This is a genomic window from Haloferax chudinovii (assembly GCF_042663345.1).
GTDB lineage: Archaea > Halobacteriota > Halobacteria > Halobacteriales > Haloferacaceae > Haloferax > Haloferax chudinovii.
Map to the genome: position 1 here is coordinate 295,348 of NZ_JBHTAB010000001.1, position 54,793 is coordinate 350,140.

56 protein-coding genes, 1 tRNA gene and 2 pseudogenes (2 of these 59 running past the window's edge) are annotated in these 54,793 nt (G+C 67.3%); 34 read left to right on the forward strand and 25 right to left on the reverse strand.

Annotated elements, in window-relative coordinates; all coding sequences use genetic code 11:
* From ACFQI8_RS01420 to ACFQI8_RS01430, 3 genes are all read left to right on the forward strand, one after another.
* Positions 1-886 carry the 3' portion of an HhH-GPD family protein gene (locus ACFQI8_RS01420; protein ID WP_390242362.1) on the forward strand. Its footprint begins 32 nt before the window's first position, so only the last 886 of its 918 coding nucleotides appear in the window; its start codon lies beyond the left edge, outside the window; the stop codon is at positions 884-886.
* A gap of 108 nt (positions 887-994) precedes the next feature.
* Positions 995-1,996: an alpha/beta fold hydrolase gene (locus ACFQI8_RS01425; protein WP_390242363.1), complete on the forward strand. Its 1,002-nt coding sequence runs from the start codon at positions 995-997 to the stop codon at positions 1,994-1,996.
* Between the two features lie 34 nt (positions 1,997-2,030).
* Entirely contained in the window at positions 2,031-2,675 is a 645-nt protein-coding gene (locus tag ACFQI8_RS01430; protein WP_390242365.1) for a helix-turn-helix domain-containing protein, read from the forward strand.
* A gap of 13 nt (positions 2,676-2,688) precedes the next feature.
* On the opposite strand, the gene ACFQI8_RS01435 is transcribed toward ACFQI8_RS01430, so the two are convergent.
* The gene (locus tag ACFQI8_RS01435) at positions 2,689-3,030 is read right to left on the reverse strand and encodes a DsrE family protein (protein WP_390242366.1); all 342 of its coding nucleotides are present in this window, start codon (positions 3,028-3,030) and stop codon (positions 2,689-2,691) included.
* A 97-nt stretch (positions 3,031-3,127) separates the two neighbouring features.
* On the opposite strand from ACFQI8_RS01435, the gene ACFQI8_RS01440 reads away from it, so the two are divergent.
* The 4 genes from ACFQI8_RS01440 to recJ4 all read left to right on the forward strand — a co-directional run bounded on the left by ACFQI8_RS01440 (position 3,128) and on the right by recJ4 (position 7,417).
* Complete coding sequence (locus tag ACFQI8_RS01440) at positions 3,128-3,706, forward strand: NADPH-dependent FMN reductase (RefSeq protein WP_390242368.1); 579 nt, start codon at positions 3,128-3,130, stop codon at positions 3,704-3,706.
* 130 nt (positions 3,707-3,836) lie between these two features.
* Positions 3,837-4,424 carry a thymidine kinase gene (locus ACFQI8_RS01445; RefSeq protein WP_390242370.1) on the forward strand — a complete coding sequence of 196 codons (588 nt, stop codon included), beginning with the start codon at positions 3,837-3,839 and terminating at the stop codon, positions 4,422-4,424.
* Between the two features lie 83 nt (positions 4,425-4,507).
* Complete coding sequence (locus ACFQI8_RS01450; protein WP_390242962.1) at positions 4,508-5,035, forward strand: YIP1 family protein; 528 nt, start codon at positions 4,508-4,510, stop codon at positions 5,033-5,035.
* A 126-nt stretch (positions 5,036-5,161) separates the two neighbouring features.
* A complete protein-coding gene (recJ4, locus tag ACFQI8_RS01455) occupies positions 5,162-7,417 on the forward strand; it encodes an exonuclease RecJ4 (RefSeq protein WP_390242371.1) in 2,256 nt (751 codons plus the stop codon).
* A gap of 61 nt (positions 7,418-7,478) precedes the next feature.
* Here the strand turns inward: recJ4 and tnpA are convergent, their stop codons facing one another.
* Entirely contained in the window at positions 7,479-7,877 is a 399-nt protein-coding gene (gene tnpA, locus ACFQI8_RS01460) for an IS200/IS605 family transposase (protein WP_390242373.1), read from the reverse strand.
* A gap of 44 nt (positions 7,878-7,921) precedes the next feature.
* Here tnpA and ACFQI8_RS01465 point away from each other — a divergent pair, with 44 nt between their 5' ends.
* The 3 genes from ACFQI8_RS01465 (at position 7,922) to ACFQI8_RS01475 (ending at position 12,654) form a co-directional block, all read left to right on the forward strand.
* Entirely contained in the window at positions 7,922-9,223 is a 1,302-nt protein-coding gene (locus ACFQI8_RS01465) for an RNA-guided endonuclease TnpB family protein (RefSeq protein ID WP_390242374.1), read from the forward strand.
* 173 nt (positions 9,224-9,396) lie between these two features.
* On the forward strand, positions 9,397-11,055 hold the full coding sequence (locus ACFQI8_RS01470) for a tRNA uridine(34) 5-carboxymethylaminomethyl modification radical SAM/GNAT enzyme Elp3 (RefSeq protein WP_390242375.1): 1,659 nt from the start codon (positions 9,397-9,399) through the stop codon (positions 11,053-11,055).
* Positions 11,056-11,430: 375 nt separating this feature from the next.
* Complete coding sequence (locus tag ACFQI8_RS01475; protein WP_390242377.1) at positions 11,431-12,654, forward strand: mechanosensitive ion channel family protein; 1,224 nt, start codon at positions 11,431-11,433, stop codon at positions 12,652-12,654.
* Between the two features lie 13 nt (positions 12,655-12,667).
* Here the strand turns inward: ACFQI8_RS01475 and ACFQI8_RS01480 are convergent, their stop codons facing one another.
* Entirely contained in the window at positions 12,668-13,111 is a 444-nt protein-coding gene (locus ACFQI8_RS01480; protein WP_390242378.1) for a GNAT family N-acetyltransferase, read from the reverse strand.
* Positions 13,112-13,185: 74 nt separating this feature from the next.
* Here ACFQI8_RS01480 and ACFQI8_RS01485 point away from each other — a divergent pair, with 74 nt between their 5' ends.
* A complete protein-coding gene (locus ACFQI8_RS01485) occupies positions 13,186-13,602 on the forward strand; it encodes a hypothetical protein (RefSeq protein ID WP_390242379.1) in 417 nt (138 codons plus the stop codon).
* Here ACFQI8_RS01485 and ACFQI8_RS01490 read toward each other — a convergent pair.
* Positions 13,569-14,915 carry a hypothetical protein gene (locus tag ACFQI8_RS01490; RefSeq protein ID WP_390242380.1) on the reverse strand — a complete coding sequence of 449 codons (1,347 nt, stop codon included), beginning with the start codon at positions 14,913-14,915 and terminating at the stop codon, positions 13,569-13,571. The genes ACFQI8_RS01485 and ACFQI8_RS01490 overlap by 34 nt on opposite strands.
* Before the next feature lie 108 nt (positions 14,916-15,023).
* Between ACFQI8_RS01490 and rqcH the strand changes: the two genes are divergently transcribed.
* From rqcH to ACFQI8_RS01515, 5 genes are all read left to right on the forward strand, one after another.
* A complete protein-coding gene (rqcH, locus tag ACFQI8_RS01495; RefSeq protein WP_390242381.1) occupies positions 15,024-17,129 on the forward strand; it encodes a ribosome rescue protein RqcH in 2,106 nt (701 codons plus the stop codon).
* Between the two features lie 180 nt (positions 17,130-17,309).
* Entirely contained in the window at positions 17,310-18,017 is a 708-nt protein-coding gene (locus ACFQI8_RS01500) for a DUF4013 domain-containing protein (protein ID WP_390242383.1), read from the forward strand.
* A gap of 64 nt (positions 18,018-18,081) precedes the next feature.
* The gene (locus ACFQI8_RS01505) at positions 18,082-18,777 is read left to right on the forward strand and encodes a DUF4013 domain-containing protein (protein ID WP_390242384.1); all 696 of its coding nucleotides are present in this window, start codon (positions 18,082-18,084) and stop codon (positions 18,775-18,777) included.
* 107 nt (positions 18,778-18,884) lie between these two features.
* Positions 18,885-19,955: an mRNA surveillance protein pelota gene (locus tag ACFQI8_RS01510; protein ID WP_390242385.1), complete on the forward strand. Its 1,071-nt coding sequence runs from the start codon at positions 18,885-18,887 to the stop codon at positions 19,953-19,955.
* A 62-nt stretch (positions 19,956-20,017) separates the two neighbouring features.
* A complete protein-coding gene (locus ACFQI8_RS01515; protein ID WP_390242387.1) occupies positions 20,018-20,452 on the forward strand; it encodes a hypothetical protein in 435 nt (144 codons plus the stop codon).
* A gap of 4 nt (positions 20,453-20,456) precedes the next feature.
* On the opposite strand, the gene ACFQI8_RS01520 is transcribed toward ACFQI8_RS01515, so the two are convergent.
* Together ACFQI8_RS01520 and ACFQI8_RS01525 are read right to left on the reverse strand one after the other, a co-directional pair.
* On the reverse strand, positions 20,457-21,455 hold the full coding sequence (locus tag ACFQI8_RS01520) for an ornithine cyclodeaminase family protein (RefSeq protein WP_390242389.1): 999 nt from the start codon (positions 21,453-21,455) through the stop codon (positions 20,457-20,459).
* Between the two features lie 72 nt (positions 21,456-21,527).
* The gene (locus tag ACFQI8_RS01525; RefSeq protein WP_390242391.1) at positions 21,528-21,776 is read right to left on the reverse strand and encodes a DUF8015 family protein; all 249 of its coding nucleotides are present in this window, start codon (positions 21,774-21,776) and stop codon (positions 21,528-21,530) included.
* A gap of 228 nt (positions 21,777-22,004) precedes the next feature.
* On the opposite strand from ACFQI8_RS01525, the gene ACFQI8_RS01530 reads away from it, so the two are divergent.
* Complete coding sequence (locus ACFQI8_RS01530; RefSeq protein ID WP_390242392.1) at positions 22,005-23,375, forward strand: MFS transporter; 1,371 nt, start codon at positions 22,005-22,007, stop codon at positions 23,373-23,375.
* 96 nt (positions 23,376-23,471) lie between these two features.
* Here the strand turns inward: ACFQI8_RS01530 and ACFQI8_RS01535 are convergent, their stop codons facing one another.
* Positions 23,472-23,888 carry a DUF3054 domain-containing protein gene (locus ACFQI8_RS01535; RefSeq protein WP_390242394.1) on the reverse strand — a complete coding sequence of 139 codons (417 nt, stop codon included), beginning with the start codon at positions 23,886-23,888 and terminating at the stop codon, positions 23,472-23,474.
* 21 nt (positions 23,889-23,909) lie between these two features.
* Positions 23,910-24,491, reverse strand: coding sequence for a class I SAM-dependent methyltransferase (locus ACFQI8_RS01540; protein ID WP_390242396.1), 582 nt, complete (start codon positions 24,489-24,491; stop codon positions 23,910-23,912).
* A 58-nt stretch (positions 24,492-24,549) separates the two neighbouring features.
* Between ACFQI8_RS01540 and ACFQI8_RS01545 the strand changes: the two genes are divergently transcribed.
* The 3 genes from ACFQI8_RS01545 to ACFQI8_RS01555 all read left to right on the forward strand — a co-directional run bounded on the left by ACFQI8_RS01545 (position 24,550) and on the right by ACFQI8_RS01555 (position 27,725).
* The gene (locus tag ACFQI8_RS01545; protein WP_390242963.1) at positions 24,550-25,161 is read left to right on the forward strand and encodes a GNAT family N-acetyltransferase; all 612 of its coding nucleotides are present in this window, start codon (positions 24,550-24,552) and stop codon (positions 25,159-25,161) included.
* An 86-nt stretch (positions 25,162-25,247) separates the two neighbouring features.
* On the forward strand, positions 25,248-26,228 hold the full coding sequence (gene fen / locus ACFQI8_RS01550; protein WP_390242398.1) for a flap endonuclease-1: 981 nt from the start codon (positions 25,248-25,250) through the stop codon (positions 26,226-26,228).
* Positions 26,229-26,294: 66 nt separating this feature from the next.
* The gene (locus tag ACFQI8_RS01555) at positions 26,295-27,725 is read left to right on the forward strand and encodes a transcriptional initiation protein Tat (RefSeq protein ID WP_390242400.1); all 1,431 of its coding nucleotides are present in this window, start codon (positions 26,295-26,297) and stop codon (positions 27,723-27,725) included.
* 60 nt (positions 27,726-27,785) lie between these two features.
* Here ACFQI8_RS01555 and ACFQI8_RS01560 read toward each other — a convergent pair whose 3' ends face one another.
* Positions 27,786-29,138 carry a class-III pyridoxal-phosphate-dependent aminotransferase gene (locus ACFQI8_RS01560; RefSeq protein WP_390242402.1) on the reverse strand — a complete coding sequence of 451 codons (1,353 nt, stop codon included), beginning with the start codon at positions 29,136-29,138 and terminating at the stop codon, positions 27,786-27,788.
* Between the two features lie 220 nt (positions 29,139-29,358).
* Here ACFQI8_RS01560 and ACFQI8_RS01565 point away from each other — a divergent pair, with 220 nt between their 5' ends.
* The gene (locus ACFQI8_RS01565; RefSeq protein ID WP_390242964.1) at positions 29,359-30,627 is read left to right on the forward strand and encodes an AI-2E family transporter; all 1,269 of its coding nucleotides are present in this window, start codon (positions 29,359-29,361) and stop codon (positions 30,625-30,627) included.
* A gap of 14 nt (positions 30,628-30,641) precedes the next feature.
* Here the strand turns inward: ACFQI8_RS01565 and ACFQI8_RS01570 are convergent, their stop codons facing one another.
* On the reverse strand, positions 30,642-30,929 hold the full coding sequence (locus ACFQI8_RS01570; protein WP_390242403.1) for a PadR family transcriptional regulator: 288 nt from the start codon (positions 30,927-30,929) through the stop codon (positions 30,642-30,644).
* 613 nt (positions 30,930-31,542) lie between these two features.
* Positions 31,543-31,689 carry a hypothetical protein gene (locus ACFQI8_RS01575; RefSeq protein WP_390242405.1) on the reverse strand — a complete coding sequence of 49 codons (147 nt, stop codon included), beginning with the start codon at positions 31,687-31,689 and terminating at the stop codon, positions 31,543-31,545.
* Positions 31,690-31,814: 125 nt separating this feature from the next.
* On the opposite strand from ACFQI8_RS01575, the gene ACFQI8_RS01580 reads away from it, so the two are divergent.
* Together ACFQI8_RS01580 and ACFQI8_RS01585 are read left to right on the forward strand one after the other, a co-directional pair.
* The gene (locus tag ACFQI8_RS01580; protein ID WP_390242406.1) at positions 31,815-32,525 is read left to right on the forward strand and encodes a DUF7117 family protein; all 711 of its coding nucleotides are present in this window, start codon (positions 31,815-31,817) and stop codon (positions 32,523-32,525) included.
* Positions 32,526-32,584: 59 nt separating this feature from the next.
* Positions 32,585-32,818: a DUF7385 family protein gene (locus tag ACFQI8_RS01585; protein ID WP_390242408.1), complete on the forward strand. Its 234-nt coding sequence runs from the start codon at positions 32,585-32,587 to the stop codon at positions 32,816-32,818.
* Positions 32,819-32,888: 70 nt separating this feature from the next.
* Here ACFQI8_RS01585 and folD read toward each other — a convergent pair whose 3' ends face one another.
* The 4 genes from folD to glyA all read right to left on the reverse strand — a co-directional run bounded on the left by folD (position 32,889) and on the right by glyA (position 36,100).
* The gene (gene folD / locus ACFQI8_RS01590) at positions 32,889-33,782 is read right to left on the reverse strand and encodes a bifunctional methylenetetrahydrofolate dehydrogenase/methenyltetrahydrofolate cyclohydrolase FolD (RefSeq protein WP_390242409.1); all 894 of its coding nucleotides are present in this window, start codon (positions 33,780-33,782) and stop codon (positions 32,889-32,891) included.
* A 99-nt stretch (positions 33,783-33,881) separates the two neighbouring features.
* Positions 33,882-34,451: a VIT1/CCC1 transporter family protein gene (locus ACFQI8_RS01595; protein ID WP_390242411.1), complete on the reverse strand. Its 570-nt coding sequence runs from the start codon at positions 34,449-34,451 to the stop codon at positions 33,882-33,884.
* The gene (locus tag ACFQI8_RS01600; protein WP_390242412.1) at positions 34,451-34,750 is read right to left on the reverse strand and encodes a DUF211 domain-containing protein; all 300 of its coding nucleotides are present in this window, start codon (positions 34,748-34,750) and stop codon (positions 34,451-34,453) included. The genes ACFQI8_RS01595 and ACFQI8_RS01600 overlap by 1 nt, the downstream gene beginning before the upstream one ends.
* 102 nt (positions 34,751-34,852) lie before the next feature.
* Entirely contained in the window at positions 34,853-36,100 is a 1,248-nt protein-coding gene (gene glyA, locus ACFQI8_RS01605) for a serine hydroxymethyltransferase (protein ID WP_390242413.1), read from the reverse strand.
* Between the two features lie 366 nt (positions 36,101-36,466).
* Between glyA and tbsP the strand changes: the two genes are divergently transcribed.
* Together tbsP and ACFQI8_RS01615 are read left to right on the forward strand one after the other, a co-directional pair.
* Positions 36,467-37,294, forward strand: a complete 828-nt coding sequence (gene tbsP / locus ACFQI8_RS01610; protein ID WP_390242414.1) for a transcriptional regulator TbsP — start codon at positions 36,467-36,469, stop codon at positions 37,292-37,294.
* A gap of 49 nt (positions 37,295-37,343) precedes the next feature.
* Positions 37,344-39,032 (forward strand): YcaO-like family protein, encoded by a 1,689-nt coding sequence (locus tag ACFQI8_RS01615; RefSeq protein WP_390242416.1) that lies wholly within the window; start codon positions 37,344-37,346, stop codon positions 39,030-39,032.
* A gap of 214 nt (positions 39,033-39,246) precedes the next feature.
* On the opposite strand, the gene ACFQI8_RS01620 is transcribed toward ACFQI8_RS01615, so the two are convergent.
* The 3 genes from ACFQI8_RS01620 to ACFQI8_RS01630 form a co-directional block, all read right to left on the reverse strand.
* On the reverse strand, positions 39,247-40,365 hold the full coding sequence (locus ACFQI8_RS01620; RefSeq protein ID WP_390242965.1) for a DUF63 family protein: 1,119 nt from the start codon (positions 40,363-40,365) through the stop codon (positions 39,247-39,249).
* A gap of 116 nt (positions 40,366-40,481) precedes the next feature.
* The gene (locus ACFQI8_RS01625; RefSeq protein ID WP_390242417.1) at positions 40,482-40,952 is read right to left on the reverse strand and encodes an Lrp/AsnC family transcriptional regulator; all 471 of its coding nucleotides are present in this window, start codon (positions 40,950-40,952) and stop codon (positions 40,482-40,484) included.
* A gap of 114 nt (positions 40,953-41,066) precedes the next feature.
* Positions 41,067-41,864, reverse strand: coding sequence for an inositol monophosphatase family protein (locus tag ACFQI8_RS01630; RefSeq protein ID WP_390242419.1), 798 nt, complete (start codon positions 41,862-41,864; stop codon positions 41,067-41,069).
* Positions 41,865-41,955: 91 nt separating this feature from the next.
* On the opposite strand from ACFQI8_RS01630, the gene ACFQI8_RS01635 reads away from it, so the two are divergent.
* Positions 41,956-42,225, forward strand: a complete 270-nt coding sequence (locus tag ACFQI8_RS01635) for a DUF8101 family protein (RefSeq protein ID WP_390242421.1) — start codon at positions 41,956-41,958, stop codon at positions 42,223-42,225.
* An 828-nt stretch (positions 42,226-43,053) separates the two neighbouring features.
* On the opposite strand, the gene ACFQI8_RS01640 is transcribed toward ACFQI8_RS01635, so the two are convergent.
* Both ACFQI8_RS01640 and ACFQI8_RS01645 read right to left on the reverse strand, forming a co-directional pair.
* Positions 43,054-43,137: transfer RNA gene (locus ACFQI8_RS01640), tRNA-Leu, on the reverse strand.
* A gap of 95 nt (positions 43,138-43,232) precedes the next feature.
* Positions 43,233-43,421 (reverse strand): hypothetical protein, encoded by a 189-nt coding sequence (locus ACFQI8_RS01645; RefSeq protein ID WP_390242422.1) that lies wholly within the window; start codon positions 43,419-43,421, stop codon positions 43,233-43,235.
* Between the two features lie 88 nt (positions 43,422-43,509).
* On the opposite strand from ACFQI8_RS01645, the pseudogene ACFQI8_RS01650 reads away from it, so the two are divergent.
* A pseudogene (locus ACFQI8_RS01650) lies at positions 43,510-43,671 on the forward strand (DUF309 domain-containing protein); the annotation flags it as partial.
* 45 nt (positions 43,672-43,716) lie between these two features.
* On the opposite strand, the gene ACFQI8_RS01655 reads toward ACFQI8_RS01650, so the two are convergent.
* Positions 43,717-44,211, reverse strand: a complete 495-nt coding sequence (locus ACFQI8_RS01655; RefSeq protein WP_390242423.1) for a DUF309 domain-containing protein — start codon at positions 44,209-44,211, stop codon at positions 43,717-43,719.
* Between the two features lie 94 nt (positions 44,212-44,305).
* Between ACFQI8_RS01655 and ACFQI8_RS01660 the strand changes: the two genes are divergently transcribed.
* A complete protein-coding gene (locus ACFQI8_RS01660; RefSeq protein ID WP_390242424.1) occupies positions 44,306-44,491 on the forward strand; it encodes a hypothetical protein in 186 nt (61 codons plus the stop codon).
* 21 nt (positions 44,492-44,512) lie between these two features.
* On the opposite strand, the gene ACFQI8_RS01665 is transcribed toward ACFQI8_RS01660, so the two are convergent.
* Both ACFQI8_RS01665 and ACFQI8_RS01670 read right to left on the reverse strand, forming a co-directional pair.
* The gene (locus ACFQI8_RS01665; protein WP_390242425.1) at positions 44,513-44,767 is read right to left on the reverse strand and encodes a hypothetical protein; all 255 of its coding nucleotides are present in this window, start codon (positions 44,765-44,767) and stop codon (positions 44,513-44,515) included.
* Positions 44,764-45,615: a hypothetical protein gene (locus ACFQI8_RS01670; protein ID WP_390242426.1), complete on the reverse strand. Its 852-nt coding sequence runs from the start codon at positions 45,613-45,615 to the stop codon at positions 44,764-44,766. The genes ACFQI8_RS01665 and ACFQI8_RS01670 overlap by 4 nt, the downstream gene beginning before the upstream one ends.
* Before the next feature lie 548 nt (positions 45,616-46,163).
* Between ACFQI8_RS01670 and ACFQI8_RS01675 the strand changes: the two are divergent.
* Together ACFQI8_RS01675 and ACFQI8_RS01680 are read left to right on the forward strand one after the other, a co-directional pair.
* Positions 46,164-46,489 (forward strand): annotated as a pseudogene (locus ACFQI8_RS01675) (DUF309 domain-containing protein); the annotation flags it as partial.
* Between the two features lie 120 nt (positions 46,490-46,609).
* Positions 46,610-47,476 carry a M14 family metallopeptidase gene (locus ACFQI8_RS01680; protein WP_390242428.1) on the forward strand — a complete coding sequence of 289 codons (867 nt, stop codon included), beginning with the start codon at positions 46,610-46,612 and terminating at the stop codon, positions 47,474-47,476.
* 85 nt (positions 47,477-47,561) lie between these two features.
* Here ACFQI8_RS01680 and ACFQI8_RS01685 read toward each other — a convergent pair whose 3' ends face one another.
* The gene (locus tag ACFQI8_RS01685) at positions 47,562-48,011 is read right to left on the reverse strand and encodes a UPF0179 family protein (protein WP_390242429.1); all 450 of its coding nucleotides are present in this window, start codon (positions 48,009-48,011) and stop codon (positions 47,562-47,564) included.
* Positions 48,012-48,035: 24 nt separating this feature from the next.
* Positions 48,036-48,416: a DUF5820 family protein gene (locus tag ACFQI8_RS01690; RefSeq protein ID WP_390242431.1), complete on the reverse strand. Its 381-nt coding sequence runs from the start codon at positions 48,414-48,416 to the stop codon at positions 48,036-48,038.
* Between the two features lie 554 nt (positions 48,417-48,970).
* Here ACFQI8_RS01690 and ACFQI8_RS01695 point away from each other — a divergent pair.
* The 4 genes in view from ACFQI8_RS01695 to ACFQI8_RS01710 are tightly spaced (at most 2 nt apart) and all read left to right on the forward strand, a layout consistent with a single transcriptional unit that may run on beyond the window.
* Positions 48,971-51,043, forward strand: coding sequence for a PrkA family serine protein kinase (locus ACFQI8_RS01695; protein WP_390242432.1), 2,073 nt, complete (start codon positions 48,971-48,973; stop codon positions 51,041-51,043).
* A 2-nt stretch (positions 51,044-51,045) separates the two neighbouring features.
* Positions 51,046-53,319, forward strand: a complete 2,274-nt coding sequence (locus tag ACFQI8_RS01700) for a PrkA family serine protein kinase (RefSeq protein WP_390242434.1) — start codon at positions 51,046-51,048, stop codon at positions 53,317-53,319.
* Positions 53,310-54,629, forward strand: a complete 1,320-nt coding sequence (locus ACFQI8_RS01705) for a YeaH/YhbH family protein (protein WP_390242436.1) — start codon at positions 53,310-53,312, stop codon at positions 54,627-54,629. The genes ACFQI8_RS01700 and ACFQI8_RS01705 overlap by 10 nt, the downstream gene beginning before the upstream one ends.
* Positions 54,626-54,793, forward strand: the 5' end (the start) of a protein-coding gene (locus ACFQI8_RS01710) for a SpoVR family protein (RefSeq protein WP_390242438.1). The gene runs 1,842 nt beyond the window's last position; 168 of the gene's 2,010 nt are visible here — the first part of the coding sequence; its start codon is at positions 54,626-54,628; the stop codon falls past the right edge of the window. The genes ACFQI8_RS01705 and ACFQI8_RS01710 overlap by 4 nt, the downstream gene beginning before the upstream one ends.

Here is a 54,793-nt window from a genome sequence, read left to right on the forward strand (position 1 = left end):
CCTCGACCGCGAAGCAGTCCAGTCCGCGCTCACCGAGTGGTACGAGGCCGACCACCGGGAGTTCCCGTGGCGGCGCACCGACGACCCCTACGAGATTCTCGTCTCCGAGGTGATGAGCCAGCAGACCCAACTCGGCCGCGTGGTCGAGGCGTGGGAGGCGTTCCTCGACGAGTGGCCGACGACGGCCGACCTCGCGGCGGCCGACCGCGCCGACGTGGTCGGCTTCTGGACGGACCACCGACTGGGGTACAACAACCGCGCGAAGTACCTCCACGAGGCCGCCCGGCAGGTCGAAGAAGACCACGCCGGCGAGTTCCCCCGGACGCCCGACGGCCTCTCGGAACTGATGGGCGTCGGTCCCTACACCGCTAACGCGGTCGCCTCCTTCGCGTTCAACAACGGCGACGCGGTGGTCGACACCAACGTCAAGCGGGTGCTCCACCGCGCCTTCGCCGTCCCCGACGACGACGCGGCGTTCGAGGCCGCCGCCTCGGAACTCATGCCCGACGGCGAGTCCCGCGTCTGGAACAACGCCATCATGGAACTGGGGGGCGTGGCCTGCGGGAAGACGCCCACCTGCGACGACTCCGGCTGTCCGTGGCGGCGGTTCTGTCACGCCTACGAGACTGGCGACTTCACCGCGCCCGACGTGCCGACCCAGCCGAGTTTCGAGGGGAGCAGGCGGCAGTTCCGCGGCCGTGTCGTCCGGGTTCTCGGCGAGTACGACGAACTCGGCCTCTCGGAGTTGGGACCGCGAGTCCGCGTCGATTACGGCGGCGACACGGGGACGGAGTGGCTCCGCGGCCTCGTGGACGACCTCGAATCAGACGGCCTCGTCGACGTCGCGGAGGGCGACGACGGCGTCCGCGTCTCGCTGGCGAAGTAGTCCGCGCTCCACCGGTGGTTCTCGCCGCGGTTGTCTCGCCGCCCGTATTTATCCCACCGCACTAGTCCGGCACCAGTCGCACCCTTCGGTTCCGACTACGTACACTCGATGGCAACACGCGACGCGTCGCCGTCCGACCCTCGCGAAGCCGCCGAGTCCGCCGAAGTGAAGACCCTCGCGCTGGACGGTGGGAGGCGACTCGCATACGCCGAGTACGGCGATTCCGACGGCATCCCGGTCGTGTTTCTCCACGGTGCGCCGGGGTCGCGTCTGATCGGGTCGCTGTTCGACGCGCCGGCCGAGAAGCGCGGAATCAGAGTGCTCGCCCCCGACAGACCCGGATACGGCCGCTCGTCACCGCGCCCGATACCGGCGGAATCGAGCGAGCCGAGCCAGCGACCCGCGGCACCTGCACCCGCGGACTTCTTCGACGCGCTTCTGGACGACATCGGCGCGCGGTCGGCGGGGCTGGTCGCGTTCTCCGGCGGGAGTCACGACGCGCTGGTTGCCGCGGCGACGCGGCCGGACAGGGTTCGGCACGTGAGCGTCATCGCGGGGGCGGTCCCGCCGGGTGCGCGCGAGGAGACGCCCCAAACGCAACGGCTCCTGTCGTGGCTGGCGACGAACGCGCCGGCGCTCCTCGGCGGTTTCCTCCGCGCGCAGGCGTTGCTCGCCGGGAAGCTCGACCCCTCGCTCGTCGTCGCGCAGTACACGGCCGACGACGCGACCGGAGCGGTTCCGGACGGGGTCGCCGCGGTGGTTCGAGACGACTTCGTGGCGGCGGTCGGTCGCTCGCGGCGGGGCGCTGTCCACGACTTCCGAACCGCGGCCGCACCGTGGAGAGTCTCCTTCGACGACATCGAGACCGGCGTGTCCCTGTGGCACGGCGACGCCGACACGAACGTTCCGATAGCCGGTGCGAGACGCCTCGAATCGAACATCCCCGCCGCGCGGCTTCGAGCGGTGCGCGGCGCAGACCACCTCCGGACGCTCCTCCGGAGCGCCCCCGACGCGCTGGACGAACAGCGCCGGGCCGCACGGTCGCTCGCACCGGACGTTTCGGACGGCTCATCGGAATCGGCCGCCGCCGAATCGCACCACTGCGTTTGATATATCGGACGGAAAAACGGTCGACCGAAACGGAATGAAACACGCTCAGTTCTCGGTCGACTACCCGGACCGACTGGTCCACCCGCTCCAGCGCGGGATGATGCGCGACTCGCCGGTCGACCGGGCGGAGCTGTTGATGTGGAGTCCGACGGCCGACGCGACGACGCTGTTTTGGTTCGACGGCGACCGAGACGCGGCCGACGCACTCGTTTCGGGCGTCGGTTCGCTCGTTCGGGCGCACTTCGTCGAGGGCGCGGCGGGGACCTACGGCTTCCTCCACCAGCGCGACTACGAGTTCGCGGACCCGCTTCTCGAGGTCATCGCCGACTCCCGAGTGATATTCCTCCCGCCGGTGGTGTTCCACGCCACCGGCTCCGTCCGGTTCGAGGCTGTCGGCGAGGTGTCGGCGCTCAGCGCGTTTTACGACGATATCGCGGCGCTCGGCGACCTCACGGTCGAGCGCGTGCGGCCCTTCGACCGGCGGCGGTCCTCCTCGCAACTCACCGACCGACAGCGGGCCGCGCTGGAGACCGCGGTGGCGACCGGCTACTACGAAATCCCCCGCGAAGGGTCGGTCGCGGACGTGGCTGACGCGCTCGACTGCTCGACGAGTACGGCCGGCGAGCTACTCCGAAAATCCGAGGCGACGGTGCTCCGGGAGTTCGTCGATTCGGGGTGACGCGCGCCGACGCCTACGGCACCTTCAGATAGGCGTCGCCCGCCGCCTGTCGCGTCACGAGTTCGCCGACGCCCGAGGGGACGACCTCGACGCCGTCGGCCAGTCGGTCGGCATCGACGCCGCGGCCGTCGAGCGAGTTCCGGCAGGCGCAACACCGGACGCCGGCCTCGAAAAGCGGGTCGAGACGGTCGCGGACGGGCGAGTCGGCGAGGAACAGGAGCGCCGCGTCGCCGTTGGCGAGCAGGGTGACCTCACCCGTCTCGACCGTCTCGTCGCCGAGCAGGTTTCGGACGTTGCGGATGGCGTGTCGCCAGTCGCCGAGGTCGGCGCTGGAGACGTGGAAGACGACGTTCACGGTCGGTGTTCGCGGCCCGGCGTGGTGTGTGTTGTGCCCAGCCGGTGCACCCGACTGCGGCCGACGGGGTTTTCAGGGTGTCGCGGAGATACTGGATATGACACAGCCCCACGTGGTCGCCGTCTGCGGCAGTCTCCGCGACCACAGCTACACCCGATTGGCGCTCGAACACGCCCTCACAGGCGCGTCGGCCGCCGGCGGCACGACGGAGCTCGTGGACCTCCGCGAGTACGACCTCCCGCCGCTCGACGCCGATTACGACGAGCAGGGTGACTCGGCCGAACTCGTCCGCGTCGTCGACGGCGCGGACGCGGTCATCCTCGGCACGCCGGTCTACCACGGCTCGTACTCCGGCGTCCTCAAAAACGCACTCGACTACTGTGGCTTCGACGAGTTCGGCGAGAAGACCGTCGGCCTGCTCGCCGTCGCCGGCGGCTCGTTCCCCGTGACCGCTCTGGAACACCTGCGCACCATCTGCCGGTCGCTGAACTCGTGGGTGCTCCCCCATCAGGTCGCCATGCCTCGCGTCTCCTCGTCGTTCGACGGCGACGACATCGCGAGCGATGACCTGCGCGAGCGGGTCGAACGACTCGGCCGCGACGCGGTCGTCTACGCCAACATCGAGCCGGAACCGCCGACGTTCGAAAGCGTCGAAAACGTCGGCGCAGACGACTGAATCGCCGCGACGGGTCGCCCATTCACCCCGACCCGCCCGCGGCGTCGGCCCGCGGGGGCGACCGGTCGCGACTCCGACGGTCGCGGCAGATGAACAACCGTTTTGACCCTCCTCGTCCCCCAGTCAGGATATGCACGCCATCACGCAGAGCGGGTGGATCGAGGTCATCTCCGGGTCGATGTTCTCGGGGAAGACCGAGGAACTCCTCCGACGACTCCGCCGGGCCGAAATCGCCGGCCAAGATATTTCGGTGTTCAAGCCCCAGCTCGACGACCGCTACGGCGAGACGACCGTCGGCTCGCACGCGGGGCGCTCGTGGGAGGCGAGCGTCGTCCCCTCCGAGGGCGAGGGAATCTGGCAGATCGCCGAGGAACTCAACGGCGAGGACGTGGTCGCCATCGACGAGGCGAACTTCTTTTCGGCCGAGCTGGTCGACGTGTGCGAGGCGCTGGCCGCCGACGGCAAGCGCGTCGTCGTCTCCGGGACCGACCAGACGTTCCGCGCCGAGCCGTTCGACCCGCTCCCCCAGCTGATGGCGCTCGCCGAGTACGTCGACAAGCTACAGGCCATCTGCACCGTCTGCGGCGAGCCGGCGACCCGGAACCAGCGGCTCATCGACGGCGAGCCCGCGCACGTCGACGACCCCACCATCCTCGTCGGCGCGGAGGAGTCCTACGAGGCACGGTGCCGGAACTGTCATACCCTCCGGCGGGACTAGAGGCTAGCGTGACTACTTGGGTCGAAACCCGACGAGAGGGCCGCGACCGCGGGCTGACCGGCCTCCTCCGCGCGTGGGTCGCCGTGGTCGTTCGCCCCCGCCAGTTCTTCCGTGACGGTGTCGCCCCCGGCGACCAAGCCCCCGGGCTCGTGTTCGCCATCGCGGTCGCGCTCGTCTATCAGGGCCTCGGGTTCGCCCTCGCGCCGGCGACGATTCCGGCCATCGAGGGCGGCCCGCTCGTGTCGGCGCTCGTCGCCCTGCTCGTCGTCGCGCTGTTCGTCGCCCCGGCGTTGCTCCACCTGACGGCGGCCATCCAGACGGCGCTTCTCATCCCGCTTCTGTCCCGCCGCGCGGGGGTGAGCGAGACCGTGCAGGTCATCGCCTACGCCGCCGCCCCGTGCGCCTTCGCCAGCCTCCCGATTCCCGGCGTCCGCGCGCTGTGTGCGGGCTACGGGGCGGTGCTCCTCGTCGTCGGTATCAGCGAGGTCCACCAGACGACGGTGCCGAAGGCCGCGGTCGCGGCGGCCGTCCCCGCCGGCGTGGTCTTCGGCTACGCCTTCGGCGGCTTCCGCGCCGTCTCGGAACTCGCCGCCGCGCTCGCGCTCGTCTGAGGCGAACGCGTTCCGAATTTCCGCCGTTTCGACCGACTGAGCCCCGATTTCTCGCCCGGGAGCCCGAGAATCTCGCCTGAGCGTTTTTCGACAATCGTTTTAGTCAGGGGTTGTTTGCTCAACGCAATGGATTGGATTACGCACGAGGAGGACGTCTGGTTCGAATTCCGGGGCAATAGCCCCCACCAGCTCGTCCCCGGCCGATTTTACAAAGGCACCGTCGACGGCTACGCCGACTTCGGTGTCTTCGTCGACCTCGCTTCGAACGTGACTGGATTACTGCACCGTAGCGAACTCGACCGCCGCCTCGAATCCCTCGACTGGGAGCCGGGCGACCAGGTGTTCGTCCAGGTCAAGAACGTCCGCGACAACGGCAACATCGACCTCGGCTGGTCGATTCGCCAGTCCGACTCGGAGTTCCGCGGCGCTCGCATCCACGACCCCGACGGCGACGCCGACGGCGACCCCGTCGAAAAGCGGTCCGAAAGTAGCGGTCCGTCGACCATCAAGACGCGACCGAAGACGGGCAAGACGACGAAGCCCGCCGGCGCGAGCACGTCGTCCGAGACCGCCGACTCCGAGTCCGAAGCCAACTCCGATTCCGAAGCCGGCTCGCAGTCGGAGGGAGAAGCCGAACCCGAACCGGAACCCGAGCAGGACGTCGCGTCCGAGTCCGAGTCCGCCGCCGGAGACGAGGACCGCGCGCCGACCGCCGGCGACGTCGTCGACGACATCGCCGCCAACGGCGAGTCCGAGCAGGACGTCGAAGCGGAACCGGAGAGCGAGGCCGAGCCCGAATCGGAGCCCGAACAGGACGCCGACGCCGAGGTCGAGCAGGAACCCGAGGCCGGGGCTGACGCCGAGGACGCAGAGGACGCCGAGGTCGAGCGCGCGACGCTCGCCAGCATCGACGACCGCGTCGGCGACGTGATTCGCGTCGAGGGCGAAATCGCCAGCGTCCGGCAGACGGGCGGCCCGACGGTGTTCGAACTCCGCGACGAGACGGCCATCGCCGACTGCGCGGCCTTCGTCGAGGCCGGCGTCCGCGCGTACCCCGAAGTCGAAGTGGGCGACTACGTCCGCATCGACGGCGAGGTCGAGCGCCGCCGCGGCGAACTCCAGATAGAGACCGAGGAGCTGACGATGCTCGACGGCGACGAGGCCGACACCGTGGCCCAGCGCCTCGCGGACGCCCTCTCGGACGAGGCTCGCCCGGACGCCGTCGCGCCCCTCGCGGCCCACGAGCCGGTCGCCGCCGTCGGCAAGTCGCTTCTCGACGCCGCGGAGGCCATCCGCCGCGCCGTCCTCGAATCGCACCCCATCGTCGTCCGCCATACGGCCACCGCCGACGGCTACGTCGCCGGTGCCGCCGTCGAGCGCGCCGTGCTCCCGCTCATCCGCGAGGAGCACTCCCGCGACGACGCCGAGTACCACTACTTCACCCGCCGACCGCTCGAAGAGGCCGTCTACGGCATGGACGCCGCCACGAACGACGTGACGCGGATGCTCGAAGACCGCGACCGCCACGACGAGAAGCTCCCGCTCGTGCTCCTCCTCGGCGCCGGCTCGACCGCCGAGTCCCTCGACGGCCTCGGTCTGCTCGGCGTCTACGGCTCCGAGCGCGTCGTCGTCGACGCCGCGCCCGCCGACGACGAGGTCGCCGAGGAAGTCGACGTGCTCGTCAACCCCGCCCGCGAGGGGGCCGACGCCCGCGACCTCTCGGTCGGCGCGCTCGCCTCGACGCTCTCTGTCGCCGTCAACGACGACGTGCGCGACGACGTGTCGCACCTCCCCGCCGTCAGCTACTGGGAGAACTGCCCACAGCAGTACCTCGACCTCGCCGAGTCGCACGGCTTCGACGCCGACCGCGTCCGCGAACTCCGCGAGGCAGTCGCGCTGGAGGCCTACTACCAGTCGTATCAGGACAAGCGCGAACTCATCGCCGACCTGCTGTTCGACGCCGACGAGGGCCTCGCTGGCCACGTCTCCGAGCAGTTCCGCATCAAGCTCGAAGACGAGATCGAGACGGCGCAGGCGAACCTCGAACGCCGCGAGGTCGGTGCCATCTCCGCGGCCGTCCTCGACTCCGACGCCTACAGTCACCGCTTCGACTTCCCACCGACGGGCCTGCTCGTGGACGAACTCCACCGCCGCACCCGCGAGGGCGACGCCTTCGTGACCGTCGCGCTCGGCATGGACGAGCTCTACCTGCGCGCCACGGGCGACCTCGACCTCCGCGCTGTCGTCGAGTCGGCCGCCGAGAACGCGCCCGCCGCCGGGCTCGCCGCCGCGGGCATCCGCGAAGGTCGCATCGAGTTCCTGACCGGCGCGCGCGACGAGGCGCTCGAAGCCGTCCTCGACGCCGCCGCCGAGCAGTTCTAAACAACCAGCAAGGGCGAGTTCCCCGGCCCACCGGGGTCGGGGGTGAAGCCCGACACTAGGCTTAGTGTTCCGTTTCCTCGATATACCGTTCAACCACTTCTTCCGACACCGCACCCGTCGTCCCCACGTAGTACCCAACCTTCCAGAATCCACCGCCCCAGAAATACGACTCCCGAATCGCGGGATGTCGTTCCAGCAAGTGCTTGCCAGAATACGACTTGAACTGTCGAGCGATGTCGGCTGGACTGTACTTCGGGTCGGACTGGACGAACAGATGTACGTGGTCGTCTGCTATCTCCAACGCCAGAACTTCATGCCCGAAGTGGTCGGCAGTCTCCGCGAACAACTCTCGTACATCTTTTTCAACCACGTTGAGAATAGGGTGTCGATACTTCGGACACCAAACGAAGTGATACTTGCAGGAACTAACCGAATATGCATGACTGCGGTACTCCTCCATCCCTAACCCCTATATTTATGATAATATGAAACGATTGTCAATGTATGGGTGAAGAAGCCACGAAGACGATTCAGACGCGCCTTCACATAGCGTCTGGTGAACGGTCGTGGCTTCACGACGCCCGCCTCGCCTCACGCGAGATATTCAACCAAACCATCCGCCTCAAACAGCGAGGGTACAATCGCACCGAGATACAGCGAGAGGTTGACCGCGACGACTTTTTGCGGAACAACAAGTGCGCAGTCGTCGGCAAAGCCCTCCAAACGTGGGACTCCTACCAATCGCTCAAAGACTGGTGGGAGAATCAAGACGACCCTGACGGAGGGAAACCGACTCCGCCGAGTACGGACAAATCTGGTGCGTACCCGCTCGTGATGGCGCACACGGAAGGCTACCGCCTCACCGTGGACGACACGAACCGCGTTCACGTCCGCATCAGCCCGAAACCCTACAAGACGGTGAACGGACACCTGCGAGGTGAGTCGGACGCTATGGACGAACTCAGAGACGCTCTCACATCGGATGAGGTGGATGTTGGGCAGGCCGAACTCCTGTACCGCGATGGCGTGTACTACCTACACGTCACGGTCACACATGGGTTCGACGTGCCCGAACCCGACACCAGCGACACGCTCGTCGGTGTGGACATCAACGAGCGCAACGTCGCTCTCACCGCCCTCGACCGCGACACAATGCGAACAAAAGGCACGCTCGTCCTCGACTACGGACGAGTCAAGCAGGAACGTCAACGCTATCACACCATCACCACTCGCTGTCAAGAACACGGCAAGACGAGTGTCCACCGGACACTCGGTGACAAGGAGGAACGATTCACCGAGTGGGTGTTGCACCGACTCTCCCGTGCTGTCGTGGAGTTCGCAGAGCAGTTCCCGAACCCAGTTATCGTGTTCGAGGATATGAGCGGCATCCGCGACGAAATCAAGTACGGGTCGTATATGAACCGTCGATTGCACAAACTGCCGTTCCACAAGTTCGAGAAGTTCGTCTCGTACAAGGCGACGTGGCGGGTGATTCTCACGGACACGGTGGATGCGTACTACAACTCGAAGACGTGTTCGTGCTGTGGTGAGCGTGGGAGTCGGCAGGGACGGCGGTTCCGATGTACGAACGACGAGTGTGACGTGATGCAAGACCACGCCGACCGGAATGCGTCAGTGAATATCGCGTGGCGCGAGAAGGCGAAACTAGACGGTAGCACGACGAATTACCGGACTCACAAAACCCAACCACAAGTTCGGTTGGTGCGTCTGTCCGGGTCGGGGCGCGTAAGCCGCCCAATCTCATCCCGTTCCCTCGCGGAACAGGGAGTGCTAGCACACGGCTGAGGGAATTACAAAAGCCTCGGGCCACCGCGCCCGAGGCTGTTTACGCCGCACTCCAGACTCCTCCTCGCGCGGTTCGACGGAGGGCCCTATTCCAGCCTCCCGAGCGACACGCTTATCCACGAAACGACCCGATTCGCGCCCATGAACCGCCACCACGTCGCCGAACGGAAGGTGTGTCCGTGAGCGCCGAGACCGAGACGGAGTCCGAGGCGTTCGAGCGGACCTGCGAGGCGCTCGTCGAGCGCATCCTCGCGGGCGACGTCGACCGCGACGACCTCGAATCCGCAAAGCTCGACGCCTGTTCGGAACACTCCTCGCCGAAGGTGCCGAAGAACGCCGAGATTCTACAGTACGCACCGGAAGACCGCCGCGAGGAGGTCAAAGAGGTCGTCCAGCGTAAGCCCGTCCGCACCGCCTCCGGCGTCTCGCCGGTCGCCATCATGACCTCGCCGCACATGTGCCCCCACGGGAAGTGTCTCTACTGTCCCGGCGGGCCCGCCAGCGAGTTCTCCTCGTCGCAGTCGTACACGGGCCACGAACCCGCGGCCGCCCGCGGCGTCCAGAACGACTACGACCCCTACGGGCAGGTGACGCTCCGCCTCGAACAGCTTCGACACATCGGCCACCCCGTGGACAAGGTCGAACTCATCTTGATGGGCGGGACGATGACCGCCCGGAGCCACGACTACCAAGAGTGGTTCGTCAAGCGGGCGCTCGAAGCCATGAACGACTACGACCTCGACAAGGAGCCGGAACCCGCGGAAGACCGGTCGTTCAAGCCCGACCCCGAGGCTGTCGAGTTCGAGTATCTCGAGGACGTCATCGCCGAGAACGAGACGAACGACATCCGCAACATCGGGACGACGTTCGAGACGAAGCCGGATTGGTGCGACCCCGAGCAGATAGACCGGATGCTCGATTTGGGCGCGACGAAGGTCGAAGTCGGCGTCCAGACGACCTACGAGCGCATCAACCGCGAGATGCACCGCGGCCACGGCGTGCAGGCCTCCATCGACGCCAACCGCCGCCTCCGCGACTCGGCGTTCAAGGTCGGCTTCCACATGATGCCCGGCCAGCCGGGCATGACCGAGGAGATGTGTCTGGAGGACTTCCGTCAGCTGTTCGAAAACAGCGACTGGCGGCCCGACTACCTCAAAATCTACCCGACGCTCATCGTCCGCGACACCGTCACCTACGACATGTGGCGGCGCGACGAGTACGAGCCGCTGAACAACGAGGAGGCCGCCGACATCGTCGCGGAAGTCATGGGCATGATTCCGAAGTACACCCGCCTCCAGCGCGTCCAGCGCGACATCCCCGCGGACTTCATCGACGCCGGCGTCTGGAAGTCCAACCTCCGGCAACTGGCCGCCCAGCGCGCCGAGGAACGGGGCATCGTCCAGCGGGACATCCGCGCCCGCGAGGTCGGCATGAACGAGGCTGACCCGGACCCCGACCGCATCGAACTCGACGTGATGACCTACGAGGTCGCCGGCGGGACCGAGCAGTTCATCTCGTTCGAGGACCCCGTCGAGGACCTGCTGGTCGGCTTCTGTCGGCTCCGGTTCCCCGGTAACCCCGTCCGCCGCGAGCTTCAGGACGCGGCGCTCGTCCGCGAACTCCACGTCTACGGCTCCGAAGCGGGCATCGGTGCCGACGGCGACTGGCAACACAAGGGCTACGGGAAGAAGCTCCTCGCCCACGCCGAGGAACTCTCCCGCGACGCCGGCTACGACAAGATTTCGGTCATCTCGGGTATCGGCGTCCGGCAGTACTACAAGGAGAAACTCGGCTACCACCAAGACGGGCCGTACGTGTCGAAGCAGTTGTAGACTGTGCACCAGTTTTTTCGTCCACCGTGAGGCTGAGCCTCACGAGCCTTCGGTCGCAGTCGCTCCCGAAGACAGATTTTTGCGAGACGAGCGAAGTGAGTCTCGGAAACAGGTGGGACTGGGCCGTACGTGTCGAAGCGGTTGTAGACTGTGCACCAGTTTTTTGGTCCACCGTGAGGCTGAGCCTCACGAGCCTTCGGTCGCAGTCGCTCCCGAAGACAGATTTTTGCGAGACGAGCGAAGTGAGTCTCGGAAACAGGTGGGACTGGGCCGTACGTGTCGAAGCGGCTGTAGCCGACGACGCACACCTCCGATTCTCACTCCTGCGTGTCGCTCCGTCACGCTTTTACCGTCTGACCCACCGCACTCGGTCGCATGGCACCACAGGGGGGTGCGGCGGGTTCGGGGCAGGCGGCGACGTGGCTTCAGGACCTCCGCTCGACGCTCGCACAGTTCGTTTCGACGGAAGAACGACTCGGCATCTCGGCGGCGCTCGTTGCGCTCGCGCTCGGCATCGCGGTCTTTCTCGCGCCGCGGCTCGTCTCGCGGGCGACCGCCGAACTCCGAACGCGGGTGTTGGCCCACCCGCGGGTACCGGACGCCGTTGCCGACGCCGCGTGGCTGTTTCCCGCGACGGTCGTCGTTCGGACGCTCCAGCTCGCGGTGTTCGTCGGCGCGGCGCTGTCGCTGTTTCTCCTCTGGGGGTACACCGGTGTCGCCGCGGACCTCGCCGAAGTGCTCGCCGTCGCGGTGCCGAACGCCGCCAAACTCGGTGCGACGGTCGCGCTGTTCGCCGGGGCGCTCGTCGGGACGAACGTCCTCGAAGCGGAACTGGACTCGTACGCGACGGCCTCCGACAACATCAACGCCCACCAGCAGGGCATCGTCTTCCGCGTCCTCCAACTGGTCGTCCTCCTCGCGGTCGGGATGGCGGCGCTCACGGTCTGGCAGGTCAGAATCGGCGGCCTGCTCGTCGGGGCGGGCTTCCTCGGCATCGTGGTCGGGATGGCCGCGAGACAGACCCTCGGCTCGCTCATCGCGGGCTTCGTGTTGATGTTCTCCCGGCCGTTCGAACTCGGCGACTGGGTCGAAATCGACGACGCCGAGGGCATCGTCACCGACATCACCATCATCAACACCCGCCTGAGCAACGCCGACGGCGAGACGGTCGTCTTCCCCAACGACCGCGTGACGAACGCGAAGATAACGAACCGGACGAAGCGCAACCGACTCCGGCTCCGCCTCGACGTGGGAATCGACTACGAGGCGGACATCGAACACGCCGAGTCGGTGGCCGAGGGGGCGCTTTCCGACCTCAAGTTCGTCGAGGGGGTGCCGAAGCCGCAGGTGATGCCGACGACGTTCGGCGACTCCGCTATCGGGCTCCAACTGCGCTTTTGGATTACGAACCCCTCGGCCCCGCGCCGGGCGCAGGCGAAAGCCGAGGTGCTTCGGAGCGTGAAACTCGCGTTCGACCGCGAGGGAATCAAGATACCCTACCCCCAGCGCGAACTGCTCGCCCGCGAGGAGGCCGACGGCTTCCAGCTCCGGGAGGACCGCCGGAGTCGGCCGGTCGAGACGTCGGTCTCGGAGGATTAGGCGTCCGCGTCGGCTACAGCGACTTCCGCATCTCGACGTGTGGGATGCCGGCCTCGTCGAACTCGTCGCTCGTCGTCTCGTAGCCGAGGCCGTGGTAGAACCCCTCGGCGGTCGTCTGGCCGTGGAGGACGAGCGAGTCGAATCCGCGCTCGCGCGCTTCGGTTTCGAGCGCCTCCATGAGTCGCCGCCCCCAGCCCTCGCCGCGGGCTGATTCGAGGACGGCGACGCGCTCGACTTTGCCGACGCCGGGTTCGTACTCGCGCAGGCGGGCCGCGCCGACCGGGTCGCCGCCGCGGTAAGCGACGAAGTGGACGGCCTCGGCGTCGGGGTCGTCGTGTTCGTCCCACTCCAGTTCCTCGTCGACGCCCTGTTCGTCCACGAAGACGGCCTTGCGGACGGCGAAGGCGTCGTCGCGCTCGCCCTCGGTGACCGCGACGCGGACATCGGGTTCGCTCATGGGGGCAGTTCCGTGGGGGTCTACCTGACGATTGCGGAGCGAGGTTTATCATGTCGTTCCGATGACTAACATGCGTGAGCGCGCTCGACAGGTTCTTCGTCGGCCACGAGGATGCGCCCGTCCGACAGCATCGACTGGGCGGCATCGCCCTCTTCGCGCTCGTCTTCGTCACGCACCTCCCACCGGACGCGGTCGGTCCGCTGTCGTATCCGTTCGGGCTTCGACTGTGGCCCGTCGCGGTCCTCGGGCTCGGTGGCGGCGCGGTCGGCGCGCTTCGCGGCGACGGCGTCTTCGGGGCGCTCCCGCTCGGCGCTGGTCCGGTGCTCGGCTTCTTCGCGGCGCTCGGCGCGGCCGAGTTGACGACGCCGAGCATGGGGCTCTGGCAGGGGGTCGCGACCGGCCTCGTCGCCGGCGGACTCCTCGCGAGTATCGGGTTCGCGCTCGGCTTCGGGGGGCGCTACGTCGCCGGTCGCGTGCTGTCGTCGGCCTGACCCCGAGTCGACTCGCCGCCGAGCGCCCAGCCGAGTCGGTAGACGAGCGACCCGGTTGCCAGCGTCACCACCACCCAGACGACGAGCAGAAGCCCGACGAACAGGACGCCGTAGCCGCCGAAGGGGACCAGCGGAACCGCGAAGACCGCGGGCGCGGCGACGATGGCGAGCGACAGCGGGCGCGTGTGCCCGTCGCGCCGGGCCGCGTAGCCGAGGGGTAGAAACAGCAGGACGGCGGTCTCCAACGCGAGCGCGCTGACCGAGACCCACGGGCTCGGTCCCGAAAGGACGGCGGTAACGACCGCGACCGCGACCTGCGGCCCGACGGTCGCGGCGACGAGGCCGCGGAAGCCGAGCGCCTCGGGGCGGACCGTCGAGACGACGCCGAGCGCGACGAGTTGGACGGCGAGGAGCCACGCCATCGCGGCGACGCTCCCGGAGAACGCGCTGACGACGAGGAGGCAGAGCCCCCACAGGACGCCGAGTCCCGCAACGACGGGGCCGAAGCGGCCCGCGCCGCGTTCGTCGTCGAACCGGCGGTCGACGTGCCGGACGAGGAGCACGCCGATTATGAGCGCGAGCGTCGGGACGAACGCGACCCACGCGAGGTTCGTGAGGATGCCGGGCCCCGAGTCGGCGGCGAGGCTGGCGTAGGCCGCGGCCGTGGTCGCCAGCCCCGCGTCGGGGCCGAACGTGAGGTACGTCTGGCTCCCGATGCTCGACGCGCCCTCATCGGCGGCGCTCCAGACGGCGGTCGTCGAGTTGGTCCGAGCCTCGGAGGGCGCGGTGAGGAGCGACGACCCCTCGGGACCGGTCATAGCGAAGCGGTCGGCGTCGACGTAGACGGTGCCCCTGACCCCGTCGTCGTGGAAGTAATCCACGACCAGCACGTCCCCGTAGCCGCGGGACGCCATGTCGGGTACCTCGAAGGTCACGACCGCGGTGTCGCCGTCCATCCGGGTTTCGAGGCGTCGGCGGTCGTCGGTGAACACGTGGTAGTCCTCGAAGGTCCGGCGGACGACGCGGTCGAGTTGTTCGGGGCTCTCGCGGAACGTCGCGGCCGACCCGTCGTCGAGGTCGATGCGGGCGGTCCACGTGCCGCTCCCGTCGTCGTTGACGCGGACCCGGAGCGTGCTCGATTCGACGGTGAGCGGGATGCCGGCGTCGCTCCCCGCCTCTTGGAACGTCTCGCCGCAGACGCCGCAGACGGCCTCGGGCGGGGGTCGCGCTTCGGCGGGGACGCTCCCCATGGGGAGCGCGGCCAGCGCGACGAGGAGGGCGAGGGCGGCGAGCGCGAGGGTACGAGGACGCATTCACCGGACACATTCGGACTGATTGACAAGAGTCTTCTCCCCGATTCGGACGGGCGTCGTATCCGCGGAAACGACACCCCTTTTCGTTCGCCGCCGAAAGGCGAGTCCATGGACCCGAAGCGGGAACTCACGAGCGTCGACCTCGCGGCTCTCGTCACCGAGTTGAACCGGTACGAGGGCGCGAAGGTCGACAAGGCGTACCTCTACGGCGACGACCTGCTTCGCCTCAAGATGCGGGACTTCGACCGCGGTCGGCTCGAACTCCTCCTCGAAGTGGGCGAGATAAAGCGCGCGCACCTCGCCGCACAGGAGCACGTTCCGGACGCCCCCGGTCGGCCGCCGAACTTCGCGATGATGCTCAGAAACCGGCTCAGCGGGGCCGACTTCGCGGGCGTCGAGCAGTACGAGTTCGACCGAATCCTCACGTTCACGTTCGAGCGGGGCGACGAGAACACGAAAATCGTCGTCGAGCTGTTCGGTCAGGGCAACATCGCGGTGCTCGACGAGACGGGCGAAGTCGTCCGCAGTCTGGAGACGGTGCGGCTCAAGTCGCGGACGGTCGCGCCGGGGTCGCAGTACGAGTACCCCGCTTCGCGGCTCGACCCCCTCACCGTCAGCCGCGACGCCCTCGGCCGGAACATGGAGCAGTCCGACACCGACGTGGTGCGGACGCTCGCGACCCAGTTGAACCTCGGCGGCCTCTACGCCGAGGAGCTGTGTACCCGCGCCGGCGTGGCGAAGACCCTCGACATCGCCGACGCCACCGACGACGACTACGACGACATCTACGACGCCATCGTCGACCTCCGCCAGCAGGTGCGGTCCGGGGAGTTCGACCCGCGGCTCTACCTCGACGACGGCGACGTCGTGGACGTGACGCCCTTCCCCCTGCGCGAACACCAGAACGCCGGACTCGACGAGGAGGCCTACGACACGTTCAACGACGCGCTCGACGAGTACTTCTTCCGGCTCGACCTGACCGCCGACGAGCAGGAGGCGACCTCCGACCGCCCGAACTTCGCGGAGCAAATCGCCAAACAACAGCGCATCATCGACCAGCAGGAGGGCGCGATAGAGGGCTTCGAACAGCAGGCCCAAGACGAGCGCGAGCGCGCCGAACTGCTGTACGCCAACTACGACTTCGTCGACGACGTGCTGTCGACCGTCCGCGGCGCGCGCGAGGAGGGCGTCCCGTGGGACGACATCGGCGAGACGCTTGCGGAGGGTGCCGAACAGGGTATCCCCGAGGCCGAGGCCGTCACGAACGTCGACGGCGCGAACGGCACGGTCACCGTCGACCTCGACGACGCGACGGTCACCCTCGACGTGTCGATGGGCGTCGAGAAGAACGCCGACCGCCTCTACACCGAGGCCAAGCGCATCGAGGAGAAAAAAGAGGGCGCGTTGGCCGCCATCGAGGACACTCGCGAGGAGCTCGCGGCCGTGAAGAAGCGCCGCGACGAGTGGGAGGCCGACGACGACGACGAGGACGAAGCAGACGAGGACGAAGAGCCGGAGGAGACGGACTGGCTCGCGCTCGATTCGGTCCCGGTCAAGTCCACAGAACAGTGGTTTGAGCGGTTCCGCTGGTTCCACACCTCCAGCGGCTACCTCGTCGTCGGCGGCCGCAACGCCGACCAAAACGAGGAGTTGGTGAAGAAGTACATGAGCAAGCACGACCGCTTTTTCCACACGCAGGCCCACGGCGGGCCGGTCACGCTCCTGAAGGCGACGGGGCCGAGCGAGCCCGCGCAGGCGGTCGACTTCTCCGAGGAGACGCTCCGCGAGGCCGCGCAGTTCGCCGTCTCGTACTCATCCATCTGGAAGGAGGGCCGCTTCGCCGACGACGCCTACATGGTCGAGCCCTCGCAGGTGTCGAAGACGCCCGAATCCGGCGAGTACATCGAAAAGGGGAGCTTCGTCGTCCGCGGCGACCGCGAGTACTTCGAGGACGTGCCCGCGAAGGTCGCGGTCGGCATCCAGTGCGAAGACGAGACGCGCGTCATCGGCGGCCCGCCGTCGGCAATCGAACCGCGCGCGGAGACGACACTGACGCTTACGCCGGGGCAGTACGCCCAGAACGACGCCGCGAAGCTGTGCTATCGCCGGCTCCGCGAGCGGTTCGCCGACAAGTCGTTCGTCAGAAAAATCGCGTCTCCCGACCAGATTCAGGAGTTCCTCCCGCCGGGCGGGAGCGATATCGTCGACGAGTGAACACCACCGTCGCCTTCCGGTAATCAGACGATAGACGGCTTAATATTCAATTATTCGGACGCGTCGGGTACAAGATTATATACTTTCTCGTCGTAATGTTGCATCGAGCGTGTGTGTCAACCCGCGGTTCGCATCCGGTCGAACGGCCGGTGGGCGGGTGGTGGCGCTCGGTGAAACATCATGATTTCAGAATCACTCAATTACCTTCGAAACGGTGACGACTGGGTAAAGACGGTCCTCATCGGCGGCGTCCTCGGCCTGCTGAGCATCCTCATCGTCCCGACGTTCCTCGTCATCGGCTATCTCCTTCGCGTCGTCCGCGCGACGATGAAGGGGGACGAGCAACCGCCGGTGTTCGACGACTGGGGCGACATGGCGATAGACGGCGTGAAAGGCTTCGCCATCGCGTTCGTCTACGCGCTCGTCCCGGCAATCATCGCGGGCGTGTTCGGCTTCGCCGGCATCGTCGGTGCGGCGGCCGGTGGCTCCGACGCCGCGGGGGCGGTCGGCGGTATCGTGGCGCTCGTGGGCCTCCTGCTCGCGTTCGTCCTCGGCCTGCTCGCCGCGTACCTCATCCCGGCGGCGCTGTCGAACTACGCCGAGACCGACCGCATGGGCGCGGCGTTCGACTTCGGCACGCTCCGGCCCATCCTGACCTCGGGCAAGTACGCCACCGCGTGGCTCATGTCCTTCGCGGTGCTGTTCGCGTCGTCCATCGTGGTCGGCGTCCTGAACGTCATCCCGCTTCTCGGCTTCGTCGTCGGGGCGTTCGTGACGTTCTACGCGGCCGTCGCCGCCTACTACATCATCGGCAGGGCGTGGGGCGAACTCCACGACATCGAGATGATGGACGAAGGCGAGACGCCGGGCGAACAGCCCGCGGTCTGAACTGTCAGCGAGAATTCGATTTTTCGACGGAATATCTAAGCCGATAGCGACGCGACACCACGGCATGCTCTCCGACGCGCTGTGGTTTCTCAAGCGAAGCGACGACTGGTTCGCAACGACGATTATCGGCGGGGTTCTCTCGTTGCTCTCTGTGCTGATACTTCCGGGGATTATCCTGCAGGGCTACTTCGTCAGGGCGATGCAGGCGGCCGCGAACGGCGAGCCGGCCGCCCCCTCGTTCACGGACTGGGGCGGGCTGTTCGTCGACGGCCTGAAACTGTTCGTGGTGACGTTCGTCTGGGCGTTAGTGGCTATCGTCCCGGCGATACTCCTCTCGATCATCGTCGGCATCGGCACGTTCACCGTCTCCGAGGCGGCGACCGGGAGCGCGGCGGCGTCCTCTGCGGGCGGCCTCGGGCTCGGTATCGCCTCGCTCGTCCTCGGCCTCCTCGTGTTCGTGCTCGGTCTCCTCGCGGCCTACCTCGGACCGGCCGCCGGGGCGAACTTCGCAATCGAGGGGAACCTCGGTGCCGGCTTCGACGTGCGCACCATCGTCTCGGGCGCGCTCACCGGCGAGTACGCCGTCGCGTGGTTGATCGCGCTCGTCGTCGCGGTCGTGCTCGGCTCCATCGGTGGTGTCCTCTCGCCCATCGTCGTCGGTTTCTTCGTCCTGTTCTACGTGCAGGTGATGACGTACTACCTGTGGGCGCGCGGCTTCGCCGACGCCACCGGCAAGGGCCGGCAGTCGACCGGGTGGTGAGCGAGGCGAGACGCCGGGTGACGGCCGCGTTGCCACCGGCGACGCCGACCGCCGCCGGGTGACCGCGATAGCAGGACTCTTTTCCGTTCCCCGACGACCGGACGTGTATGCGCATTTCGAGCCGCGGTCGCGGCGAGGAGGGGCGCGAGCGAATCACGCTCGTCCCCGAGAACGTCGACGACCTCTGGCACCTCTCGTACGTCCTCGAACCGGGTGACCTCGTCTCCGGCGACACCACCCGTCGCATCCAGCGCGACGACGAGCAGATGCGGGACACCGGCGGCGAGCGCGAGCATCTCAACGTCACCATCGAGGTCGACGACGTGGAGTTCGCCCGCTTCGCCAACCGCCTCCGCATCGGCGGAGTCATCGTCTCCTGTTCCCGCGAGGACCAACTCGGCCACCACCACACGCTCAACGTCGAGGAGCGCGCCGAGATAACCATCGAGAAGCAGTTCAAGGCCGACCAGATAGACCGCATCGAGACGGCCGAACAGGCCGCCGAGAACCCCGACGTGGCCATCGCGACCGTCGAGGAGGGCGCGGCCTACATCCACACCGTCGCCCAGTACGGCACCGAGGAGTACGCCTCGCTCACGAAGCCGACGGGGAAAGGCGAGTACGCCCGCCCGCGCTCGGAACTGTTCGACGAACTCGGCTCCGCGCTGTCGCACCTCGACGTGGACGCCATCATCCTCGCCGGGCCGGGCTTCACGAAGAACGACGCGATGGACTACTTCGAGGACAACTTCCCCGCCGTCGCCGAAACCATCGTCACGACCGTCGACACCGCCGGCGTCGGTGACCGCGGCGTCCACGAGGTGCTGAAGCGCGGCGCGGTCGACGACGTGCAGAAACAGACCCGCATCGCCGAGGAGGCTAACCTCATCGACGAGCTGATGGAGAACATCTCGACGGGCGCGAAGGCGGCCTACGGCGTCGAACAGGTCGCGGAGGCCACGGAGTTCGGCGCGGTCGAACACCTGCTTCTCCTCGACTCGCGGCTCCGCGCGGAGCGACAGGGCGACGGCGACTGGGACGTGGACGTCAACGACATCATCGACTCGGTCGAACAGAAGGGCGGCGAGGTCACCGTGTTCTCGGCGGAGTTCCAGCCCGGCGAGCAGTTGAAGAACCTCGGCGGCATCGCGGCGGTCCTCCGGTACCGACTGCAGTAGACCGCCTTCGCCGCCACCGCCGGAGAAACCGTTTACTCGCCCGAAACCTACGTCTAGTCGTGATGCGGAGGGCGCTCTCGGAGGCGACAAAGCGGGTCGACCGCTGGCTCGACCAGGTGTTTTTCGCCGCGTGGGAGGTGTCGGTACTGGCGATTCCGACCCTCTGGTTCCTGCTTTTCGCGACGCCCAGAGCCGCGGTGTCGCTGTCCGGCCTCACCGCCCTCGCGGTGAGCGCCGTCGCCGTCGGCACCTTCCGCGGCGGCTACGTCCGGACCGGGTCGTGGCCGCGGCCCGGCCACCTGCCGACGCTCCCGATTCGGTCGGCCTATTACAGCCTCGTCGTCGGTGGGACGGCGCTCCTCGGCGCGTTCGCACAGACCGAGCTGGGCGCGTTCTGGCCGGGCGTCGTCGTCCCGGCGGTCGTCGGCGTCGGGGCGCTGGCTTTCGTCCCGGTCGTCCTCGCCGGGGCCGAGCGGGTGGCGCGGCTGACGATTTGAGGGCCTACTGACCGGTGAGCGACTCGCTCGCCGGCGAGAAGTCGATGGTCGTCCCGAGTCCCTCCTCGCGCGCCTTCTCGTAGAGCATGTGCCCCGCGGCGACCGTCTCGATGCCCGTGCCGCCGCTGTCGAAGACGGTTATCTCCTCGTCGTCCTCGCGGCCGGCGGTGACGCCCGCGACGACCTCGCCGAGTTCGGCGTGGATGTGGTCTTCGTCCACGACGCCGGCCTCGACGGCGGCGAGGAACGACCCGGCGTCCATCGTGGCGCGCTCGCGGAGGTCGGGGACGTACGTCGCGCGCTCGATGGTCGTCTCGTCGAGTTCGCGCTTTTCGGGGTGATACTGACCCATCGCGGTGACGTGCGTGCCGGGTTCGAGCAGGTCGCCGTCGAACACCGGCTCCGTGGCGGTCGTGGCCGTGACGACGATGTCCGCGCTCTCGACGGCCGCGGCGCTGGAGGCGACGGCGGCGACGCTGGCGTCGAGCGTGCGGTCCATCTCGCCCGCGAACGACTCGCGGCTCTCCTTCGTCGGCGAGTAGACCCAGACGGTGTCGAGGTCGCGGACGGTCGCGGCGGCCCGAAGCTGGCCGCGGGCCTGCGCGCCGCTCCCGATGAGCGCGAGCGTCGAGGCGTCGTCGCGGGCGAGGGCGTCGATGGCGACGCCGCCGGCCGCGCCGGTCTTGAAGGGGTTCATGCTCGCGCCGTCGAGGAGCGCCAGCGGCTCGCCGCTCTCGGCGTCGAAAAGCGGCGTCATGAACCACGCGTCCTCCGCGCCGAAGCCGGCGGAGTACATGTAGCCGCCCATCGCGCCCGTCTCCGGGAGCACGGCCGCATAAGAGGTGAGCATGCCCGGCGGCTCGCGGTTGAACAGCTTCGTCCGCGGTTCCGCCGGCGCACCCTCGCCGCGCTGTCTGTAGCCCTCGCGGACGGCCTCGACGTACTCGGTCGGCGTCGCCAGTCCACTAACCTCGTCGCTCGTGAGGAACAACGTCGCTGTCATGGTCGAAAAAACGAGACCTGCGGTCAAAACCCTGCGGGCCGGCGAACCGGTCGGGTGGGCGCGGGTTGGGGATTAGTCTGCGTCGAGGACCGACGGAGAAGGCGCGTCAGCGGCGTTGGGACCGGCGTGTTCGTCGAGGCGGGACGGGGACGGCGACGAGGGCCCGTTCACGAAGAGCGCGTGGCCGGTGAGGAGCGCGGACACGCCCGCGGCCATCGGCACTGCCGTGGTCAACTGCAACCCGGCGACGGTAAGCGTGCCGGTGATGCCGAGGAGTGCGAGCGGGATGAGCCCAAGAATGTAGTCGTAATATCCGGTCATAATATATACAATACTACGGACGTAAGTGGTATAATTCTTTCCCATAGATGACTGATATTCTCTTTGTGGCCTTCTGATAACGTTCTCATAACTTATAGAACGATAATCGCAAGACAACGGCGGGGTTGTAGTCCCGAGAGAACATCACAAATCCGATACTGTGGATTGTGCCTCTCGTTCGAACAGTCGGGCCGGCGCTCGCGTCGTCTGCCGGAACTCCACACGGTTATGGGAGTCGGTACCGTGGCCGGAGACGTGAACCGCAATGACCGCTCCATCGTCGCGCTGGTGATGCTCGCCCACGGAATGGTCCACACGTACGAACTGTCCATCCCCATCTTCGTGGCCATCTGGCTCGGCGAGTTCGCCAGCATCGACCTCGGTCTGGCGACGGTTCCCGTCACGACCGCCTCGCTGGGCGTGATGGCCGGTCTCGGCTTTTCGCTGTTCGGGCTCGGAGCGCTCCCCGGCGGCATCCTCGTCGACCGCGTCGGCTCGAAGCGCCTCATCGTGGCCTGTCTGGTCGGGATGGCCGGGTCGTTCGTCCTGCTCGCGCTGTCGCCGAACCTCGTCGTGGTCGCCCTCGCGCTCGTCGTCTGGGGTGCCGCGGCCAGCGTCTACCACCCCGCCGGACTCCGCCTCATCAGCACCGGCGTCGAGGAACGCGGGACGGGCTTTGCCTACCACGGCATCGCCGGGAACCTCGGCATCGGCTTCGGCCCCTTCCTCACCGCGCTCCTCTTGCTGTTTTTCGACTGGCACCTCGTCGCCGGCGTGCTCGCGCTCCCGGCGCTCGCGGCCGCCGCGCTCGCCACCCGCGCCAACTTCGAAGAGCAGGCCGCAGTCGCCGCGGCTGACGGCGGTGAGGGGGGCGTCACCGGCGACGGCGGCGACACCGGGGGCGACGACAAGGCCGGCGCGGGCGTCTCCTCGCTCGCCGAACTGGTCTCGCAGTCGAAGCATCTCTTCGCCGGCGGGTTCGCGCTCGTCTTCGCGCTCGTGATGTTCTCGGGGCTGTACTACCGCGGCGTCACGACGTTCCTCCCGGACCTCCTCGGCTCCGTCATCGGCATCGAGCCGATTCCGGTCTCCGAACTCCTCCCCGTCGCCCCCGCGTCCGGGTCGGCCGGGGGCGCGCCGACGCTCGACGTGGAACTGTTCGTCTACGCCGGCCTCCTGACGGTCGGCGTCTTCGGGCAGTACGTCGGCGGCAAACTCACCGACCGCATCAGAACCGAACGCGGCATCGTCGCCGGCTTCGGCGCGCTCGCCGTCATCGCCGTCGCCTTTCTCCCCGTGGCGAGTCTCGGCGTCGGCCCGCTCCTCGCCATCTGTGCGCTCCTCGGCTTCTTCCTGTTCATGGTTCAGCCGTTCTACCAAGCCACCGTCGCGGAGTACACGCCCGCCGGTCTGCGGGGGCTCTCGTACGGCTTTACCTACCTCGGCGTGTTCGGCGTCGGCGCGCTCGGCGGCGCTATCGCCGGCTACATCCTCACGGTCGCCGACTCGACGGCGCTGTTCTTGGTCCTCGCGGGGTTCGCGGCGGCCGCGACGCTCCTCGGCGTGACGCTGTTGCGGCGGCGGCCGACGCCCGCCTGACTCCGGGTCGAGCGGGGACGGCCGACAGAAAATTCGTGTTGGGTCGGTCCTTCGGTGCGGTTCGGAGGCCGGAACTCGGCGCTCGGCGTTCGACGCTCAGACGAGTTTGAAGTACAGCGTCCGCCAGACGCCGAGCGCGACGGAGCCGAGCACCAGCATGACCGCGACGAACGTGAGTTCGACGCCGCCTTCGAAAAGCGGCGTCCAGCGAATCGCCATGCCGATGACGGTCGCCGCGAGCCACGCGCGAACGCCGAGCGGGACGGCCGACTTCGCCGACTCGGCCGCGCCCGGCGAGTACGCGCCCAAAAGCGGGGCGGTGACGAGCCATCCGATGAGGAACGGGACCGCGGTGAGCACCCACCCGACCGGGTCGGCCGAGAGGTACGACACTCCGTTGTGCTGAATCACGCCCACGGTGACGAGGAGGAAGATGGCGAGCACGTCGCCCACGGCGATGGGTAACGCCCCGGCATCGAGTCGCTCCTCTAAGAACGACGTCGAGGTTGCCATAGGCGTGGATTCGTCGCCCCCCTAATGGCTCTCCCGCTTTTTTCCGACCACCGTGTACTCGAAGCCGCGTTCGACCACGTCGGCATCGAACCCGACGCGTTCGAGAAAGCGCACGAGTTCGTCCGGCGCGGCGAACGCCGACCCGAAGCCGACGACGCGCTCGGCGGCGACGAGTCCGCGCCCGAGGAGCGTCTCGGGGTCGAACTCGTTGACGGCGAACACCCCGCCGGGCGCGAGCACGCGGAAGACCTCCTCGGCGACGCCCCGCTGATTGGGCATGTGGTGGAAGGCGTCCACGACGGTCACGGCATCGAGGGCGTCGTCGGCGAACGGGAGGTCTCGGGCGTCGCCGCGGACGCAGTCGAGGCCCCGCTGGCGCGCCCGGCGGAGCATCCCGGCCGAGCGGTCGAGGACGATTCGCTTGGGAACGTCGAGCGCGAGGGTCGCCCGCCCGGAGCCGCCGCCGATGTCGACGACGCGCTCGGCGGGGCGGTCGGCGCGGTCGAGGGCGTCGGCGAGCGCGCCGGGGTCGGCGGGCGGCATCACGAGGTCGTAGACGGGTGCGAAGCGGTCGAAGAACCGAACGTCGCCTGCGCCGTGCATGGCAGACGCCACGGCCCCGCCGGGGAAGGTTCTTGCGCGCGGCGGTCCCACCTCGGCCATGGAGTTCGACCTGCTCGGGTGGCCCGAAGACGGCCCGCGACTCCGCCTCGACTACCGGCGGTTCGCCTACGCGGGGAAGTTCGTCACCGCGGCGACGGGCAAGACGGTGCTCCGCGACCCCGACGAGTCCCTTCCACCCCTCGACGACGACCGACCCGCGCCGACCGGCGGTCCCGACGCTCTGCCGCCGTTGGCCGAGGACGTGGTCGCCGCGGTCGCGTTCAACGAGGACCGGACCGACCCGACGACGCTCTGGCTCCGGTACGTCACAGTCCGGCGGGACCGACGGGGAGACGGGCTCGGCCCCGACCTCCTCTGTCGGACCTGCGAGGCCGCCGCCGACCGCGGCTACGAGACGGTCCGCATCGCCGCGAACAACCCCTTCGCCTACGAGGCGTGCCACAAGGCCGGGTTCGGCTTCACGGGCCGTGAGACGGGCGTCGCCGAGTTGGTGTTGGAGCGCCCCGCCGACGCGCCCGCCGCGGTCTCCCGCGAGACGTACCAGTCCGGCCTCGACCGCTACCGCGACCGCGACCTCGGCGACCCGGAGCGGGCGTTTCTCGCTGAGCGCGAGGCCGCGGAGCCGCCGGGAGTCGTCGAGTCGTCGTGACCGGCGACGGGGACGACGCCGACGGCCGCGTCCCGCCTCGACGACACTCGGTCGATTGAAACCCTCGGCCCCCGAAGGCCGAGCAAATGGGAAACGCAGACCTGCGGACGCTGGCCGCGCTCTCCGAGGTGTCGTTCGACGAGGTGGCCGGGAGCGTCGTCGCCGTCGACGCCCACAACTGGCTGTATCGCTATCTCACGACGACGGTCAAGTGGACGAGTTCGGAGAAGTACACGACCGACGCGGGCGAGGAGGTCGCCAATCTCGTCGGCATCGTCCAGGGACTGCCCAAGTTCTTCGAACACGACCTGACGCCGGTGTTCGTCTTCGACGGCGGCGTCACGGAGATGAAAGACGACGAGGTTGCAAAGCGCCGCGAACAGCGCGAGAAGGCCGAAGAACGCCTCGAAGCGGCGCGCGAGGCCGGCGACGCGGCCGAGGCCGCCCGGATGGAAGCCCGGACCCAGCGGCTCACCGAGACGATTCAGGACACCAGCCGCGAACTCCTCTCGCTTCTCGACGTGCCGGTGGTCGAAGCGCCCGCCGAGGGCGAGGCGCAGGCGTCCTACATGGCCCGCAGGGGCGACGCCGACTACGTGGGGAGCGAAGACTACGACACGCTCCTGTTCGGCGCGCCCTACACGCTCCGACAGCTCACGAGCAAGGGGAACCCCGAGCTGATGGACCTCGACGCGACGCTCGACAGCCACGACATCACCTACGAGCAACTCGTCGACATCGCCATGCTCTGCGGGACCGACTTCAACGAGGGCATCACGGGAATCGGCCCGAAGACGGCCGTGAAAGTCGTCACGGAACACGGCGACCTCTGGTCTGTCCTCGAAGCCCGCGGCGACAGCATCCCCAACGCCGACCGGGTGCGCGAGTTCTTCTTGGACCCACCGGTCACCGACGACTACGACTACGACACCGACATCGACCCGGACGTGGCCGCCGCCCGCGAGTTCGTCACCGAGACGTGGGAGGTCGACCCCGACGAGGTTCGCCGCGGCTTCGAGCGCATCGAGGAGTCGGTCACCCAGACCGGACTCGACCGCTGGACGTAGGCCACGTTCGCGCCGAGTCGACAGCCACCCGACACGTTTACACGGGCTGATTCGGAACTCCGGCGTGTGTCCCCCGACGACGTTCCTCCCGCGGACGACGATTCCGAGGTCGCCCGCGCCCGCGACGACACCGACACCGATTCCGACTCGCCCTCCGACGCGCCTCGCCTCGACGGCCCTTCCTCGCTCTCGCGTCGCCAACTGCTCGGTCTCGTCGGCGGCGCGGGAGCGGTCGGTGGCGTCGGCTGGTTCAGGCCGACGTGGCTTCCCGACCCGATAACGGACTGGCTGACGACGCTGTATCCCAACCCGCCGGCACACGTGTGGCGACCGGCGGTCTCCGATGCGCACGCCGACGAAGCGGTCGACCGACTCGAACGGACCGTCGAGCGGGCGCAGACGCTCAAAGAACGGGTCGACCTCGACTCGGTGCCGCGAGAGTTGCGGTTCTCGCTCGACCACGGCGACCCCTCCGGTGGGTGGCTGGATTCGGCCCAATCGGCGTCCGACGCGCACGAGCGACTACAGTACGCGACTATCGGACTGTCGTTCGCGGGTGAGGTCGTCGGTGCCGCGACGTTCGTCCTCGACGAGGCCGACCCGGAGCGACTGGCCGACCGCGGGCGGGCCATCCGGTCGAGTGCCGAAGCCGTCCTCGACTCCGTCGGCGACTACGCCGTCTCGGACCCCTCGCGAGACCTCGCGTATCTGTATTTCGTCGAGCGCGAACTCGCGTTCGCCCGGTTCAACTCCCGGTACCGAAAGCGGTTCGCCGGCGAGACGACGACCGCCAGCGACGACTTCACTGACGGCGCGGTCGCGGACGCGAACGCGGCCTACCTGCAGGCCGAACAGCGCCTCGCCAACGCGCGGTACTACCGCGACCGCTATCGAGAGGGTCTCGGCGACGAGGCGCGCTCGTACGCGGACGCGCTCGACTCGGCGCTGACGACGCTCACCGAGTCGATAGCGACGTTTCCGACGGCGAGCGAGGTGCGGGACCGAATCAGCGACGAGCGCGACCTCGGCCAACAGACGCCGTACGGCGCGGCGCGCTGGGAGCTCCTCTCGATATGTTTCGACAGCGACTACCGGCGCGACTACGGCCCCGACGGGCACCGACACGGTCACACCGTCCAGCGGGTCGTCGAGTCGGCTATCGCCCTCCTCGGGAGGCGCGGCCACGAGTTCGCTCTCGACGAACTCGGCGTCTCACCCGGCGACACCGGCTACGACTCCGGTCGGACGTTTCGAGCGAAGCGACGCGCAGTCCGTCGGTTTCGGTCGGTCAGAGACGCGTACGACTCGCCGTTCGCGGGCGTGCTCGCACAGGGGGCGGCGAACCTGATTCACGCCGGAGAAGTCGGCATCGACTTGGCGGATGGGACGCACCCGATGTGGCGAAACCGCGTGGAAGCGACGACGTACTACCTCGTCGGCGAGGGCGAGATGCGCGAACTCGGCGAGGTGTACGGGACGGTTATCGATGGCTCCTGACGGCGACGCGCGCAGTCGGTGAACGCGACGCCAAGACGACCGCTTGCGGCGGCTCGGCGACTACGACACGTTTTCGACGGCGTCTAACAGCATCGTCGCGCCGAGGTCGATTTCGCGGTCGGTCACGTCGAGCGGCGGGAGGATTCGGAGCACCTTGTAGCCGCACGACAGGGTGAGGAGGCCGCGCTTGAGGGCGGCTTCCTGCACGGCGTCGCGGCGTTCCTTGGTGTCGAACTCGACGGCGAGAAGCAGGCCCTTGCCGCGCACGTCGACGACGGTTTCGGGAGCGTCGTCGCGCATCCGCTCGACGAACTGCCGGCCGCGGGCGACGGCGTTGTCGAGCAGGTCGTACTCCTCGATTGCGTCGAGCGTGAACACGCCCTGCATCGACGAGACGATGTCGCCAGCGCCCCACGTCGAGGAGAGCCGCGAGGTCTCCTCGGGGAAGATATCGTCGTTCGAGACGGTCGCGCCGACGCGGAGCCCCTTCGCTCCGGTGATGATGTCGGGCTCGATGGGGTAGTGGTCCGACCCCCACATCTCGCCGGTGCGACCGACGCCGGTCTGAATCTCGTCGGCGATGAGCGTCAGGTCGTAGTCGTCGACGACGGCGGCGAGCTCCTCGGCGAAGGCGTCGGAGGGGAAGCGGTAGCCGCCCTCGCCCTGTATCGGTTCGACGATGACGTAGGCGACCTCGTCGGCGTCGATGTGGCCCTTCTTCGGGTGGAGCTTCTGTCGGAGTTTAGAGACGGCGGAATCGCCGTCGGGGAAGAAGCCGCAGGAACACGTCGCGGGCGAGCAGGTCCGGTCGTCGCAGAACGGCACGTCGAGGACGCCCGAAATCTCGGGGAACTGCCGCCGGTAGACCGACTTCGAGCGGTTGAGCGAGAGCGCGCCGAGAGTGCGGCCGTGGAACGCGCCCTCGAACGTGACGCCGTACTTCGCGCCGTCGGCGTGGTCGTAGGCGATTTTGATGCCGTTCTCGACGGCCTCGGCTCCGGAGTTCGATAGGAACACCGTGTCCATCCCGTAGTGGCTCGTGAGGTCGGTCAGTCTGTCCATGAGCGCGGCGGGGCCGGGGAGTCGCTCCTCGCCGGGCGCGGAGCCGTCGCTGACGTAGAAGTCCTGGCCGGCGATTTTCGTCGGGTCGACGAGGTCGAACTCGGCCATGCGGTCCATGAGCTTCGGGTTGTTGTAGCCGAGCGGCGCGGCCGCGACGTGGCTCGTGAAATCGAGGAGGACGTTTCCGTCGACGTCGGTGCAGAAGGGGCCTTCCGACTCCGCGGTGATGTCCCAGACGAAGTCGTAGACGTACGTGCTCGGCGCGGCGTGTTCGTGGTGGTACTCGACCCACTCGCGCGCTTTCTCTCCGGGCATCGAATCGACGCGTGGCACCGCCGTCTCTCGGTCCATGCGACCCGGTACGGAGACACATGAGTTAAGATATTCGTTATTATTGATGCAATATCGGCCGCGGTGCGGCCGAGTCAGTCGGTTTCACCGCGCGAACGACGGCTTCGACGGCCGGTCGTGACGGCGTCCCGTCGTGACCTGTCGCTCCCGCGATAGGCTTTTGACGCCTCCGCGTCCGTGATTGGGTATGGCTCTCCGTGACATTCAGCGCTCCCGGGCGATGTGGTGGACGCTCGCGTTGGTCCTCGCGGGCGCGCTCGCCTACGTCCTCTACTCTTTCATCGGGACGTTCGTCTTCGGTCTCTTCATTTACTACGCCACGCGGCCCATCTACCGGCGGATTCGTCGCCGGGTGAAGCCCCCGAGTCTCGCGGCCGCCGTGGCGCTTTTCGCCCTCGCGCTTCCGGTGCTCGGGCTCGTCATCTACGCCGCGACCATCGCCCTCCGCGAGTTCCTGAAGTACGCCGACCGACTCTCGACCGACGAGGTGCCTCTCAACCTCGAAGCCTACGGCATCGACCCGACGCTGTTGGAGGGAATCGCCAGCCCGCAGGCGCTGTTGGAGTACGACTTCCGGTCGGTGCTGACGCCCGAGGCGGTCAGCTCGGTGTTCGATTCGCTGAGCGTCGCCGCCAACACGTTCGCCTTTCTCGGCGTCGGCGCGATTCATCTGTTCGTCATGATCGCGTTCGCGTTCTACCTCCTCCGGGACGGTCACCGCCTGCGACGGTGGGGCCAGTCGATGTTCGCCGACGACCACGGCATCCTCGAAGCCTACATGCGCGGCGTGGACCGCGACTTCAACAACATCTTCTTCGGCAACATCCTGAACGCCATCCTCACGGGCACCATCGGTGTCATCGTGTACTCGCTTTTGAACGTCCTCGCGCCGACGGGCGTCCGCATCCCCGCCCCGGCGCTCATCGGTCTGCTCGCGGGCGTCGCGAGTCTCATCCCCGTCGTCGGTATGAAGCTCGTCTACGTCCCCGTCGCCGGCTACATGGGGCTCGAAGCGGTGATTGCGAACCCGCCCGGACTCTGGTTCGTTCTGCTTTTCACCGCCGTCTCGTTCGTCATCGTGGACACGATTCCCGACCTCGTGCTCCGTCCGTACGTCTCCGGTCGGAGCCTCCACGTCGGGGCCGTGATGCTCGCGTACACGTTCGGCCCACTGCTTTTCGGCTGGTACGGCATCTTCCTCATGCCGATGATACTCGTGTTGTTCGTGAACTTCGCCCGACTCGTCCTGCCGGAGCTCCTGGCTGGAAAGCCGATTCGGCCGTACATGGTGGACCCGGGGCACTTGGTCGACGGCCCGCCGGTCGAGGAGCTAACCGCCGACGAGGCGGACGACGCGCCGCGAGAAACAGCCGAAACCGACCGGTCTGTGGAAGGCGAGTCTGACGCTTCGGAGACGTTTACCGACCGAGACGAGACGAGGTCAGGTCGAGACTCCCAATCGCCGTCTGACGCCGGCGCGGGCGGGTAGCCCGAGTCGTCCGCTCACGCCTCGAAGTCTTCGGGGACGTACTCCGCTTCCCACTCGTCGCGGGCCTTGATTTCGCGGCGACCGCGGCGGGTGAGCGTGTAGTAGTTGGTTCGGCGGTCGCGCTGTCCCTTGTCGACAAGCCCCTTCTCGACGAGCGTGTCGAGGTTGGGATAGAGCCGCCCGTGATGAATCTCCTTTTCGTAGTAGGCTTCGAGTTCGTCTTTGATGGCGAGTCCGTGCGGCTCTTCGAGACCGGCGATGACGTACAGCAGGTCTCGCTGGAATCCTGTCAGGTCGTACATCGGTAAATTCGACTCGTATGTTACTGTCTAATTCAAATAAACATATCGGCCTCGGCCGACGATTTCCCCTCGAAAACGCGCCAGTCCCCGAAATCTCCCGGCCGTGATTATGTTGACCAGATTACTAATCTGTCGAACTACCCGTTTCGACGACTGGATATGTCCACAGCTGGACGACTCGAACGAATCACAGCAACAATCTTGGTAATTGTTATCTATAAACATGGCTGGGCTGTCGGAACCGGAACTCCGTGGGTGTCGACGTAGCTCACGGGACATCTGTATGGTTGTCGACAGGTTCGGTGCGACAGGGCACCGCTCACGGACGGCGAGAGAGACGGACCTACCGGTTTCGGGTCGTCGTTTCGCGCAGAAGGAAAGCAAGCCGTGCCGGAAATCTCCGGCACGGCATGCCGCCCTGAATTGGTCCCCGCTGACGCTTCGGCCCTCCAAAGCGAAGCGTCACTTACGGCTACTGTTCGGTTTTACTTAAAGATAACGACGCGTGCCAAACATTGACAACGCGACTAACTGTCCGTCTACGTGGCACGTACGCGTCGAATTCCGGATACTCGCCGGATGCCGGTCCGCTCGAACGTTTATATTGGGTGAGTCACATGTGTTCCTCTTCCAGTACCCAACCGAGCGCCCGCTTGTAGTGCGTCATGAGCTTTCTGACGCCCTCGTGTCGCATCTCCTCGGATTCGAGTTCGTCCGTCAGGAACTCGTACTGCTCTCGGACCTCGGATTCGCTTCGCATGGGTCGATGGTGGGTCGCCGGACGTATGTAGCCCGGCGGTCGCCTCGGGGGCACCGCTCGCTCCGGCGTGGGGCCTGCCGGTCCGGGTCGCCGTGCTTTTGCGCCGTCGGGACGAATCGCACCGCATGGAGATACGCGGCGAGCGCGAGTGCAAGGAGTGCGACCACCGATGGTCGTACTACGAGACGGGAAGCGTGTCGTGCCCGCAGTGCGGGAGCCTCCGAAGCGTCGGCGTCGGCGACAGGGAGCGACACACCGCCATGCAGGCCGAGCTGGACCTCTCGGCGCACCGCACCGCCGTCGGCGACGGGTCGATTCGGGACGCCGCGCCGGCGCTGAAGTCCGACCTCCGCGACTACGTCCGGCAGACGGGCTACATCCGCGGGGGCGAACTGCTCCCGCTCGGCGACACCCCGCTCGCGGCCCACGAACTCCTCCACGCGGTCGACGTGGTCGCCCGGTCGAACCGACCCACCGACGAGGAACAGCTCTACGTCATCACCCTGCTCCGCCGCGCCGACGAGGGCGAACGACCCGACCACGACGCCGTCCCCGACTCGATGGCCGACGCTCGCGGCCTCGCCTACGCCGAGGCCATCGACGCCTACTGCCGCGACCTCTCGACGTGGCTCGACGACAACCCGAACCCCGAGGTCAGGACGACGCTCGAAACCCTCTCGAACCACCGCAAGCGCGTCGAAGCGCTCGACGGAGCCGTCTCGCTCTCGGAGTCCGAGGCGCTCGTCGAGGCCGCCCGCGAGCTCCACACCGCGCTCGTCGACGACGACCTCGACGCGCTCGCGTCGGCCCGCGACACGCTGGCGTCGCTGTTCTGAGGCCGCTCGACCACCGCGCTCACCGAACGTTTTTGCCCCGCGGCGACCCTTCGCCCACGATGACTGCCGGATTCGACATCCACGAGGTGCGCCACCGGGTGAAACTGCTCCGCGACGACGGCGAGACCACGCTCGTCGAGAACCGCGACGGCGTGGCCTGTCCGGCCTGCGGCGACGGCTTTTCGCAACTGCTCATCTCCGACCGAAACGCGCACAGTTTCGACGTGGACGCCGACACCCGATTCTGCGTCCGGCGAGACGGTGACCGACTGCTCGTGGCGACTCACGAGTGAGAAACGTGGGGTGGGCGGACGTCAGCGCCCGCACGAGAGCCGAATCAGCCCGTGGTCTCCCGTTCCGAACTCAGGGCAGGTCGACGTCGACGCCCTCGGCCTCGGCGGCGGCCTTCACGGTGTTCCAGAGGAGCATCGCGCGGGTCATCGGGCCGACGCCGCCGGGGACGGGCGTGATGGCGCTGGCCTTCTCTTTCGCGGAGTCGAACTCCACGTCGCCGACGAGTTCGTAGCCCTTCTCGTTGTCGGCGTCGACGCGGTTGACGCCCACGTCGATGACGACGACGCCCTCCGAGAGCATGTCGCCGGTGACGAGTTCGGGGACGCCCGCGGCGGCGACGACGATGTCGGCCTCGCGGGTCTTCGCGGCGAGGTCGTCCGTGCGCGAGTGGCAGACCGTGACCGTGGCGTTGCCGCCCTCGGCCTTCTGGATGAGCAGGTTCGCCATCGGCTTGCCGACGATGTCTGAGCGGCCGACGACGACCACGTCCGCGCCCTCGGTCTCCACGTCGGCGGCGGCGAGGAGCTTCTGGACGCCGTGGGGCGTGCAGGGCTTGAAGCGGGCGTCGCCGGCGACGAGGCGGCCCACGTTCTCGGGGTGGAAGCCGTCGACGTCCTTGGCGGGGTCGATGCGGCGGAGGACCGTCCGGTCGTCGACGTGGTCCGGAACGGGCATCTGGACGAGGATGCCGTGGACCTCGTCGTCGTCGTTGAGGTCGTCGACGAGCGAGTACAGCTCGTCGGCCGGCGTCTCGGGGTCGAGCTCGTAGTCGAACGCCTCGATACCGACCTCCTCGCAGTCGCGCTGTTTCATCGAGACGTACGTCTCGCTCGCGGGGTCGTCGCTCATCAGGACGGTCGCGAGACCCGGCTTCACGCCCGCCTCGTCGAGGGCGTCGATGGCGTCGGCCAGCCCGTCTCGAACCTCTTCGGCGACGGCGTTGCCGTCGATGATGGTCGTCATTGTCTCAGACAGCGCGCCCCGACCATTTCAAAGATTCGGATTCGTGCGTATTCTCGGCCGTAACATAGCCAAAATATACACGTCTGTGTCGATTGTCTCTCAGCCGAACAGCAGGTTCACGGCCGCCACCGCGACGCCTGCCAGCGCCATCCGCAGGCCGGCGACGTACCACCGCTGGTCCGATATCGACCCCATGTACGCGCCGAACGAAAAGAGGATGCCCGTCCCGAGGCCGACCGAGACGAGCGTCGCCCACGTCATCGACAGCGGGTTTCCAACCGCGAGAAACGGGAGGAGCGGGACGACGATGCCGACGAGCGGGCCGAGTCCGCTGGCGGCCGCGTTGATTCCCCGCGCCGCGACCTTGTCGCGTTCGACCCCGGTCCCGCCGAGGTCGGTCAGCATGGCGTCCTCGATGCGGCCCAGTTCGGCCCGCTTCTCGGCGCGCTCTATCTCCCAGACGCTCCAGACGCCGGAGGTGGTCAGTCCCACCGCCGCGCCGACGCCGATTTTCACGACCGTGAGCCCCTCCGTGACGCCGGTGAGGTACGCGCCGATGACGAGGCCGATGCAGGTCAGCGCCCCGTCGAAGCCGTTCGAGACGAAGTACCGCCGAGAGATGGCGCGGACGCGGTCGTCGCGCAGGAGCGAGGCGAGCCGAGCCGACATCACGACGGCGACGGGTCCTGCGGCTGGTTCCGGTACGCCACGAGTTCCTCGCCCGCGACCACCTCGTCGACCGAGTGGACTGTCCCGCCGAGGTCGCGGACGCGACGTTCGACCTCGTCGGCGTCGACGGCCTCGCCCTCCACGACGAGTCTGAGGTTCTGCACCTCGCGGTCGGTTTCGAGGAGCGTCGCGTTCACGCCGGCCACGCCGGCCGCGTCGGCGACCTCGCGGGCGACTTCGACCGTCGAGGGGCTGTGCGGTTTCAACACGTCGAGAACGAGCCGACGAATCGGAGCCATGTCGGACGGCGATACGGCGGCGCGACTAATAGTGTTACTCGAGACAGGGATTTGAAAAACTGAACGCGCCGGGCCGCGGCGGTGGTCGCCCGCGGGCGTCGCTTACTCGTACAGCGGGTTGGCGTCGCAGAGTTCCTGCACACGCTCGGAGACCGCCGCGAGCACGTCGTCGTCCTCCGGGGCGTCGACGACCTGCACGATGAGCTCGCCGACTTCGCGAATCTGTTCCTCGCCGAAGCCGCGGGTGGTGAGCGCGGGCGTGCCGGCGCGGATGCCGCTGGGGTTGAACGCCGAGCGCGTCTCGCCGGGAACGGTGTTCGCGTTGAGGACGATACCCGTCGATTCGAGCGCCTCCTCGGCGGTGCCGCCGGTGAGGTCGGGGTGCGAATCGCGGAGGTCGACGAGCACGAGGTGCGTGTCGGTACCGCCCGAGACGACGCTGAGGCCGTGGTCTTCGAACGTCTCGGCGAGAGCCTTCGCGTTGTCGACGACCTGTTGGGCGTACTCCTCGAACTCGGGTTCGAGCGCCTCTTTGAAGCCGACCGCCTTGCCGGCGATGTTGTGCATGAGGGGGCCGCCCTGCGCGCCGGGGAAGACGGCGCTGTCGATGTCGGAGGCGTACTCCTCGTCGCACATGATGATGCCGCCGCGGCCGGCGCGGATGGTCTTGTGGGTCGAGCCGGTGACGAAGTCGGCGACGCCGACCGGCGAGGGATGGACGCCGGCGGCGACGAGCCCCGTGATGTGGGCGATGTCGGCGAGGTGGAGCGCGTCCACGTCGTCTGCGACCTCCTGAATCGTCTCCCACTCGACGGCCCGCGGGTACGCGGAGTAGCCGGAGACGATGATGTCCGGTTCGAACTCCGCGGCTGTCTCGGCGAGTTGGTCGTAGTCGATGTAGCCGCTTTCGGCGTCGACCTCGTACTGTTCGACGTCGTAGAGCTTGCCCGTGAAGTTCGCCGGGTGACCGTGGCTCAGGTGGCCGCCGTGGGTCAGGTCCAGCGAGAGAATCTTGTCGCCGGGGTCGAGCATGGCGAGGTAGACGCCCATGTTGGCCTGCGTGCCGGAGTGGGGCTGGACGTTGACGTGTTCCGCGCCCCAGAGCTCCTTTGCGCGCTCGACGGCGAGGTTCTCCACGTCGTCGGCGTACTCACAGCCAGCGTAGTAGCGCTTGCCGGGATAGCCCTCGGCGTACTTGTTCGTCAGCGCGCTCCCCTGTGCTTCGAGGACCGCTTCGCTGACGTGGTTCTCCGAGGCGATCATCGCGAGCGTGTCGCGCTGGCGTTCGACCTCGCCGTCGAGGGCGTCTGCCACGGCGGGGTCGACGTCGCGGACGTGGCTGTAGTCCATACGTAGTATCCGGTCCAATCACGGCATAAATGTGTCCCATTTGGCTACGCCTGCCGGTGTTGTGTTACATACCCGTGTATATTCTGTGGCGTGCTACCGTGAACAGATACACGAACGCGTGATGCCACCCGTCGCCGACGTGTCTCCGACCCGAGTCGACCGCTCGGGGCGGCCCTCGCGGGCGACGACTTCTTCCCGACCGAGTCAGCCGGTTCGAATTCGATTTTCCCACTGTTCTGTTGGAGTAAAATTTCTGAAACGTATCGCTCAATTCGCTCGATACAGCGTTGTTACAACCCGATTTCGAATACGTTCTGCCGGTCGTCTTGCGTTAATATTAAATATATTACTGGCGATATTCAAGCTATGGCTATTCGTTCTAATCTACTCGCAGAGGGGGTAGAAGACATCATCCAGTCCGTCCTCTCCTCCTCGGAAGACGAGGTGCTGGTCGCGAATCCGACCGCCGAAGTCATCGAAGGACTCGTCGCCGTGGCGACCGACGTCGCCAACGACCTCCCGGAAATCCGTCTCGTCGCCGACGAGGGCATCCTGAAAGACGTCCTCGACGACTTCATCGTCGCCTCGAACGCCGCGAACCTCGTCGCCGACGGCGCGCTCTCGATGCGGACCGCCACCGACGAGGTCGAGAACACGCTGTTCGTCACGCCGAACTCGGTCGTCGCGCTCGTCGCGGCCGGTGGGAAGGTCGCCGGCCTCGTCACCGACGACGAGGCGTTCGTCGAGACGGCGTTCGAGGCCCACCAGACTCACTGGGAGAACGCCCCCGAGTTCAAGCTCCGGACCCCGCCGCTGTCGCGCGTCCGCGAGACGCTCGGCGAGGACATCGGCGAGGAGACCCTCGCCGACTTCGACGCCGTGCTCGCCTCGCTGTCGTCGGCCCGCGGCGACGGCGACGGCCTCGACGAGGTGACCATCTCGCTTCTCGTCGCCGCCCGCAACGAGGTCCTCCTCTACGACATCTCGAAGTGGGGCGAGGACGTGGGCATCGCCAGCAAGGCGACGTTCTCCCGGACGAAGACGAAGCTCGAAGAACTCGGCCTCATCGACACCGAAAAAGTCCCCATCGACGTCGGCCGTCCGCGGCTCCGCCTGAAGCTCGGCGCGGACGAACTCGTCGCCGCCAGCGCGGACGAACTGGCCGACGAGGCCCAGAAACTGCTCGACGCGTAGCCGACCGCGACCCCCTCGCTTTTTCCCTCCGTCTCTCCTCGTCGCGCGCATGGACATCGGACTCGTCGGGAGCGGTCCCGCCGCCGAGTCGATTCGCGCGGCGTGCGCCGACATCGACGCGACGGTCGCGGAGACGGCCCCCGACTCGCTCGGTTCGTTCGACCTCGGATTCGTCGTTGCCGCGGCCGGAAGCGACGCCTTCGGCGCGGCCGACGCCGCCGCCTCGCGGTGGCTCGCGGTCGAAATCGGCGGCGTCGGCGGTCACGCCGTGGCCGACCTCGACGCGGCCGTCTCGGCGTTCGACCCCGCAAGCGCCGACTTCGCGGACCTCCGGGCGCGGGTCGCGTCCACCACGGAGTCGGACGGCCGCCCCGGCGGCGACCGCGCGGCCGTTCGACTCGCCGGCGCGGTGGCAGGGCGACGCGGCATCGCGCTCCTCTCGGGCGACGACGTGGCCGGGACCGTCGTCGAGGTTCCGGGTCCCGAGCGGTCGTTTCTCCCGACGCCGTCGCCGACGGAGCGGGACCGGACCCTCGACCGCGACTTCCGCGCCGTCGAGTTAGACGACGCGCTCACGCGGGCCGAGTCGGCGGTCGACGACCGCGTCGGCATCGTCACGCAGGTCGGCGAGCGCGAGTCGTTCCCGCTTCCGTACTACGTCGCACAGACGGCGGACACGACGGTGTACGCCGACGCTCGGGCGGCCGAACTCGCGGGCGGCGCGGCCGCCGGCTGGGACGAGGCCTACATGAAGGCGCTCGGCGAGGCGCTCGAACGCTACTCGGCGGGCGTCTACCGAACCAGCGAGTTCGCCGTCGCGCCCGCGGCGTCCCGGCCGGCCGCGGTGCCGCCGAGTCGCTTCGTCACGCCCGACTCCTTCCGCGACCCCGACCCCGAAGAGCCGATTCAGTGGGTCGAAGGCGAGGACCTCGCGACCGGGGGGACCGTCTCGCTCCCGGCGGAGTTCGTCCACTACCCGCCGCCGGCGGAGCGACACAAGCCCTCGATTACGACCGGCCTCGGCCTCGGAAACTCCGGGACCGAGGCGATTCTCTCGGGGCTCTACGAAGTCGTCGAGCGCGACGCGACGATGCTCGCGTGGTACTCGACGTTCGACCCGCTCGGGCTGGACGTGACCGACGAGACGTTCGAGGCGCTGGCGGCCCGCGCCCGCTCGGAGTCGTTAGACGTGACGGCGCTCCTCGTGACGCAGGACGTGGACGTGCCCGTCGTGGCGGTGGCGGTCCACCGCGAGGGGGAGTGGCCGAAGTTCGCCATGGGCTCCGGCGCGGACCTCGACGCGAACCGCGCCGCTCGCTCCGCGCTGGCCGAGGCGCTCCAGAACTGGACTGAACTGCGCGCCATGGGACCGGAGCAGGCCGCGACGCAGGGCGGCGCGATTGCGACCTACGCCGACTTCCCGAACCCCGCACGGACGTTCGTCTCGCCGGACGCGACCATCCCCGCTGACTCGGTCGGTCCCGACGAGCCTCCCGAGGGCGCGGCCGAACTCGACGCGGTCGTCTCGGCGGTCGCCGACGCCGGCCTCGACGCGTACGCGGCGCGGACCACCCCGGGCGACGTGGCGCGCCTCGGCTTCGAGGCGGTCCGCGTGCTCCTCCCGGATGCACAGCCGCTTTTCATCGGCGAGCCGTACTTCGCCGACCGCGCCGAGTCGGTGCCGCGGGACCTCGGTTTCGAACCGCGGCCGGACCGCGAGTTCCATCCCTTCCCGTAGCTGGCGGGTCTGGTTCGTGGGCGTCGTAGCTGACAGCCGGCACGGGTGGCCGCGTGGCAGGCGGGCCGAATCGAGTCCGCGCGGCGGTGTGCCGGACACCCGCGAGCCGCCGCGCGGCCTGCGTCACAGAATAGCGGTGGTGGCCGCGGCTCGGTACTTGAATATTCGTCGGGAGAGCGAACACGGGGCCTGAAAGCGGGAGACTGCGGGTCGATTAGACGCCGAACGTCGCGCGGAGCATGTCGCGGCTCCCCGGTCCGAGACCGACCGCGAGGACGGCGATGAGGAGCAGAATCGCGTACCGCGGGCTGTCCTCGAATATCTGTTCGTCGAACACCCAGACGACGGCCGTCGCGGCCACGAGCTTGACGAGCAGGAACGGCCACGCGTCGCCCGTGACCGCGACCACCGACTCGGGGAGCGTGGAGGCGGTGACGTCGACGACCGCCTGATTCACCGGGTGTTTCGGGACGAGGTTGTGCCCCGCGCCGAGCGCGGTCATCCAGTCGAGGCCGACGACGTTCGCCACGCCGTCGACGGCGTGGCCCCAGATGACGACGAGGCCGATGTATCCGGTTCCCTCGTTGATTTCGGGGGCGAAGCGCTCGACGAGCCACCACGTCGCCGCGGCGGTGAGCGTCGCGCCGGCGAGGATGACGACGAGCACCTGCGGGTAGAACGTCGCGCCCTGCGCGCCGGTGTGACCGGCCCACAGGAGGTAGCCGAGCGTGACCGCGAGCACCGCGGCACCGGCCCCGAACAGCGGTTTCACGTAGTCGTCGACGAGGCCCCGCCGCTCGGCGAGGACGCTCCCGACGACGGCGACGAGCGTGATTGCGAAGACGGTCACGTAGATGACCGGACTGATGACGAGCGTGTTCAGCGGGTAGGTGATGAGGGCGTCGGCGACGCCGGGGGCGTCGTTGGCGTCCTCGACCACGCGGAACGCGCCGCCGAACAGCATGAACGGGAAGAGGGCGTAGAAGAACCGGGGGCTCTCGCCGATGTCGAGGCGGCGGAGGAGGAACACGACGCCCGAGAGCGCGATGACGAGCGTGACCATGTAGCCGACCTCGGAGACGAGCGTGTAGCCGGGGTACGCGACGGGTTCGGCCGCGGCGGCACAGGCCGACGCCGTGTCGAGGTACTGCGTGACGCCGTTCGCGCGAACCGCGCAGACGGCCGAGTTCGCGTCGGCTTGGACGGGGCCCCAGAAGTAGTGCCAGATGAAGCCGTCGTAGACGACGCGAGGGAACGCGAGCGACCCGCCGACGAGGGCGACGAGGATGGCCGCGACGCCGAGTCCCCAGAGGCGCTCGGAGTCGAGACCCATTCGCTCTGCTTCCGTTGCCATAGCCGATACCCCGACGGCGGGCCTGTTGAGGGTTCCGGTCTCCCGCACGCGTTGTGCACGCGACGACGGCGATGTTGGCCCCGGTCGGGCGGTGCTCAGTCCTCGTCGTCCGGTTCGCGAATCGGCAACACCGGGTCGTCGTACTCGGTCCCGAGGATGACCATCGTCTGTGACCGCGAGAAGCCGTCGAGTTCGGCGATGTGGTCGAACATGAGTTCGCGCAGGGCGTCGGTGTCCTCGGCGTACACCCGGAGCATCACGTCCCACTCGCCGGTGGTGAGGTTGATCTCTTGCACGCCGTCGATGTCGCGGAGCTGTTGGAGCGCCTCCTTCTCGCGGCCCTGTTTGACTCGGAAGCCGACCAGCGCGGAGGTGCCCAGCCCGACCTCCCGCGGGTCGACGTGGGCGTGGTAGCCCTCGATGACGCCGGCGTCTTCCATCCGACCGACCCGGTCGTGAACCGTCGCGCTCGACATGTCGATTCTGCGGGCGATTTCGCTGAACGGGGTCCGCGCGTCCTCCATCAGAATCCGGAGAATCGCCCGGTCCGTCGCGTCGAGGTCCATGCTATCCCTTCCAATGGGGGTGACTTCGCACTTGCGGATGAGAACTCGCGCACGTCCGCGGTGGGGTTCGACGGCCCCACCCTGCCGGAATCGGCCGACCGCCTCCCGGCGGTGCTACCGCCCGTCGATTTCCCGCGCCGCCTCGAGCACCGCGTCGTGGACGCGCCCGTTCGAGGCGACGAGGCCCTCCGAGTCGTGTCGCCACTCGGTGCCGTCGAGGTCGGTGACCGTGCCGCCAGCCATCCGAACGAGGTGTGCGCCGGCGACCGAGTCCCACGGGTTCGCCCGCTTGTTCGTGATGACGCCGTCGAGCGAGCCGTCGGCGACGTACGAGAGCACGACCTGCATGCTCCCGTAGCGCCGCAGGTCGCCGAAGCGCGTGACGATGGCGCGGGCCGCCGCGGCGTACTCGTCGCGGGCGTCGTAGTCCCACCAGAACGTCGGACAGACCGTACACGTCTCGGGGTCGTCGCGCCGACTCACCGAAATCTCCTCGCCGTTACGGTAGGCCGCCTCGTCGTCGGCCGCGTAGCAGTCGTCGAGCGCGGGCAGGTAGTTGGCCGCCGCGACGGGGTCGCCGTCGCGGACGGCGGCGACCGCGGTCGCCCAGACCGGGACGTTGCGCACGAAGTTGTTCGTCCCGTCGATGGGGTCGACGACCCACGCGGGCCCCGTCTCGGGTACCGACTTGAGCTCGTCGTCCTCCTCACCGACGATGGGGTCGTCGGGGAACGCGCCGCGGATTCGGTCGATGACGCGGCGCTGGGCGTCCCTGTCGGCCTGCGTGACCACGTCCGTCTTCCCGCCTTTCGTCTCGACGGCGACGCCGGTTCTGAAGGCGCGCCGCGCGACCGCGCCGCCATCTCGAGCCGCGCGCTGTGCCCGGTCCGCTCGGGCGTCGAGTTCGTTCATGAGCGTGGCAGGACCGGCAGGTGCCTATATCCACCGACCCGACGGTGGCGCGGCCCGGTGGCTTATGTCGATGGACGGTTTATCTCGTGGCGTGTCAGACGCTATCGACCTCCCGGCGCGGGTCCGCGAGTCGCTCGAGGCGTCCTTCGACGACGCCAGAACGGCGGTCAGAGCCGGCGACGCCGAAACCGCGCTGGAACACGTCGAGACGGCGTCACGCGTGCTCGGCCACAAGGTACCCCCGAGTCCGCTCAAGGAGAAACTGAAGCACGGCGTGACGGCCGTCGAGCGAACCGCGGCCGACGAACCGCTCGTCGCCTCGGAGTATCTCCGACTGATGAGCCAGTTGGTTCGCCCGTAACGTCGTCGCCGACGCACCGCCGACGCACCGCCGACTCGACGAGTCGTGAACTGCGCGCCCCCACGAGGCGAACCGCTCGCTCGGAGGGTAAATAACGGAAAAGCCAGAATCCGCAATTAGAACCCGGACGGAAGACGTTTTCCACAGCCCTCACGACCGTTTTCGGCTTGCGCCGAGTTCCCGAACTCCAATTCCTCGTGGTCCGGTACTTGGTCTTCCTGCCACTCGCTCGCAGAGCGGTTACGGGGCTGTTTCGGTTCCTCTTCGGCACTTTGACCTCGTCTTCCTGTTACGAAAGACTCGGTGTTCGTGTCGATTCCATTCCTCCACATCTTGCGATGCGTACCGTCGTCGACGCCTTTCACGTCGCCCGACAGATTCGGTTTGGTCATCCGGTGCGTCCTTGCGCTTCCGGCAACACTACGGTAGGCCCGATAACATAATGAATGTTTCTGATATTTTTGGGGAAGTCAGCGAAAACCGATAGTCAGTTCGGTCGATAGGTCAGTCGAATTCGTCGTCGAATGTCGTTCTCGGTCGACTCCCATCCGGCTGTTTTCACCGGAAACGTGGTCTGTTCATGATGAATCGTTCGGGATATCTCTGGAGACGCGTGGCGTCCCTGTCGCGGCGGCGTGGCCGAGAAACTCGCGGGAGTAGAACAGACGGCGTCGGCGGTCGAGCGGCCGGGTTTATATCGGCACGACGGTCCTGCTCGGCGTCCGTCTGCTCGCCCCCGGAAGGGGGTCCACCACGGTCGCTTACGCTCCCCCGAGTCGAAGCCTGCGGGGCGCACTCACCGCTCATCGCGTCGTTTTTCGGCAGAAGTGCGAGGGGAGGGATTTGAACCCACGGACCCCTACGGGAGCGGATCTTGAGTCCGCCGCTTTTTCCTGACTTAGCTACCCTCGCGCGTACTCAAGTACGACAGGGAGCCCGCTAAAACGTTGCGAAACGTCAGACGACGCCGCCGAACTGCTCGGCGACGAGGAAACCGCCGACGACACTCACTCCGGCCGCCACTCGCAGGACGCGCCGGTTGCGAGCCCCGCCGCGTCGATGTGCGACGAAAGACACGCGTAGTTGCAGAACGCGCCTGCCGCCACGCGAGTTCCGGCTTCGAGTTCCTCCACGAAGACGGGGTCGTGACGCCGGACGTCGCTCCCGCAGTAAGTGCATGCTATCGCGTCCGTCACGCCCGACCGTTGTCGCGCCAGCACGAAAAACCGCGCGACCGATTGCGCCACCGATGGAGTTACCGGCCTCCCGGTCGCCCTGACTTACATGGACGAACACACCCGCGACCCGAGCGTCGCCCCGCCGCTCGGCAACCCGTCGGGGTGGGACGACGAACTGCGGACGTGGGAGCACGCGACGCTCCGGCGGGCGGTCGAACACGGCGTTCGCCTGTTCAACTCCGGTGACTTCCACGAGAGCCACGACTGCGACTGCTTCGAAATTGGTTTGTAAGGTGTGAACAAATTGTAACGGTCACTCAAGCGCCTCGGCATACTCTCGGTCCACCTCTCGCGCCACCGGGTGCTCCCCGTCAAGCTCAATCTCCCACCCGTGGAGCACCGTCGGGTCATTGAGCGCGTTGGTGAGCGTGGTCCGCACGTCGAGTAGGTCCACGCCGTAGTAGTCCCGAGGCACGCCTTGGAGGTATTGGAGGGCGGTTTCAAAGAGGGAGCGCATACCGGCGTCATCCTCAAAGTCAAAGTGCTTGTACGCTCCCGCGGCCACCTGCACCATACCGTGGAGAAACGCGCTCTCCATGGTGCCGCTCCCGTAGTTATACCACTCTGCTTCAAAACAATCGTGGGCCTCGTGAAACTCCCCCGAGTTGTAGAGCCGCACGCCGTGAATCACGGCCCGCCGGAGCGTGCCGTGCTCCCACCCGTTTGACGGCCCGCGGTCGGCGTCCCACCCGGTCGGAGTGCCGGAGGTCGGCGGACCTACGGTGTCGTCTCGGGTGTGGTCGTTCATGGGGCCAACTTTGGGCCCCACTCACGTAACCCCGTCGGACGGCCGGCTAATCCCGCAACGGACCTTTATTTGTCGTCACGGTAACATCCCGCGTATGGAATACGCCGACGAAATGCCCGAGACGGACAACCCCATCATGGTGATTGGCGTTACCGCCAAGTGCACGATTTGCGAGACGGCGGAGCGGTGCGACGGAGCGGTCGAGGTCAAGCAATGGGCACGAGACCACCAACACCCGCGGGACATGGTGGAGTTTCGGCGTCGGTTGGCCGAACGGTAACGGGTGGAGCCGGCCGAGGTCCTACTCCCGGACCGACGTGACAAGAAGGTGCTCGCACCCCGGATAGCTCTCGGCCTCGGAGCACTCCGGTATCTCCTCGGGGAGCACCCCGTAGGCCACCACGCGGTGCCCGGCGTCCCGGAGGTCCGAGAGCGGCGTCTCGCCCGGCCGGCGGGGCGGGAGCACCACGTGCACGGCCGGCGCGTCACGGGTGGCCGGCACCGTCTCGCAACGGTGCACCGCGTAGGTGCCGAGGGCCAACTCGGGACGGCTCAAGGCCGGTCCCTCCCGCCGTCCGTCGCCACCTCGGCGGCCATGAGCGCGTCCATTTCCGCCTCGGCGGCCGGTTCCTCGGTGTCTCGGCCGTGTGGTGCGTCCGGCGTATCCCCGTCACCCGGCTCAAACCGCTCGGTCTCGGGATTCCACGCAAACTCAATCCGGTCAAGCACCCGCTCCCGGTATTTGTTGGCGGTCTCCCGGTTCCAATCAGACTCCTCAATACCCGCGGCCTTGGCGGCTTGAGTAAACTCGGCTTTGGTGAACGGTGGCGGTGGCGACTCGCCGGTGCCCTCCACGGTGCCACCGAGGTTACGGAGTATCTCGGTGGTCATTTTGGCGTCCCACACGTCGAGAGCAAGAAACACGTCTGGCCTGTGCTGTTTCTCCCACCACCTCACGCCTTTGTGCTCAATGACCCTCGGAGCATACTCCTCGTGGTAGTAGTCGCTCCCCGAGGTCTCGGCGTCAATCGTACCGGAAAGGGTCTCCTCATCAAAGGCCTCACCGAGGTTGCTGGCGATAGCCAACGTGACTTTCTCCCGGTGAGTGAGACCGTCCTCGGAGTTGGGATTAACCTCGGCCAAGAGGCCCTCGGCGGTGTCCACCACGCTGGCGAGTTTCTCCTCGGTCCGCCGGGCGCGGCCACCCTTGAGCCGCTCTTTGATAATCGCCCGGAGCACCTCGTGCTTTTGCGCGTTGTTCTCGGGGTCCGCGACCCACGCCTCTAAATCGGAGCGTATCCCCTCGTGCACGCGGACCCATACTTTCGTGGTGTCCGCCGAGGGGGCCGGCCGAGAGAGATTTTTTTCTTGCTCCGCGCTCCTCAAGATCCTCGACTCGCTCAAGGAGGTCCTCAAGCTCCGAGGTCATACGCCACTCCGATTGCCACCGAAACACGCGGGCGGCCTCTTTCTCCACCGTGGCCGCCTTGGCGTGGTCCCCTCGGTGCCCCACGCGGACTTGACGGCCGCCTCAACCTCGGAGGGGTCCGCCATGCTCCTGCTCATGCTCTCGGTGCGTTCGGTGCCCGCGGTGTCGGTCGGTGTTGTCTTGCGACATGGTTGAGGCCATGCGGAGATATTTCATAAATCAAACATCAATACGTCCGAGATAGCGTTGTAAAGTGGTTTGTAAGTGTCAGAAAACGGTTAATCTCGAGCCTCTTTATAGTCGCCGGCCGTGGACTCACGTGCCCGCAAGGGCAACGCGGACCCAAAGACTCACTCACGGTGCGTCTTGGTCGGGTTCGTTGTCACTTGATTGAGTCCGGGGCCGCACTCCCGCGGCTCCGGCTTGCGTTCACCTCGTCCCAAACGGACGAAACGCACGGGCCGGGTGCTCACCATCATGTCCGCTCACCATAATTCTTAGAATTTTTACACTTACGCAGTCAATCTTCGAAGACAAGTGGTACAACTACGGCGCGGGGACCGCCGAGAGCGCCTTCCTCCACGGGATGGTGCAGGTCGCCGCCGGCGCGTACAAACACTTCGACTTCGAGAACGATGCGGGATGCGGTCGCTGTTCGAGACGGCGCTGGAGTACATTCGCGGCGTCCCGGACGACTTCTACGGCGTCGACGTGGACGACGTGCGCGAGACCCTCCGGGCGGCGCTGGACGACCCGACGGCGCTCCACGGCTGGCAGATAGCCCTCGACGGACACCGCGCGACCGCCTACCCCGCCGACTACGAGTACGCCGAGGAACTCGACCACTGACCGCGTCAGGCCGCGAGTCGCGGTTGTCCCACGCCGCCCGTCTCGGCGCGTGCGTTCGCGAAAGCGGCGCGAACCGGGAGAATCTAAAGGTCCATTAGCGTCCAGTCCTAGAAACGGGCAATGCGAATCTACGAACTCGGTGACGGCACGCCGGAAGTGTCGGTCGTCGGGTCCATCCACGGCGACGAGCCCTGTGGTGCTCGTGCCATCGAGCGATTCGTCGCGGAGGACCCCGACGTCGAGCGGCCGGTGAAGCTCATCGTCGCCAACGAGGAGGCGCTGGCGGCGGACGAGCGCTACCTCGACGATGACCTCAACCGGGCGTTCCCCGGCGACCCAAACGCCGAGAGCCACGAGCGACGCCTCGCCCACGACCTCGGCCGCGAGGTCCGCGGCACCACGGCCTTCTCGATTCACTCCACCCAGTCGTACGCCGAACCCTTCGCCATCGTGGACGCCGTCGACGCCATCTCCCGGTCGATTCTCCCCCGGCTCCCGGTCGACGTGGCCGTCGAGACGAACCACTTTGCGGAGGGCCGCCTCATCGAACACGCCCACACCATCGAGGCCGAAGCCGGCCTCCAGAAGTCCGACGAAGCCGCCGACAACGCCTACTGGCTCATCCGGGCGTTCCTCACCGCGACCAACGCTCTCCCCGCGCCCGCGGTTGCGAGCGACGGGGGAAGCGAGAGCGGCGCACCCGACGAACCCGACTCGCAGACCGAAGACGACCGGCTGAAACTCGGCGTCCCCGAGGAGAACAGCCTCGACGTGTTCCGCCTGCTCGAACGGCTTCCCAAGCCGCCGGCTGACCAGTACGAGGTCCACGCGACCAACTTCGAACCCGTCGCCGCCGGCGAGACGTTCGCCCGCGCCGACGCCGAGCGGTTCGTCGCCGACCGCGAGTTCTACCCCATTCTCCTTTCGGCGTACGGCTACGCGGACATCTTTGGCTACGCCGGCGAGAAGGTCGGCACGCTCCCGTAGTCGGTCGGCTCTCTCGTTTCCCCCGCGCGACGCGTCTCTCGTCGAGGAGTAGAGTCACCCCGTCGGAATCGGAGACCGCAAAAACCTATTCGTCGGCGGGTTCGAACTCGACGAGCGTCAGGTTCCGGTCGAGGTGACAGTGGTCGTGCGGGGGGTCGCCGACCACGTCGTGGATGCGGTACTCCTGGTCGAACTCCGCCCCCTCGGGGACGCAGTACTCGTGGCTCGGGCACTCGGTGTGCGGGCAGGGACCCTGCAGGCTGGCCTTGCTCCCGGCGTACGCGCCCTTCGAGGGAACGTTCGCCGTGACCGGGGCCGGTTCGACCTCGACGGCGCGGACGCCCTCGTCGTGGACGGCGCAGTCGAGGACTTGTGTGTTCTCCCGCACGTCGAGGACCCGGTAGCGGACGCCCTCGGTGAGATTGAGACACTGGCGGCGATACGGACAGCCCTCGCAGGCGCTCGATTCACCGTGGTAGACGAACTCGGTGCCGGGGTCGGTCAGGCGGGCACCGACGAGAGTGACGGAGGTCATAGCGGGAATTCTCCTGCGAGGCGGTTAAGGCTCCCGCCCGGTCAGCTCGTCGAGCTTCTCGAAGTAGTCCTCGCGGGGGACCTGGTAGGCGCTCCGGTAGTCTATCTCGCCGTCGGAAAACCGCCCGGCGATGTCGGTCGCGCCCTCGACGGCCGCCTCGCGGGAGTCGAACGCCTCGACGACGACCTCGATTTCGGGTTCGAGAGAGAGCACGGCGTGCCACGTCTCGGTGCGAATCTGCGTCGCACCCGGACGGTTCGCCCGCGACCCGTTCCACACGAAGACGGTTGGCATGCACTCGGCGGGGAAGGCGCTCTCGTTGAACACGTCGGGCCGAAACGCGAGGATGCGCCGCCCCTCGGGTTCGTCGTTCCAGAGGGTCCACCCGTCGGGCAGGTCGGTCATAGGCGTGCTAGTCCGTCGGGCGTCCTAAGCCTTCCCGCTTCCGCCGCGTCTGCTGGTCGCGCCCGCGGTCGCCGCGACGCCGCGACGCCGCCTCGACCGGGGCAGGTCTGCCCTTCGAAAGCGACCCACCACAGACGACATGAATCCCAACCGACCCGATTAACGGGACCGCCAACCGACTGAACCGCCGATTAAATCGACATACGTCGACCAGTTGGAGGGTCACTCGATGTGGTACGTATCTGGATTAGTCGGCGTTCGAGACAATCAGTTGACTACTCTCACAGAAAGCGTTATATGTTAACGCCCCTCATTGATTGATAGTCTCGGTCCCCGGGCCGAGCGAGCCGTCACGCATCGTCCGCAAATCGCCGATTCTGTCGCCCGTCGCCGACCTGTTGTGAGCGCGTAGCGGCGGCGACGCACTTCGATTCACCGCCCGCGGTCTGTCGCCGCGGGTCCGTGGCTCGGGAGGTGTCGTCTGCGACCCGCGAACGCGGGCGCGTCGCCCTCGGTCGTCTCCGGACGGCTGGTCCGACGAGGCTCCACGAACAATGACCGGCGAAATTGAAACACTCGCAGACCTGAGCAAGCACTACAAAGACTCCGTGCCCGCGGACCTCCGCGAGGCCAAGAGCTTCGCGTGGTACTTGGAAGAGGTCTACGCCCACCCAAAGATCGCTCGCAACGCCCACCAGCGCGTGGCGGACATGTTCGACTTCTACGGCACCCGTTACGACGAGGACGCGGGCGTCGTGGAGTACCTCATGGCCTCCGAAGACCCCCTTCACGACGGAGAGAACGTCTTCTACGGCCGCGAAGTCCACGAGTCGATTCACGAGTTCGTCAACAAGGTGAAATCGGGGGCCCGCGGCCTCGGCCCCGAAAAGCGTATCAAACTCCTCTTGGGCCCCGTCGGCTCCGGGAAGTCCCACTTCGACTGGATTTCCCGCCGCTACTTCGAGGACTACACCATGTCCGACGAGGGGCGGATGTACACCTTCCGGTGGACGAACATCGGCGACGTCATCCGCGACCAGGACCCGTCCGACGACGTGGTCCAGTCGCCGATGAATCAGGACCCGCTCGTGTTGCTCCCGCAGGAACAGCGCGACGTGGTCATCGAGCAGTTGAACGAGAACCTCGACGCGCCCTACACCATCCGGAACGACCAGGCGTTAGACCCCGCCTCGGAGTTCTACATGGACCGACTGCTCGCCCACTACGACGACGACTTAGAGGAGGTCGTCGAGAACCACATCGAAGTCATCCGGCTCGTCGCCTCCGAGAACAAACGCCAGTGCATCGAGACGTTCGAGCCGAAGGACAAGAAGAACCAAGACGAGACCGAACTCACCGGCGACGTCAACTACTCGAAGCTCGCGGTGTACGGCGAGTCCGACCCGCGGGCGTTCGACTACGCCGGCGCGTTCTGTAACGCGAACCGCGGCATCTTCTCCGGCGAGGAACTGCTGAAGCTCCAGCGCGAGTTCCTCTACGACTTCCTGCACGCCTCGCAGGAACAGACCATCAAGCCGAAGAACAACCCCCGAATCGACATCGACCAGGTCATCGTCGGCCGGACGAACATGCCCGAATACCGCGAGAAGAAGGGCGACGAGAAGATGGAGGCGTTCAACGACCGGACCAAGCGCATCGACTTCCCGTACGTCCTCGAATACGAACAGGAGGCCGAAATCTACCGCAAAATGCTCCGGAACGCCGACGTGCCCGACATCCACGTCGAGCCGCACACCCTGGAGATGTCCGGGCTGTTCGGCGTCCTGACGCGCATCGTCGAACCCGACTCCGACACCATCTCGCTCGTCCAGAAGGCGAAGGCTTACAACGGCGAGCTGGACGACGGCGACGACGTCGACGTGCGCAAACTCCGCGAGGAGGGCGGGAAGAAAGCCGACATCGCAGAGGGGATGGACGGCGTCTCCGCCCGGTTCATCGGCGACGAAATCGCCGAGGCCATCATGGACGCGACCCACCGCGGCCGGGGCTACCTCTCGCCGCTGTCATCCTTCACCCACCTCGAAGAGAACCTCGAAAACCACGGGTCGATTCCCGAGGAGAACCTCGAACGCTACCACCGCTACCTCGAGATGGTCCGCGAGGAGTACAAAGAGCGCGCCATCGAGGACGTGCGCCACGCCCTCGCCTACGACATCGACGAGATTCGCCGGCAGGGCGAGAAGTACATGGACCACGTCATGGCGTACATCGACGACGCGACGGTCGAAGACGAACTGACGGGCCGCGACCAAGAGCCCGACGAGAAGTTCCTCCGCGCCGTCGAGGAGAAGCTCAACATCCCCGAGGACCGCAAGGACGACTTCCGACAGGAGGTCTCCAACTGGGTCTCCCGGCGCGCTCGCGAGGGCACGTCGTTCAACCCGCAGGACAACGACCGCCTCCGCCGCGCCCTCGAACGCAAACTCTGGGAGGACAAGAAGCACAACATCAACTTCTCGGCGCTCGTGAGCGCGAACGAGCTCGACGACGACGAGCGCAACGCGTGGATCGACGCGCTCGTCGACCAGGGTTACTCGCGCGACGGCGCACGGGAGGTGCTCGAGTTCGCCGGTGCGGAGGTGGCGAAGACCGAACTCGAGGGGTGACCATGCGAGACTACATCCGCGAGGCCGACGAGGCGCTCCGCGGCACCTACGAGGAGCCGATGAGCCTCGGCGAGTACGTCGACGCCGCGTTCGAGTCGCCGTCTATCGCCTCCCACGCGTCGAAGTACCTCCTGGAAGCCATCGAGTCGATGGGGACCCGACAGGTGGTCGAACAGGGCGAGAAGAAAGAGCGCTACCGCTTTTTCGACGACCCCGCAAACGACGGCGAGCACGCGGTACTCGGCAACACGGAGGTGCTCAACGCCTTCGTCGACGACCTGCGAACCATCGCCGCCGACCGCGGCAAGGCCGAGAAAATCGTCTGGTTCGACGGCCCGACGGCCACGGGCAAATCCGAGTTGAAACGCTGTCTCATCAACGGCCTCCGGGAGTACTCGAAGACCGACGCGGGGCGGCGCTACACCGTCGAGTGGAACGTCGCCAACGCCGACGACACCCGCGGGCTGTCCTACGGCGGCGAGGTCGACGCCGACGACGAGGACTGGTACGAGAGCCCGGTCCAGTCGCACCCGCTTTCGGTGTTCCCCGCCGACGTGCGCAAGCGACTGCTCGCCGACCTCAACAGCAGGAACGGCGACCACATCCCCATCGACGTGGACGAGGACCTCGACCCGTTCTGTCTGGAGGCGTACACCTACCTCGAAGAGGAGTTCCGCCGGGCGGGGAAACCCGACCTTTTCAGCGCCGTCACCGACCCGAAACACCTCCGGGTGAAGAACTACGTCGTCGACGTCGGCCGGGGCGTCGGGGTTCTCCACTCGGAGGACGACGGCTCGCCCAAGGAGCGACTGGTGGGGTCGTGGATGCCGAGCATGCTCCGCGAACTGAACTCCCGCGGGCGGAAGAACCCGCAGGCGTTCAGCTACGACGGCGTGCTCTCGCAGGGCAACGGCCTCCTCACCATCGTCGAGGACGCCACCCAGCACGCCGACCTGCTCCAGAAGCTCCTGAACGTCCCCGACGAGGGCCACGTCAAACTGGACAAGGGAATCGGGATGGACATCGACACTCAACTCGTCATCATCTCGAACCCGGACCTCGACGCCGAACTCGACAAGTACGCCGACAGGAACGGTCGCGACCCGCTGAAGGCGCTCAAGCGCCGGCTCAACAAACACGAGTTCCGCTACCTGACGAACCTCTCGCTGGAGGCCGAACTCATCCGCCGCGAGCTGACAAACGAGACGAGCGTCTGGACCGACGACCCCGAGGCGATGGCCGACCGCGTCGCCGAGGCCGTCTCGCTGGACGTGCGGGAGGGGCCGGGCGAGGTCCGCACCCGCGAGCTCGCGCCCCACACCGTCGAGGCCGCGGCGCTCTACAGCGTCGTGACCCGCCTCGACGGCGACGACGTGCCGCGCGACCCGGACCTCGAGTTCGACCTCGTGGACAAGGCGCTGTTGTTCGACCGCGGCTACCTGCAGGTCGGCGACCAGCGCCGCGAGGTGTCGGCGTTCGAGTTCGTCGGCGACGACGAGGGGACCCACGGGATTCCCGTGACGTTCACCCGCGACGTCATCGCCGACCTGCTCCACGACCGCGTCGACCGCAGACACCCCGACCTCGACGTGTCGTCGGTGGTGATGCCGACCGACGTGCTCGACGAGATGGTCGCCGAACTCTCGGACGCGCCCGTGTTCTCGCGGGCGGAGTCCTCGGAGTACGAGGGCCGCATCGCAACCGTCAAATCGTACATCTTCGACCAGCAGGAGGCGGACGTGCTCGACGCGCTTCTCGCCGACAAGGGCGTCGAGCGCGAGACGGTCGAGGAGTACGTCGAACACGTCTACGCGTGGGCGTCCGACGGACAGATAGAGACCGAGCGCGGGCCGGTCGACCCCGACCCGCTTCTCATGAAACTGTTCGAGACCGAGCACCTCGGGCGCTTCTCGCCGGACGACTACGAGGGCAACGAGCCCGCCGAGTCGGTCGAGGAGTTCCGCAACGAGAAGGTCATCACCGCGCTCAACCGCTACGCGTGGGAGAACCGCGACGAGGGCTTTACGGTCTCCGACGTAGACCTCACCGAGATTCCGGTCATCCGGACGGTGCTCGAAACCCACGACTGGGAGGACGTGCGGCGGCTGTTCTCCGACCTCGACCCCCGGCAGTGGGACGACCCGCCGGCGAACACCGAGACGGCGCGGGTGAAAGCGCGCACCATCGACGAACTGGTCGACCGCGGCTACACCGCCGCGTCGGCCGAGCTGACCAGCCGCGCCGTGATGAAGGAGGTGAGCCACACATGGGACTGAGAGACGACCTCGAACGATTCCGCGAAGTGGGCGAGGAGCGCCGCGAAGACCTCAAGGAGTTCATCTCCTACGGCGACCTCGGCGCGTCCGGGTCGAAAGACATCAAGATACCCATCAAGGTCGTGGACCTGCCGGAGTTCAAGTACGACCGCCTCGACATGGGCGGCGTCGGACAGGGCAAAGGCGGCACGCCCGACGTGGGCCAGCCGCTCGGCCAGCCGCAACCCGGCGACGGCGAGGGCGAAGACGGCGAGCCCGGCGAGGAAGGGGCCGAACACGAGTACTACGAGATGGACCCCGAGCAGTTCGCCGAGGCGTTGGACGAGGAACTCGGCCTCGAACTCGAGCCGAAGGGCAAGGAGGTCATCGAAGAGGTCGAAGGCGACTTCACCGACATCACCCGGAGCGGCCCCCACAGCACCCTCGACTTCGAGCGCCTGTTCAAGGAGGGGCTGAAGCGCAAGCTGGCGATGGACTTCGACGAGGAGTTCGTCCGCGAGGCGATGAAAGTCGACGGCACCACCGCCCGCGGGGTGTTCGAGTGGTGTCGCGAGCAGAACATCCTCGTCTCGATGGCGTGGATCGAAGACGAGTGGGGCCGCATCTCGGACGACGAGCGGGGGACGTGGGCCACCTTCGCGGAGATGGAGGAGCACGTCGAGCGGACGACTCCCATCCAGCGTATCCGCCGCGAGGGGCTCCGCGAGATTCCGTTCCGCCGCGAGGACGAGCGCTACCGCCACCCCGAGGTCGTCGAGAAGAAGCAGTCGAACGTCGTGGTCGTCAACATCCGCGACGTGTCGGGGTCGATGCGGGAGACGAAGCGCGAACTCGTCGAGCGCACGTTCACCCCGCTCGACTGGTATCTCACGGGCAAGTACGACCACGCCGAGTTCGTCTACATCGCCCACGACGCCGAGGCGTGGGAGGTCGAACGCGACGAGTTCTTCGGCATCCGCTCGGGCGGCGGGACGCGCATCTCGTCGGCCTACGAACTGGCCAAGGAGGTCTTGGACGAGCGCTACCCGTGGCGCGAGTGGAACCGCTACGTCTTCGCCGCGGGCGACTCCGAGAACTCCTCGAACGACACGAAAGAGCGCGTCGTCCCGCTCATGGAGGAGATCGACGCGAACCTCCACGCCTACGTGGAGACCCAGCCCGGCGGGACCGCAATCAACGCAACCCACGCAGAAGAGGTCGAACGGAGCCTCGGCGAGCAGGGCAACGTCGTCGTCGCGTACGTCTCGGAGCCCGACGACGTCATCGACGCCATCTACACCATCCTCAGCACGGAGGCGACAGCAGAATGAGTTTCAGACGACACCGCAGAGACGCACAGCGCGAGGCCGCCAGACTCGACGAGCCCGTCCGGGAGGCCGGCGCGCTCGCCGAGAAGCTCGGACTCGACCCCTACCCGGTGAACTACTGGGTGGTCAACTACGACGAGATGAACCAGCTCATCGCCTACGGCGGG

Coding starts and splice junctions, on each gene's coding strand:
- ACFQI8_RS01425 (WP_390242363.1), top strand. CDS start 995: ATGGCAACACGCGACGCGTCGCCGTCCGACCCTCGCGAAGCCGCCGAG.
- ACFQI8_RS01430 (WP_390242365.1), top strand. CDS start 2,031: ATGAAACACGCTCAGTTCTCGGTCGACTACCCGGACCGACTGGTCCAC.
- ACFQI8_RS01440 (WP_390242368.1), top strand. CDS start 3,128: ATGACACAGCCCCACGTGGTCGCCGTCTGCGGCAGTCTCCGCGACCAC.
- ACFQI8_RS01445 (WP_390242370.1), top strand. CDS start 3,837: ATGCACGCCATCACGCAGAGCGGGTGGATCGAGGTCATCTCCGGGTCG.
- recJ4 (WP_390242371.1), top strand. CDS start 5,162: ATGGATTGGATTACGCACGAGGAGGACGTCTGGTTCGAATTCCGGGGC.
- tnpA (WP_390242373.1), bottom strand. CDS start 7,877: ATGGAGGAGTACCGCAGTCATGCATATTCGGTTAGTTCCTGCAAGTAT.
- ACFQI8_RS01465 (WP_390242374.1), top strand. CDS start 7,922: ATGGGTGAAGAAGCCACGAAGACGATTCAGACGCGCCTTCACATAGCG.
- ACFQI8_RS01475 (WP_390242377.1), top strand. CDS start 11,431: ATGGCACCACAGGGGGGTGCGGCGGGTTCGGGGCAGGCGGCGACGTGG.
- ACFQI8_RS01480 (WP_390242378.1), bottom strand. CDS start 13,111: ATGAGCGAACCCGATGTCCGCGTCGCGGTCACCGAGGGCGAGCGCGAC.
- ACFQI8_RS01490 (WP_390242380.1), bottom strand. CDS start 14,915: ATGCGTCCTCGTACCCTCGCGCTCGCCGCCCTCGCCCTCCTCGTCGCG.
- rqcH (WP_390242381.1), top strand. CDS start 15,024: ATGGACCCGAAGCGGGAACTCACGAGCGTCGACCTCGCGGCTCTCGTC.
- ACFQI8_RS01500 (WP_390242383.1), top strand. CDS start 17,310: ATGATTTCAGAATCACTCAATTACCTTCGAAACGGTGACGACTGGGTA.
- ACFQI8_RS01505 (WP_390242384.1), top strand. CDS start 18,082: ATGCTCTCCGACGCGCTGTGGTTTCTCAAGCGAAGCGACGACTGGTTC.
- ACFQI8_RS01510 (WP_390242385.1), top strand. CDS start 18,885: ATGCGCATTTCGAGCCGCGGTCGCGGCGAGGAGGGGCGCGAGCGAATC.
- ACFQI8_RS01515 (WP_390242387.1), top strand. CDS start 20,018: ATGCGGAGGGCGCTCTCGGAGGCGACAAAGCGGGTCGACCGCTGGCTC.
- ACFQI8_RS01520 (WP_390242389.1), bottom strand. CDS start 21,455: ATGACAGCGACGTTGTTCCTCACGAGCGACGAGGTTAGTGGACTGGCG.
- ACFQI8_RS01525 (WP_390242391.1), bottom strand. CDS start 21,776: ATGACCGGATATTACGACTACATTCTTGGGCTCATCCCGCTCGCACTC.
- ACFQI8_RS01530 (WP_390242392.1), top strand. CDS start 22,005: ATGGGAGTCGGTACCGTGGCCGGAGACGTGAACCGCAATGACCGCTCC.
- ACFQI8_RS01535 (WP_390242394.1), bottom strand. CDS start 23,888: ATGGCAACCTCGACGTCGTTCTTAGAGGAGCGACTCGATGCCGGGGCG.
- ACFQI8_RS01540 (WP_390242396.1), bottom strand. CDS start 24,491: ATGCACGGCGCAGGCGACGTTCGGTTCTTCGACCGCTTCGCACCCGTC.
- ACFQI8_RS01545 (WP_390242963.1), top strand. CDS start 24,550: ATGGAGTTCGACCTGCTCGGGTGGCCCGAAGACGGCCCGCGACTCCGC.
- fen (WP_390242398.1), top strand. CDS start 25,248: ATGGGAAACGCAGACCTGCGGACGCTGGCCGCGCTCTCCGAGGTGTCG.
- ACFQI8_RS01560 (WP_390242402.1), bottom strand. CDS start 29,138: ATGGACCGAGAGACGGCGGTGCCACGCGTCGATTCGATGCCCGGAGAG.
- ACFQI8_RS01565 (WP_390242964.1), top strand. CDS start 29,359: ATGTGGTGGACGCTCGCGTTGGTCCTCGCGGGCGCGCTCGCCTACGTC.
- ACFQI8_RS01570 (WP_390242403.1), bottom strand. CDS start 30,929: ATGTACGACCTGACAGGATTCCAGCGAGACCTGCTGTACGTCATCGCC.
- ACFQI8_RS01575 (WP_390242405.1), bottom strand. CDS start 31,689: ATGCGAAGCGAATCCGAGGTCCGAGAGCAGTACGAGTTCCTGACGGAC.
- ACFQI8_RS01580 (WP_390242406.1), top strand. CDS start 31,815: ATGGAGATACGCGGCGAGCGCGAGTGCAAGGAGTGCGACCACCGATGG.
- ACFQI8_RS01585 (WP_390242408.1), top strand. CDS start 32,585: ATGACTGCCGGATTCGACATCCACGAGGTGCGCCACCGGGTGAAACTG.
- folD (WP_390242409.1), bottom strand. CDS start 33,782: ATGACGACCATCATCGACGGCAACGCCGTCGCCGAAGAGGTTCGAGAC.
- ACFQI8_RS01595 (WP_390242411.1), bottom strand. CDS start 34,451: ATGTCGGCTCGGCTCGCCTCGCTCCTGCGCGACGACCGCGTCCGCGCC.
- ACFQI8_RS01600 (WP_390242412.1), bottom strand. CDS start 34,750: ATGGCTCCGATTCGTCGGCTCGTTCTCGACGTGTTGAAACCGCACAGC.
- glyA (WP_390242413.1), bottom strand. CDS start 36,100: ATGGACTACAGCCACGTCCGCGACGTCGACCCCGCCGTGGCAGACGCC.
- tbsP (WP_390242414.1), top strand. CDS start 36,467: ATGGCTATTCGTTCTAATCTACTCGCAGAGGGGGTAGAAGACATCATC.
- ACFQI8_RS01615 (WP_390242416.1), top strand. CDS start 37,344: ATGGACATCGGACTCGTCGGGAGCGGTCCCGCCGCCGAGTCGATTCGC.
- ACFQI8_RS01620 (WP_390242965.1), bottom strand. CDS start 40,365: ATGGGTCTCGACTCCGAGCGCCTCTGGGGACTCGGCGTCGCGGCCATC.
- ACFQI8_RS01625 (WP_390242417.1), bottom strand. CDS start 40,952: ATGGACCTCGACGCGACGGACCGGGCGATTCTCCGGATTCTGATGGAG.
- ACFQI8_RS01630 (WP_390242419.1), bottom strand. CDS start 41,864: ATGAACGAACTCGACGCCCGAGCGGACCGGGCACAGCGCGCGGCTCGA.
- ACFQI8_RS01655 (WP_390242423.1), bottom strand. CDS start 44,211: ATGAACGACCACACCCGAGACGACACCGTAGGTCCGCCGACCTCCGGC.
- ACFQI8_RS01660 (WP_390242424.1), top strand. CDS start 44,306: ATGGAATACGCCGACGAAATGCCCGAGACGGACAACCCCATCATGGTG.
- ACFQI8_RS01680 (WP_390242428.1), top strand. CDS start 46,610: ATGCGAATCTACGAACTCGGTGACGGCACGCCGGAAGTGTCGGTCGTC.
- ACFQI8_RS01685 (WP_390242429.1), bottom strand. CDS start 48,011: ATGACCTCCGTCACTCTCGTCGGTGCCCGCCTGACCGACCCCGGCACC.
- ACFQI8_RS01690 (WP_390242431.1), bottom strand. CDS start 48,416: ATGACCGACCTGCCCGACGGGTGGACCCTCTGGAACGACGAACCCGAG.
- ACFQI8_RS01695 (WP_390242432.1), top strand. CDS start 48,971: ATGACCGGCGAAATTGAAACACTCGCAGACCTGAGCAAGCACTACAAA.
- ACFQI8_RS01700 (WP_390242434.1), top strand. CDS start 51,046: ATGCGAGACTACATCCGCGAGGCCGACGAGGCGCTCCGCGGCACCTAC.
- ACFQI8_RS01705 (WP_390242436.1), top strand. CDS start 53,310: ATGGGACTGAGAGACGACCTCGAACGATTCCGCGAAGTGGGCGAGGAG.